55 protein-coding genes (2 of these 55 cut by a window edge) are annotated in these 57671 nt (G+C 47.7%); 22 read left to right on the top strand and 33 right to left on the bottom strand.

The features are described from left to right. The 5 genes from FE296_RS13920 to FE296_RS13900 form a co-directional block, all read left to right on the top strand. Nucleotides 1-695, top strand: the 3' portion of a protein-coding gene (locus FE296_RS13920; protein ID WP_150365301.1) for an ABC transporter substrate-binding protein. The gene continues 346 nt to the left of window position 1, outside the view; 695 of the gene's 1041 nt are visible here — the last part of the coding sequence; its start codon lies off the left edge, out of view; the stop codon is at nt 693-695. 223 nt (nt 696-918) lie between these two features. Continuing rightward, nucleotides 919-1209 carry a thiamine-binding protein gene (locus tag FE296_RS13915; protein ID WP_124117988.1) on the top strand — a complete coding sequence of 97 codons (291 nt, stop codon included), beginning with the start codon at nt 919-921 and terminating at the stop codon, nt 1207-1209. Continuing rightward, complete coding sequence (locus tag FE296_RS13910) at nt 1209-1967, top strand: ABC transporter permease (protein ID WP_124117990.1); 759 nt, start codon at nt 1209-1211, stop codon at nt 1965-1967. The genes FE296_RS13915 and FE296_RS13910 overlap by 1 nt, the downstream gene beginning before the upstream one ends. A gap of 43 nt (nt 1968-2010) precedes the next feature. After that, nucleotides 2011-2919, top strand: a complete 909-nt coding sequence (locus tag FE296_RS13905; protein ID WP_190945219.1) for an ABC transporter ATP-binding protein — start codon at nt 2011-2013, stop codon at nt 2917-2919. An 81-nt stretch (nt 2920-3000) separates the two neighbouring features. Continuing rightward, nucleotides 3001-3831, top strand: a complete 831-nt coding sequence (locus FE296_RS13900) for a TatD family hydrolase (protein WP_124117992.1) — start codon at nt 3001-3003, stop codon at nt 3829-3831. Nucleotides 3832-4149: 318 nt separating this feature from the next. Here the strand turns inward: FE296_RS13900 and nfsA are convergent, their stop codons facing one another. The 15 genes from nfsA to FE296_RS13825 form a co-directional block, all read right to left on the bottom strand. Further along, complete coding sequence (gene nfsA / locus FE296_RS13895; RefSeq protein ID WP_150365299.1) at nt 4150-4893, bottom strand: oxygen-insensitive NADPH nitroreductase; 744 nt, start codon at nt 4891-4893, stop codon at nt 4150-4152. Next, nucleotides 4886-5485 carry a TetR family transcriptional regulator gene (locus FE296_RS13890; protein WP_150365297.1) on the bottom strand — a complete coding sequence of 200 codons (600 nt, stop codon included), beginning with the start codon at nt 5483-5485 and terminating at the stop codon, nt 4886-4888. The genes nfsA and FE296_RS13890 overlap by 8 nt, the downstream gene beginning before the upstream one ends. Before the next feature lie 156 nt (nt 5486-5641). Beyond that, nucleotides 5642-6802: a YhgE/Pip domain-containing protein gene (locus FE296_RS13885; protein ID WP_150365296.1), complete on the bottom strand. Its 1161-nt coding sequence runs from the start codon at nt 6800-6802 to the stop codon at nt 5642-5644. 352 nt (nt 6803-7154) lie between these two features. Further along, nucleotides 7155-9632: a heavy metal translocating P-type ATPase gene (locus FE296_RS13880; protein WP_150365399.1), complete on the bottom strand. Its 2478-nt coding sequence runs from the start codon at nt 9630-9632 to the stop codon at nt 7155-7157. Nucleotides 9633-9857: 225 nt separating this feature from the next. Further along, on the bottom strand, nt 9858-10058 hold the full coding sequence (locus FE296_RS13875) for a copper ion binding protein (RefSeq protein ID WP_017691004.1): 201 nt from the start codon (nt 10056-10058) through the stop codon (nt 9858-9860). A gap of 61 nt (nt 10059-10119) precedes the next feature. Further along, nucleotides 10120-10476, bottom strand: coding sequence for a metal-sensitive transcriptional regulator (locus tag FE296_RS13870; protein WP_074096703.1), 357 nt, complete (start codon nt 10474-10476; stop codon nt 10120-10122). 167 nt (nt 10477-10643) lie between these two features. Further along, nucleotides 10644-11135, bottom strand: coding sequence for a GNAT family N-acetyltransferase (locus FE296_RS13865; protein WP_167483796.1), 492 nt, complete (start codon nt 11133-11135; stop codon nt 10644-10646). A gap of 124 nt (nt 11136-11259) precedes the next feature. After that, a complete protein-coding gene (locus FE296_RS13860) occupies nt 11260-11445 on the bottom strand; it encodes a hypothetical protein (RefSeq protein WP_036616704.1) in 186 nt (61 codons plus the stop codon). 193 nt (nt 11446-11638) lie between these two features. Beyond that, entirely contained in the window at nt 11639-12250 is a 612-nt protein-coding gene (locus tag FE296_RS13855; RefSeq protein ID WP_124118000.1) for a hypothetical protein, read from the bottom strand. A 255-nt stretch (nt 12251-12505) separates the two neighbouring features. Then, nucleotides 12506-13264, bottom strand: coding sequence for a nucleoside phosphorylase (locus FE296_RS13850; protein ID WP_150365295.1), 759 nt, complete (start codon nt 13262-13264; stop codon nt 12506-12508). Nucleotide 13265: 1 nt separating this feature from the next. Beyond that, complete coding sequence (locus tag FE296_RS13845; RefSeq protein WP_150365294.1) at nt 13266-13937, bottom strand: sulfite oxidase-like oxidoreductase; 672 nt, start codon at nt 13935-13937, stop codon at nt 13266-13268. Nucleotides 13938-13987: 50 nt separating this feature from the next. Beyond that, nucleotides 13988-14911, bottom strand: a complete 924-nt coding sequence (locus FE296_RS13840; RefSeq protein ID WP_076332630.1) for an ABC transporter permease — start codon at nt 14909-14911, stop codon at nt 13988-13990. Further along, on the bottom strand, nt 14895-15962 hold the full coding sequence (locus FE296_RS13835; protein ID WP_017691012.1) for an ABC transporter permease: 1068 nt from the start codon (nt 15960-15962) through the stop codon (nt 14895-14897). The genes FE296_RS13840 and FE296_RS13835 overlap by 17 nt, the downstream gene beginning before the upstream one ends. Continuing rightward, a complete protein-coding gene (locus FE296_RS13830; protein ID WP_150365293.1) occupies nt 15959-17458 on the bottom strand; it encodes an ABC transporter ATP-binding protein in 1500 nt (499 codons plus the stop codon). Before FE296_RS13830 ends, FE296_RS13835 begins: the two co-directional genes overlap by 4 nt. A gap of 291 nt (nt 17459-17749) precedes the next feature. After that, on the bottom strand, nt 17750-18781 hold the full coding sequence (locus FE296_RS13825) for a BMP family lipoprotein (RefSeq protein WP_150365291.1): 1032 nt from the start codon (nt 18779-18781) through the stop codon (nt 17750-17752). 276 nt (nt 18782-19057) lie between these two features. Here FE296_RS13825 and FE296_RS13820 point away from each other — a divergent pair, with 276 nt between their 5' ends. From FE296_RS13820 to FE296_RS13810, 3 genes are all read left to right on the top strand, one after another. Beyond that, nucleotides 19058-20479 (top strand): hypothetical protein, encoded by a 1422-nt coding sequence (locus tag FE296_RS13820; RefSeq protein WP_150365289.1) that lies wholly within the window; start codon nt 19058-19060, stop codon nt 20477-20479. Nucleotides 20480-20722: 243 nt separating this feature from the next. Continuing rightward, nucleotides 20723-21313, top strand: a complete 591-nt coding sequence (locus FE296_RS13815; protein WP_124118011.1) for a DUF5317 domain-containing protein — start codon at nt 20723-20725, stop codon at nt 21311-21313. A 310-nt stretch (nt 21314-21623) separates the two neighbouring features. Then, nucleotides 21624-23456, top strand: coding sequence for a bifunctional diguanylate cyclase/phosphohydrolase (locus FE296_RS13810; protein ID WP_124118013.1), 1833 nt, complete (start codon nt 21624-21626; stop codon nt 23454-23456). 133 nt (nt 23457-23589) lie between these two features. Here the strand turns inward: FE296_RS13810 and FE296_RS32740 are convergent, their stop codons facing one another. Then, nucleotides 23590-23757 carry a hypothetical protein gene (locus FE296_RS32740; protein WP_017691019.1) on the bottom strand — a complete coding sequence of 56 codons (168 nt, stop codon included), beginning with the start codon at nt 23755-23757 and terminating at the stop codon, nt 23590-23592. 304 nt (nt 23758-24061) lie between these two features. Between FE296_RS32740 and FE296_RS13805 the strand changes: the two genes are divergently transcribed. The 4 genes from FE296_RS13805 (at nt 24062) to FE296_RS13790 (ending at nt 28758) form a co-directional block, all read left to right on the top strand. Continuing rightward, entirely contained in the window at nt 24062-24892 is an 831-nt protein-coding gene (locus FE296_RS13805; RefSeq protein ID WP_150365288.1) for a sensor histidine kinase, read from the top strand. A gap of 1 nt (nt 24893) precedes the next feature. Further along, nucleotides 24894-25550, top strand: coding sequence for a response regulator (locus FE296_RS13800; protein ID WP_150365287.1), 657 nt, complete (start codon nt 24894-24896; stop codon nt 25548-25550). A 257-nt stretch (nt 25551-25807) separates the two neighbouring features. After that, nucleotides 25808-27517: a copper resistance CopC/CopD family protein gene (locus FE296_RS13795; RefSeq protein WP_190945218.1), complete on the top strand. Its 1710-nt coding sequence runs from the start codon at nt 25808-25810 to the stop codon at nt 27515-27517. Between the two features lie 464 nt (nt 27518-27981). Next, entirely contained in the window at nt 27982-28758 is a 777-nt protein-coding gene (locus FE296_RS13790; RefSeq protein WP_223868877.1) for a YcnI family copper-binding membrane protein, read from the top strand. Between the two features lie 248 nt (nt 28759-29006). Here FE296_RS13790 and FE296_RS13785 read toward each other — a convergent pair whose 3' ends face one another. The 4 genes from FE296_RS13785 to FE296_RS13770 form a co-directional block, all read right to left on the bottom strand. Further along, entirely contained in the window at nt 29007-29279 is a 273-nt protein-coding gene (locus FE296_RS13785) for a hypothetical protein (RefSeq protein ID WP_017691024.1), read from the bottom strand. Between the two features lie 52 nt (nt 29280-29331). Continuing rightward, the gene (locus tag FE296_RS13780; protein WP_223868876.1) at nt 29332-30672 is read right to left on the bottom strand and encodes a Tle-like phospholipase domain-containing protein; all 1341 of its coding nucleotides are present in this window, start codon (nt 30670-30672) and stop codon (nt 29332-29334) included. Between the two features lie 15 nt (nt 30673-30687). Next, on the bottom strand, nt 30688-30969 hold the full coding sequence (locus FE296_RS13775; RefSeq protein ID WP_124118021.1) for a hypothetical protein: 282 nt from the start codon (nt 30967-30969) through the stop codon (nt 30688-30690). A 353-nt stretch (nt 30970-31322) separates the two neighbouring features. Continuing rightward, entirely contained in the window at nt 31323-32579 is a 1257-nt protein-coding gene (locus FE296_RS13770) for a DUF445 domain-containing protein (RefSeq protein ID WP_124118023.1), read from the bottom strand. 335 nt (nt 32580-32914) lie between these two features. Here FE296_RS13770 and FE296_RS13765 point away from each other — a divergent pair, with 335 nt between their 5' ends. From FE296_RS13765 to FE296_RS13755, 3 genes are all read left to right on the top strand, one after another. After that, nucleotides 32915-33742 carry an aldo/keto reductase gene (locus FE296_RS13765; protein ID WP_124118025.1) on the top strand — a complete coding sequence of 276 codons (828 nt, stop codon included), beginning with the start codon at nt 32915-32917 and terminating at the stop codon, nt 33740-33742. Nucleotides 33743-34017: 275 nt separating this feature from the next. Further along, complete coding sequence (locus FE296_RS13760; RefSeq protein WP_124118027.1) at nt 34018-34536, top strand: sigma-70 family RNA polymerase sigma factor; 519 nt, start codon at nt 34018-34020, stop codon at nt 34534-34536. Next, the gene (locus FE296_RS13755; protein ID WP_150365284.1) at nt 34533-35384 is read left to right on the top strand and encodes a DUF4179 domain-containing protein; all 852 of its coding nucleotides are present in this window, start codon (nt 34533-34535) and stop codon (nt 35382-35384) included. Before FE296_RS13760 ends, FE296_RS13755 begins: the two co-directional genes overlap by 4 nt. A gap of 151 nt (nt 35385-35535) precedes the next feature. On the opposite strand, the gene FE296_RS13750 is transcribed toward FE296_RS13755, so the two are convergent. Then, on the bottom strand, nt 35536-35997 hold the full coding sequence (locus tag FE296_RS13750; RefSeq protein WP_017691032.1) for a cupin domain-containing protein: 462 nt from the start codon (nt 35995-35997) through the stop codon (nt 35536-35538). A gap of 256 nt (nt 35998-36253) precedes the next feature. Here FE296_RS13750 and FE296_RS13745 point away from each other — a divergent pair, with 256 nt between their 5' ends. Then, complete coding sequence (locus FE296_RS13745; protein WP_105601564.1) at nt 36254-37105, top strand: AraC family transcriptional regulator; 852 nt, start codon at nt 36254-36256, stop codon at nt 37103-37105. Nucleotides 37106-37257: 152 nt separating this feature from the next. On the opposite strand, the gene FE296_RS13740 is transcribed toward FE296_RS13745, so the two are convergent. Continuing rightward, entirely contained in the window at nt 37258-38871 is a 1614-nt protein-coding gene (locus FE296_RS13740; RefSeq protein WP_150365283.1) for a glycoside hydrolase family 28 protein, read from the bottom strand. Between the two features lie 482 nt (nt 38872-39353). Here FE296_RS13740 and FE296_RS13735 point away from each other — a divergent pair, with 482 nt between their 5' ends. From FE296_RS13735 to FE296_RS13720, 4 genes are all read left to right on the top strand, one after another. After that, nucleotides 39354-40082, top strand: a complete 729-nt coding sequence (locus FE296_RS13735) for an amino acid ABC transporter ATP-binding protein (protein ID WP_051449904.1) — start codon at nt 39354-39356, stop codon at nt 40080-40082. A 39-nt stretch (nt 40083-40121) separates the two neighbouring features. Then, nucleotides 40122-40964: a transporter substrate-binding domain-containing protein gene (locus FE296_RS13730; protein WP_150365282.1), complete on the top strand. Its 843-nt coding sequence runs from the start codon at nt 40122-40124 to the stop codon at nt 40962-40964. Between the two features lie 102 nt (nt 40965-41066). Beyond that, on the top strand, nt 41067-41789 hold the full coding sequence (locus FE296_RS13725; protein WP_124118032.1) for an amino acid ABC transporter permease: 723 nt from the start codon (nt 41067-41069) through the stop codon (nt 41787-41789). A 222-nt stretch (nt 41790-42011) separates the two neighbouring features. Further along, the gene (locus FE296_RS13720; RefSeq protein ID WP_150365280.1) at nt 42012-42662 is read left to right on the top strand and encodes an amino acid ABC transporter permease; all 651 of its coding nucleotides are present in this window, start codon (nt 42012-42014) and stop codon (nt 42660-42662) included. 537 nt (nt 42663-43199) lie between these two features. On the opposite strand, the gene FE296_RS13715 is transcribed toward FE296_RS13720, so the two are convergent. The 10 genes from FE296_RS13715 to FE296_RS13670 form a co-directional block, all read right to left on the bottom strand. Next, on the bottom strand, nt 43200-44537 hold the full coding sequence (locus FE296_RS13715) for an FAD-dependent oxidoreductase (RefSeq protein WP_150365397.1): 1338 nt from the start codon (nt 44535-44537) through the stop codon (nt 43200-43202). A 96-nt stretch (nt 44538-44633) separates the two neighbouring features. Next, nucleotides 44634-45488: a carbohydrate ABC transporter permease gene (locus tag FE296_RS13710; RefSeq protein WP_150365279.1), complete on the bottom strand. Its 855-nt coding sequence runs from the start codon at nt 45486-45488 to the stop codon at nt 44634-44636. Beyond that, nucleotides 45472-46386: a carbohydrate ABC transporter permease gene (locus FE296_RS13705; protein WP_150365277.1), complete on the bottom strand. Its 915-nt coding sequence runs from the start codon at nt 46384-46386 to the stop codon at nt 45472-45474. Before FE296_RS13705 ends, FE296_RS13710 begins: the two co-directional genes overlap by 17 nt. A 350-nt stretch (nt 46387-46736) precedes the next feature. Next, entirely contained in the window at nt 46737-47438 is a 702-nt protein-coding gene (locus FE296_RS13700) for a beta/alpha barrel domain-containing protein (protein WP_150365275.1), read from the bottom strand. A 30-nt stretch (nt 47439-47468) separates the two neighbouring features. Further along, nucleotides 47469-48764, bottom strand: coding sequence for an ABC transporter substrate-binding protein (locus tag FE296_RS13695; RefSeq protein WP_150365274.1), 1296 nt, complete (start codon nt 48762-48764; stop codon nt 47469-47471). Nucleotides 48765-48867: 103 nt separating this feature from the next. Then, complete coding sequence (locus FE296_RS13690; RefSeq protein WP_150365272.1) at nt 48868-49635, bottom strand: response regulator transcription factor; 768 nt, start codon at nt 49633-49635, stop codon at nt 48868-48870. Between the two features lie 5 nt (nt 49636-49640). Next, complete coding sequence (locus FE296_RS13685) at nt 49641-51464, bottom strand: sensor histidine kinase (RefSeq protein WP_150365271.1); 1824 nt, start codon at nt 51462-51464, stop codon at nt 49641-49643. Between the two features lie 242 nt (nt 51465-51706). Then, complete coding sequence (locus FE296_RS13680) at nt 51707-51895, bottom strand: aspartyl-phosphate phosphatase Spo0E family protein (RefSeq protein ID WP_223868875.1); 189 nt, start codon at nt 51893-51895, stop codon at nt 51707-51709. A gap of 309 nt (nt 51896-52204) precedes the next feature. Then, nucleotides 52205-52729: a pyruvate kinase gene (locus FE296_RS13675; RefSeq protein WP_150365270.1), complete on the bottom strand. Its 525-nt coding sequence runs from the start codon at nt 52727-52729 to the stop codon at nt 52205-52207. A 210-nt stretch (nt 52730-52939) separates the two neighbouring features. Continuing rightward, entirely contained in the window at nt 52940-54331 is a 1392-nt protein-coding gene (locus FE296_RS13670) for a helix-turn-helix domain-containing protein (protein ID WP_150365269.1), read from the bottom strand. A 267-nt stretch (nt 54332-54598) separates the two neighbouring features. Here FE296_RS13670 and FE296_RS13665 point away from each other — a divergent pair, with 267 nt between their 5' ends. Next, on the top strand, nt 54599-55723 hold the full coding sequence (locus tag FE296_RS13665; RefSeq protein WP_150365267.1) for an LLM class flavin-dependent oxidoreductase: 1125 nt from the start codon (nt 54599-54601) through the stop codon (nt 55721-55723). A gap of 49 nt (nt 55724-55772) precedes the next feature. Here the strand turns inward: FE296_RS13665 and FE296_RS13660 are convergent, their stop codons facing one another. Next, nucleotides 55773-56420 (bottom strand): TetR/AcrR family transcriptional regulator, encoded by a 648-nt coding sequence (locus FE296_RS13660; protein WP_223868874.1) that lies wholly within the window; start codon nt 56418-56420, stop codon nt 55773-55775. 297 nt (nt 56421-56717) lie between these two features. On the opposite strand from FE296_RS13660, the gene FE296_RS13655 reads away from it, so the two are divergent. Beyond that, nucleotides 56718-57671, top strand: partial view of an MFS transporter gene (locus tag FE296_RS13655; protein WP_150365266.1) — the 5' portion only. 255 nt of this gene lie beyond the right edge of the window; 954 of the gene's 1209 nt are visible here — the first part of the coding sequence; the start codon lies at nt 56718-56720; its stop codon lies beyond the right edge, outside the window.

Genomic DNA, 57671 nt, shown 5'->3' with positions numbered 1-57671 from the left:
GCACACAGGGTGTTCCATTGGTCTCCATTGCAGCAGTTATTCAGCATAATACATCCGGGTTCGCTGCTCCGACGGATCGGAATATCAAGTCACCGAAAGATTTTGAAGGTAAAACCTATGGCGGTTGGGGTTCCCCAGTCGAAGAAGCCGTGATGCAATCCATCATGGAAGGCGACGGAGCCGATGTATCGAAAGTAAAAAACATTAATATGGGTGACGCCGACTTTTTCACCGCAGTAAAACGGGACATTGATTTTGCATGGATTTTCTACGCCTGGACGGGTATTGAAGCCGAACTGCGCGGGGAACCCATCGACATGTTGTATGTGAAGGATTATTCAGATGCATTGGATTACTACACGCCTGTCCTCGTAACAAACGAGCAGACGATTCAGAACGACCCTGAGTTGGTGAAAGCATTCCTGAAAGCCACTTCAGAAGGATATCAATACGCAATTGATCATCCCGAAGACGCAGCGAATATTCTGATCAAGGCCGTACCGGATCTGGATAAGGAATTAGTGTCGGCAAGCCAGAAATGGCTTAGTCCAAAGTACACGGATGATGCCCCACGCTGGGGAGAACAAAAACAGGAAGTGTGGCAGAATTACACCGACTGGATGTTCAGCAAAAAACTGCTGGATGAACAGGTCGACGTGAGCAAGGCATACACAAACGAGTTTTTACCCCAATAAAATTTCTCATATAAAACGAACTTAATATTTACACGAGGACGGAGAGGACAGAAATAACGTGAAAAAGCGAAGCGGTCGCCTTTATCACCGGATTTTCCCTTAGAGAAAGGGAATCAAAAAAATCTGGGGATAACAGCGATTGGAAGGTTATTCTGTCATCGAAGTGGCAAGTGTAACAGTCATTGGTTCATTTTATATATCACGAAAGGAGCCGTGATCTCTCATGGCAAGCACACTACTTAGCATTCAGGTTATTCCGAAAACGCCAAATGGCGAGAACTCTTATCCTTACGTAGATCGCGCCATTGAAGTTATTCAGCAATCCGGCCTAAAATATCAGGTGAACGCGCTCGACACCACAATGGAGGGGGAACTGGAGGAACTGCTGGAGGTTGTCCGTAAAATGCACGAGGTACTCGTGGAGGCTGGCAGTCCAAGCATCATCTCCCAGATCAAAATCGCCCATAGCCCTACTGGCTTAAGCATGGATACCCTGACGGAGAAGTATCGCTAATGCATACCTATTTCAAAAGTGTATGGCCGCCCATTGTGGCGGTTATTCTCTTTATAGCGATATGGCAGGGAGCTGTCTCCCTCTTCCATATTGAGAAATGGATGCTGCCTGCACCGTCCGATATCGCCCGCGAAGCGGCAACTCAGGCCGAACGGCTTGGCATGCACGCTTCCGCAACCATTCAGTTAACGCTTATCGGATTCGCCGCTGGAACAGCGGTCGGATTACTGATTGCAATGGTGCTGCATTTGGTTCCTTTTCTCAAGTCGGCCCTGTACCCTTTACTTATTCTTAGTCAAAATATCCCAACCATCGCGCTCGCGCCGCTCCTGTTAATTTGGTTCGGATTCGGGCTGTTGCCCAAGCTGATTACCATTATCCTCGTCTGCTTCTTCCCCGTTGCGGTGGCGGCTATGGACGGCTTGACCCGTACTGACGCGGCGATGATGAACTATATGCGCATGGCTGGTGCCAAACGTCATCATATCTTCTGGAAGCTGGAGCTTCCCCATGCGCTGCCATCCGTGTTCTCCGGTGTCAAAATCGCTGCTACCTATAGCGTGATGGGTGCCATCATCGCCGAATGGATTGGCGCAGACAAGGGTATTGGTTATTATATGATGCTGCAAAAGTCGGCTTATCGCACGGACCGCCTATTCGTGGCGATCATGATTATTGTCGCGCTCAGCTTGCTGCTCTTCCTGTTCATTGCCCTTCTGGAGAAGCTGCTCGTGCGCTGGCGGCCACAGAAGCGGTAGTAAAGCATGTAATGTAATCTGTATATTAGGAAGTGATGACCATATGAATCGGCAACAGGACGAACAAGTCCAGCCTGGACGAGGAGCAAGTGTAATGGAGCAAAAGCACGGTGAAAAACTCCACCCAGCTAAGCCTGATCGACCTGCCAACACGACTCCTGCTCCGGTTCCACCTGCACTGGACGTTGTTAATGTTCATGCATCATTCCGTGAACGGCGGAGCAGGTTACCGGTTCTGAACGGCCTGTCCCTGACTGTGGAGCAAGGCGAGTTTGTTGCTATCGTTGGACCTTCTGGCTGTGGCAAAAGCACCCTGTTCCATATCATCGGCGGTCTGCTGAAGCCACAGGAAGGCCAAGTGCTTATGAACGGTCAGAATGTGACGGGACAGCGTGGCAAGATTAGTTATATGCCACAACAGCCAGCCCTTTTCCCATGGCGTACCATTGAAGACAATGTACTGCTTGCTGGAGAAGTAGCTTCAAGTGCTCCCCCTCGGACCGAAGCACTTGCAGAAGCTCGTAAGTGGTTAAGCAGCGTGGGTCTTGCCGGGTTCGAGCAAGCCTATCCTCATATGCTGTCGGGCGGAATGCAGCAGCGTGCTGCATTTTTGCGCGCCCTGCTCAGTCCGCAGGAACTCATGCTGCTGGACGAACCTTTCAGCGCGCTGGATGCACTGACACGTAGCGACATGCAGCGCTGGCTGCTCGATATCTGGGAACAGAACCGCCGCTCGGTGCTGTTCATCACCCATAATATCGAAGAAGCATTGCTGCTAGCTGATCGGGTCTATGTATTATCCAACCGACCTGCAACAGTGTTGCACGAGGTACATGTTCCTTTTGATCGCCCAAGACGAGAAGAAATTACGGAGGAATCTGCTTTTCTGGAGCGTAAACGGCAGATTGCACAGTGGATGAGAGAAGAGCAGCAGAAAGCCCGCCTATCATAATAGCGCGGGTTTTTAAGTTATTATTTTCCTTTAATGGGTGATCCATTATATGAAATCTGACGTACCATAATTAAACTATATATGAACACAAGGAGGAATTCCCTCGTGCATTCTCAAGCTTTTGCACCATTAATCGATGCTCATATTCACTTCGATCAGTATACCCCTGAAGAACAACGCGAGATGCTGCTATCTTTCCCGTCTCAGCAAGTCGAGGCAGTCATTGCCGTGTCCATGAATCTCGCTTCTGCCCAGGCTAATCTGGAGCTTGCAAAACAACATCCACGTAACATCTATCCAGCCTTCGGTTTCCATCCAGAACAGGAACTGCCTTCCGCTGCAGAGATGGACCTGTTCTTCCAATGGATCGAGAAGCATATGGAACAAGCCACAGCCATCGGAGAAGTTGGCCTTCCCTATTACAATCGTCAGGAAGCGGAGCAGGCAGGACAGCACTTCGATCAGAGCGGGTATATCAAGCTGCTTGAACGTTTCATCCAACTTGCCAAAAAGCATAACAAACCACTTGTCCTTCATGCGGTATACGATGATGCGGATATTGTCTGTGATCTGCTGGAGCAATATCAGTTCCGACGTGCTCATTTCCATTGGTTCAAAGGTTCTCGCCAAACCGTAAGGCGTATGGCGGACAACGGTTATTTCATTTCCTTCACGCCGGATATTGTGTATGAAGAAGAGATTCGTGAACTCGCCCGGCAATATCCATCAGAACAAGTGATGGCCGAGACCGACGGACCTTGGCCCTTCGAAGGACCGTTTCAGGGACGAATGACACACCCGGCTATGACCAGACAGGTCACCCAGGCATGGAGTGAGATCACTGGCATGGGAACCGAGCGGGCCGCCCGTCTCTTTTATCAGAACACAAAGCGTTTCTATGGCTTAACTTGATTACAATCACGTAACTGCAAGCACTCTCACTTGCCCGTGTCCACACAACACAAAGAAGACAGTCGTTTTCACCCCGACTGTCTTCTAATTTATATATATCAGTTGAACTAAATTTTTGCACAAGAATGTAGAGGACAGAAATAACCTGAGGAAGCAGAGCGTTCGCCTAAAAGCTTTCTGAAAGAAAGCTACATCGGAAGCATCGGCTATCACTAGATTTTCACCTTTACAAAAATTGGATCAATAAATCTGGGGATAACAGCGATCGGAAGGTTGTTCTGTCATCGGAATGGCAAGTGTAACTACCTTCCGTTCAACTTAACGCTTCAAGAATCCTTTGCCTTCCAGGAACGGTCTCACCTGCAAACGTGTCGGCTCAGTCAGACGCTTCGCCATCAGTTCGGACCATGGGGTCGTTCGTTCTCCATTGGTCCTTTCTTTCATGTACGCGGTTGTAGTCTCATCATACTGCTCAACACCTTGGAGGCTCTGCTCGGCATTATACCGATTATGATGCAGAACGGCTTTCAATGGCAGGCGTGGCCGAATTCCCGTTTCCTGATCTGCAACACCAATACACATGCCGTACACCGGATATACGCCCTCAGGTAATCCTAACAGCTCAGCGACTTCTTCAATCCGAGTACGAAGCCCGCCGATATATACGATTCCGAAGCCAAGGGATTCGGCTGCAAGAGCAGCATTCTGGGAAGCCAGTGCAGCATCAATCGTGGCTACCATGAAATTCTCGGTCGAATCGGCATACGATTCCTTCTCTGGAAGATGACGTTTCGCAGCATCACTCAGCCGATATAGGTCAGCACACCACACGAGAAACACGGGACATTCATTGACGTAGGCCTGATTGCCTGCCAATTCAGCCAGCTTGGCTTTTTGCTCCGATTCAGTCACGGCAATCACGGTGTAAGCTTGTACACTGCTTGAAGAAGAAGCCATCTGCCCTGCCGATACAATGGCTGCAAGCTGCTCATCACTTACCGGGTCTGGCTTAAATTTGCGTACAGAGCGGTGCTTCATCATCAACTCAATGGTTTCATTCATGGCGGTTCACTCCCAATCCTCGAAGTACGAACTCAATTGTCTGCTCCGCGAGCTCGTCTGTATTCATATGTTGATAATCAAAGCCAAATCGTGAATTCTTGGCCCGTTTGTGCGCCAAAGCCACACCCATCACCTGAAGCATCGCATAAGATACGGACTCGATCTGGAACAATCCCTGGTCTTTTCCTTCTTGCAGCAGTTCCCTCACACGTGTCCAGACGGGGTCCAAAAAACGAAATACGGTAGCTGTGCGATGTGTACGCAGTGTAATTTCAAGCTGCACAATATCACTCATCTCCCGATCTGTCATCGTGAACTTCACAACTTCACCAATAATTCGTCGGATACCTTCCACAGGCGAGGACATGGACTCTTCCGCCAACGAGTTCAACATATGATCGGGGAAGAAATGTTCAAATAATGCCTCGAACACCTTTTCTTTGCCGCCAAAATGGTATGAGACCAGTGACACGTTTGCCCCCGCCTCATCACAGATTTGACGAACACTCGTCCCGTCATACCCCTGCTGTGCAAAAAGCTTCTTGGCTGCAAGCAATATCCTCGTTTTGATATCCAACTCCGGTTCCGTCATTCCGTCCCGCTCCCTCTTGTCCGTTCATCTCATTCGCTCCAGCTCAAGGACTGCAGCCAGCGAATCATCTGTCTATTATATTACACCAAGCACCCCGATGAAAATCATCGGGGTGCTTGTCCTATCCTATGATGCAATGGTATACATCTGCTGTATCTAGTTGTTTGCTTGGGCCGGGCTTGGAGCCATAGCTGGCATGCGTTGTTTTTTCAATAACGTCACGACCAGTGACAACGCTACGGCAACCAACAGTACAATCACGATAGAGCCCGCAGCAGACTGAACTCCTGGGCCTCCCAACTGCACGCTCAGAATACCCTGAACGGCGTATGTTGCAGGCAGGTACTGCCCAATGCCGCTATAGAAGCTGTTCAGCAATTCACGCGGTACCATTGCGCCGGAAGATACCAGTTGCAAGGACAGTGAGATGATGTTGAACAGACTTCCTGCAGGTCCGAAGCAGATCAGGAAGAACTGGGAGAAGAACATGAACGTGCACAGGAAGAGCGCCTGGAACAACCAGAATGCAACGAATCCTTGTGCAATCTGTCCTCCCAATGCAACGATTAGTGATGACCCCAGCAAGGAAACGACCAATGCAGAACCCACGTTAATGACTACTCGCGCGCCAAACAAAGTCAATCGGGAATAGGTAGATGACAGCATACCCATGGCTGTCTGGAGGTTCATCCCCATGATCATGGCACCTACATAGGAAGCCAGAACCATCATCATCGGTACCATCTGATTATTCATCCCATTAACCGGGTTGATGGACGTTGTTGTTCCTTCCACTCGGGTAGCCAGGTTCGCAGCAGCTTCAGCAGCCTGATCAGCCGGCGCGCCCGAAGCAGTAAGTACCGTTTGTACCCCTTGCGCTGTAGCTTGTTTGTTAATCGTATTTGTCACACTTTGTGACACACCTTGCATCATGCTTTTGATCGTAACCGGGTTGGCTTCATTAATGGTGTATTTAATCTCGGCGGTTGAGCCAGCCGTCTGAAGCAATTCGTTAAATCCAGCCGGGATATCCAGCACCATGTGTACTTGGTGATGATTCAACTGATCCAACGCTTCAGCCGCACTTAGATTGGATACGGTATGGAAAGGCAGTGTTCCAGCGAGCGAATCTGCAATTCCTTTGGACATTTCGCCGTCCTCGTTCACAATCGCAACCGTCAATTCTTTCGTACGGTCATTTACTCCAGAATATGCGGTCATCCAGATCACGCTAAAGATCACTTGGAACATAAGTGCTGTTACGATCCCTACAATCACTGGCGGTTTTTTTAACAATGTACGTAAAGCCTGTAACATAAAAGGTGTCCTCCATTACTCAAATAGTTCTAATTTGATTTAAACAGTTGTTTGAATCAAACAATCGTTTAAATTTTATGTGAATATGTCCATATTGTCAACTCATTTTTGAAAAATTCAGAAAACGTAAGCTTTATTCATGAATACAATTGATCCATTTTCACAAAAGAGTATTATGCTATCCTTTCTACGTAGAAAAGAACATCTATACCAACGATTCAGGCTTACCTTCTGGCGACTCAACTGTATTTTTCTCAACAAAAAAACACGGTCCGCCGCAGCGAACCGCGTATTTATTCATCCTCACTTCATTGACAATGAGGCGTTGAATATATCTCCAAACAAAGGTCGGTCAGTCATTTCTCTTCAGCTTCATGCGTTGCAGACGTAGGGAATTCAGTACAACCGATACGGAGCTGAACGCCATCGCCGCCCCTGCCAGCCATGGAGCCAGGAAGCCAACTGCCGCAATGGGAATACCAATAACGTTGTATCCGAGTGCCCAGAATAAGTTTTGTTTGATGTTACCCATCGTGCGCCGGCTCATTTCAATCGCATCTGCAATGCTGTTCAGATCACCACGCATCAACGTAATATCTGCCGCTTCCATCGCTACATCCGTTCCTGTTCCGATGGCCATTCCAATATCAGCAGTAGCAAGTGCCGGAGCATCATTAATGCCATCACCTACCATCGCAACTTTCAGACCACTCTCCTGAAGTTTCTTCACTTCCGCAGCTTTACCCTCCGGCAGAACCTCAGCCAGAACTTTACCGATCCCTGCCTGTTCTGCTACAGCGCGAGCTGTTCGCTCATTATCTCCCGTGATCATGATGACATCAATCCCCATCGCCTGAAGACGCCCAATGGCTTCGCGAGAGGTATCCTTGATGGTGTCAGCCACAGCCACGATCCCTGCCCACTGACCATCCACCGCTACCAGCATCGCTGTACGCCCTTGTTCTTCCAAATGGTTCATCTGCTGAAGGGCTTCCTCAGAGACATTCACCTTTGCATCTGCAAGCAAACGACGCGTGCCGACCAGAATTTCCTGCCCTTTTGCTGAAGCTCGCACGCCGTATCCCGGTATGTTCTCGAACTTTTCTGTTGGGTCCAGCTCCAGGCCCTTTGCACGGATACCCGCAACAATCGCCTCTGCCAGCGGATGCTCGGAACTCTGTTCAGCCGCTCCCACTCGCTCAAGGAGATCGGATTCCGTCCAATTCGGAGCCGTGATAACATCGGTAAGGACCGGTTTACCTTGAGTCACTGTACCTGTTTTGTCGAGCACCACGGTCTGAATCTGTTGTGCGGACTCCAGATGTTCGCCGCCTTTGAACAGAATGCCGTACTCAGCAGCACGGCCTGATCCAGCCATGACTGAGGTCGGCGTTGCCAGCCCCAGTGCACATGGACAGGCAATGACGAGCACAGCAATGGCTTTTTCAAGGGAACCGGCGAAGTCACCCGGACTTGCAAACAGATACCAAATCAAGAATGTCAATGCAGCTATGCCGACGACAATTGGAACAAATATGCCTGAAATGACATCTGCTATCCGCTGGATCGGTGCTTTGGAGCCCTGAGCTTGTTCCACCACTTTGATGATCTGGGACAAAGCCGTGTCCGATCCAACTCGGGTCGCACGCAGTCGTAATACCCCGTTTTTGTTCAGCGTAGCACCTGTAACGGCATCTCCCGGTTTTTTATCCACGGGAAGGCTCTCTCCACTTAACATGGATTCATCTACAGAGGATTGCCCCTCCTCAACGATACCATCTACTGGTATGCTGTCACCCGGCTTCACCAGAATGAGTTCTCCTACCGCAACATATGCAGCAGGAACCATAACTTCCTGTCCATCCCGGATGACACGGGCTTCACGTGGAGCCAACTCAATCAGGCTTTTGATCGCCTGTGAAGAGCGACCTTTCGCCACAGCTTCGAACCATTTTCCAAGTAAAATTAACGTAATCAGAATTGCACTTGTCTCATAATAGAGTTCTACCGAAGGCATGGCGGCTGTACCCGTTCCCATCGCCCCATGATCCATCGTCGCAGAAGGTAAGTACCCACTGGATAATGTCAGATACAGACTGTAGAAAAACGCTGCGCTGGTACCCAGTGCGACAAGAACATCCATATTCGCGCTGCGGTTGCGAAGTGCTTTGTACGCTCCTATATAGAACTGCCACCCAATCACGAACTGTACCGGTGTTGCAAGCAGCAGTTGGAACCAAGGGTTCATGAACAGCTCGGGTACATAGATTCCGGATGTGAACGAGAAATGCCCAACCATTGCCCACAGCAAAGGAATCGATAATAAAGCCGATATCATCCATTTCCACTTTTTGCGTTGCAGCTCACGTTCACGAACCGATGTGGTCTCTTCTTGCGTAAGTTGCAGTTCAGCACCATAGCCCATTTGCTTGATCTTGGCGGTAATATCCGAAGGTTTCAAAGTGCCCGCGGCATATTCGATATGCCCTGTCTCCAGCGCCAGATTTACATTCGCCTGAGATACCCCGGGTAGTCGGGAAAGACCTTTTTCAATCCGCGCAGAACAGGCAGCACACGTCATACCGGTGATGTTCAGATCAACCGATTCTGATACTGTACTATAGCCAAGCGCCTCTACTTTATCCCGCAACGCATTCACGTTGGTTGTCTTCGGATCATAAGATACGGTTGCCTGTTCGATGGCAAGGTTCACATTGGCCTGATGCACACCTTCCATGCGGGACAATCCCTTCTCCACTCGCGTCGAACATGCAGCACAGGTCATTCCCGTGATGTGCAGTGTTGCCTTCAGCCCAGGTGTTTCTGCCATAGGTGGTATTGGGGTGGGTTCGGATGATCCATCCATTGGTTTATTCGTTGAGTTATCCATCATGTCAGCTCCTTTCATGTCGATTCAATTTTTGTATGTTGCATTCAACATACCCCTTAGGGGTATATATTTGACAGAAAATTAGGCTTAAACCTGACTCTTGGAAAAAGGTGCTTTGACCTCTTTTTCGCCCATGAGCATGTTCGGTTTAAGCCTGTGATCCCTTTAGACTACATCGTATCCCTGATCTTCAATGGCAGCTTTGATCTGATCCACGTTCACTGTCTGCTCATCATATTCCACCGCTACTGTTCCCGCTGCCAGATCAACCTTACCACTCGCACCGGTATTCTTCACAGCTTCTTCAACCGACTTCACACAGTGATTGCAGGACATTCCCGTAACGTTTAACGTAACATTAGACATTTGTAAATTCCTCCTTGGGGTATATTAAAATGATAAACTTAAATAGGTGAATTAATTCAGCTTACTTCATTAACTTCCGCATCGTAACCAGCAGTTCATCCACAACCTCATGTTCACCAGCCTGAATACGCTCAACGATACAGCTCTTCATATGGCCTTCAAGCAAAAGTTTGCCTACTGAATTAAGAGCAGACTGAGCCGCCGCAATCTGCGTCAGCACATCATCACAGTACGTATCCTTCTCGATCAACCCTTTGATCCCGCGAATCTGACCTTCCACACGGTTCAAACGAGAAACCAGGTTACTCTTCATCTCCTGCGAATGGTGACTCTTGCGCACATGCTTCCCATCACTGCCTTCGGCATGACAGGATACTGCTTCTTGAACTGTAGCCGAAGCTTCCGTTGAATCTGACATGGAGGATTGCAAAGGTTCCTCGGGATGGCTCTGATGATCCATCATGAACACCCCTTTTCTTTCGTTCTTTTCTAAGATTAACATACCCCACGGGGGTATTCAAGCATATTCTAATATTTTGTTAAAAATGAATGATTGCTTGCTCGAATTAAAAAGAGCAGTGCATCTTACAAGGTATATTCCATCCTGCTGCTGCGAACGACCAGACCCATCTGTTCATAGAAAGCCTGTGCGCCCGAGTTAAACGTCGACACGGATAATTCCACGCTGTCTGCCTGAAGCTCTCTTCCTAGCTCGATGAATGCCTGGATTAACTGTTTGCCCGTTCCTTGGCCCCGATGCTTGGTATCCACTACAAGTTCATGAATGTATAACATCTTGCGATCCACCATCAGTGGGTTATCCTGAATTACACTTAACTGCGCACTCCCGTATCCCAGAATCAAGCCCGTTTCTAAAGATTCGGCAACATACAGGTAACGCTTGTCCGTTTCCAGTAGTTCGGTGAATTCCTTCTCCTCCATCCTGGTCTCTAACACTCTGTATAGATCCGGCCGCGCCTCAACATGCATCTGGTGCAGCTCATCCATCAACATTGACACGCCAGAGTAGTCCCTCATTTCTGCATTTCGAATGCTAACAGTACCCTTCGTGCTCATCCCCATCACTCTTTCACTCATTTGAATTTTACATTATTATACAACCAAAAAGCAGATACCATAAGGGTACCTGCTTCGCTAAATTCATCCTCATTCCATCAAGCCCATATGATGCTCATGTTGATTATTTTTTCGAAGATGTATTTCCTTCATTAAAAGCAACAGGTGATGGCTTCGCTGCCCATTCGTCCGCCTGCGGCTCAATGTCCACTCCGCTCAAGATTTTCTTTTTCTCCATCAAGGAATCCCCGTCTTCATCCAGCTTGTTGCGAATTTCCGCTTCATCCTGAGGTTGATTGTTCTGTGTCATCGTAGAGTCCTCCCTTTTTTCGTATTCATGTTGATGTTCCTTTATATAACGTGCCCATTTTCTGCATTATCATTCTTCGCGAAGGACAGGCCGTCCACTTATTCCCCAGTTAAACATAATGACGTATAGATATGCGCCCTAATTACATGCGCATTCTCCATACGTCATTTTTCATGATATATCCTGTTCCCCGTTAATCGAAATCAACCTGTTTATCCAAAATGATTTCCTCTACTTTGTATTCCATCTCCGGTATTGAGGGAATCAAGGAGAATCGAACGTTTTCCAGAGAAGAAGGAAGGGCAGGAACCACTCGGAAACTAATTTGCGTCTCCCCACCTCCTCCACGACTGCCATGTCTCATGGTGATATGTCTCTGTTCGCTGAATATTTCCAGAGCCAAGTGTGGAACCATTTGTATACGCTCAGCTTCATTCCCTTTATATTGAATCTCCACATATACGAGGCTTTCGCCTTCATATTGCATCGAATGCGTGATCATATACTCACACGAATCTTTAATCATTTTCTTCATAATCGGCACCACACTCGTCAATTGAAGAGGTTCACTTGGAAAGAAGTGTCTTTGAGGCATCGGTTGCACGCTACGGAGAACATATCGGATATCTTCCTCCTTCATATCCAGTAAGCTCACCCATTCATCGATGGTATTTTGAGGGGGTTGGTATTGGACAGCTCCGGTTATGTCCTTTCTGGCTGCGACCAGTTTCAAAAGTTGCTCATCAATCCGCTGTACCTCATCGCTGTATTCATTAGGAATTTCACGTAATTCACTCCAGCCCATATATAATCACTCTCCTAATTTAATGACATACCATGCAAATACAATTCGCTACTGTAACTTTATCCCCTCTTCTTTTTCAGTTTATTTAAAAGGCTCCACTTAACCAGAAACGGAAAAATCAAAAAGTAAAGGACGCCCCCTGGGTCATATTTATGACCTTACGGGACGCCCCTTATATATTGTCCACCTCAAATGGACATCATCTACTGTTTTGATTGAAACAATAAACACAAACTGATCCTTGGCTTAACCAGCCTATGTCTGATCCTGACGAGCAAGCGCTACTAGTGCTTGCAGAGCGGCATTAATCTCGCGCTCCACCGCTTGTCCAACCGCATCCGTATGCGGATCATACTCAGCAGCGAGATCGCTGTCCGCGAACCCGTCAATCGCGACAATGGCTCCGGCACGAGCGCCACGCAAGGTGCTGACGATGTAGAGTGCCGCAATTTCCATCTCGGCTGCAAGTGCTCCAGCCTGCTTGTACTTGCGGTGTGGAATCTCTTCCACGCCTGCAAAGAACGCATCCAGCGTTACGGTAATCCCAACACCCACTTTACCTGCAAACGTTGCAGCATCCGTGCTTTCTTGCTCACGAGCAGCTTCAATCAATGCTTGCGTCACCCCAATGTCTGCTACCGCCGGGAAACCATCCGGCACCAGTTGGCGAGTCAACCCATCCGTACGAACAGCGGCTGTACTCACAATCACACTACCTGCCGGATAATCCGCTGTATACGATCCCGCTGTACCTACACGAATCAGGGTTGTTACACCCGCGCGAATCAATTCCTCGAAGCAGACAGCTGCTCCAGGTGAACCTACTCCATGGCTGACCACAGCCATCTGTACCCCTTTGTACAAACCAACAAACGTACGATACTCCCGACTAAACGCCAGTTCTCTCGCCTGCTCCAGCTTACGGGAAATCTTCTCCGCACGTGCCGGATCACCACAGACGATGGCGTATGCCGGCATGTCTTCCGAATGAATCTGCAAAATAGGCATCAACATATCAATCAAACTCCTTCTTCGTCCACTCGTCTTCCGGAATCGGCAGATCTTCACCCGAGAAGCGTTGTTCCTTGAACGGATCGGCAAAATGGTGGAAACCATTCACTTCCCAGAATCCGTTACGGTCTTCTGTCATAAATTCCAGCCCACGTATCCACTTCGCACTCTTCCAGAAATAGAGTTGAGGTACGACCATACGTAATGGAAAACCATGCTTGGGTGTTAGTGGCTCGCCGTTATATTTGAATGCAAGCAGTACGTCATCATGCATCAACTCTTCAAGCGGTACATTTGTCTCATAATCATGATCTGCATGGATCATGACGTATTTGGCTTCCGGTTTGACCCCCAGAAGTTTCACAAAATCGGAAAAACGTATACCTTCCCACGGCGTATCGAATTTCGACCAACGGGTAACACAGTGAATATCACTCACCGTGTTCACCTGAGGCATCGCTTGCAACTCAGCTAGGGAGAACACCTTCTCCTCTTCCACTTCGCCGAATACCTTCAAGTCCCAGGTGGACAGGTCATATTCCGGCACTTCACCTTCATGCAGAATTGGGAATTTTTCCGTCAGCATCTGTCCTGGCGGCAAGCGATCTCCATGATCATTGCCTGCTTTGGGTGCCGGGGCTTTTCCTTTTTTCAAACGTTCAGCCTTGTTATGCAAGTGGAATTCCTCCTTCTTCTTCTTCTGCCTCTAGCATGGGCATTCAGGAATTAACGCGAGCTTCCGCCCGCTTTCAGTGCATCCTGTGCATAGGTGCGGTCTTTGAAAAAGAACATCGCGACCAGCGTCACAATATACGGCAGCATCAACGTGAAATGGGTTGGCAGGGAGAATCCTTGAAGACGAATACTCAATGCTTCCATGAAGCCAAACAGCACACTGGAGCCCATCACGCCAAGCGGATTCGCTTGCCCCAGCATCGTTGCCACCAGCGCGATAAAGCCACGACCAGCAGTCATGCCTTCGGTAAACATCGTTACCTGACCGAGCGACAACTGTGCTCCAGCCAGAGCACACAACACACCGCACATCAGCACGGCACCATACTGGATACCGCGCACCTTGATCCCGATGCTCTGTGCTGCAATCGGGTTCTCACCGACGGAGCGCAGGCGGAAGCCGGATACACTTTTGAACAGATAGAATTGCAGCCCAATCACGAGCACAATACCGAGGTAGACCAAGGGACTATGTCCAGATAATACATCGCCCACCCACGGAATGTCTTTGATCAGCGGAATATCCCACTTGGGAAGTCCCACCATATCTTTGTCGTAGTATGCACCTTTTACATCAAAAATCGCACGCAGTGCAAAGGTCGTCACCCCCGCAGCCAGGAAGTTGAGCGAGATCCCGACCACGATGGCATTAGCCTTGAGATTAATACTTATAAAGGCAAAGAGCGCCGAGAACAACATCACAATTATAATGGAAAAGAGTACAGCCAGCAGCACATTGCCAAACAGATAATTACCGACAATGGCGGAGAATGCACCGATCAAAACCAGTCCTTCAAGACCCACGTTGAACAGACCGACACGGGAACATAAAGCCCCACCGAGCGCTGCAAGCAGGATTGGAGTCATAATCCGCAAGGTTGAGCCAAACATGGCTGCATCAAACAGTTGTTGCATTGGACTTTTTCTCCTTTCTCCGCTTCAGGAATGAATAACCGATCTGAGCTGATACAAATAACGTCAATACGGCCTGGATGACACTGCCAACTTCCAACGGTACATCCGTGTTCCGTTCCATCCCCATGGCACCTGTCTGTAGCGCAGCCAGCAAAATAGCTGCTACAGCTGTACCGAGTGGATGCGAGCGTGCAAGCAGCGTTGCCATAATACCGCTCCATGCATAACTTGCGGATGACAGCGAGCCATCAAGGAAACGGTACTGTGTACCAAGCACTTCCCCCGCACCCGCGAGTCCAGCAAGTCCACCACTGATGACCATGGACAGCATCATCATGCGAATGCGGCGAACACCACCGTAGGTTGCAAAGGACGGGTTGCTGCCGAGCATGCGGATCTCGTAACCCGTCACCGTTTTGTGAGTGAACCAGTAGATCAGAATAGCCGCGACAATGGCAATGATGAAGCCGGCATGTAGTCCCATACCCTGGAACAACTTCGGCAACCAGATACTCTGATCAATCATCGGAGTCTGTGCCATCGCTGCAGATCCTGTGCGGTCCTTGAATGGATAGGAGACCATGTAGCCCCCGAAATAAATGGCAATATAGTTAAGTAGTAGAGTTGTGATCAACAAGTTCATGCCGAAACGTGCATCCAGCCAGCCTGCAAACAGGGACCAGATTCCCCCGGCAACAATACCTGCCACAATCGCAGCAATACACACAAACCAGCCTGGGCCTGGCAGATAAAGCGCCGTGAGCGCCGCACTGAGCCCGCCAAGAATCATCTGGCCTTCGGCTCCCATATTGAAGAATCCGGCACGGAATGCCAATGCTACGCCAAGCCCCGCCAGGATGATTGGTGTGGAGCGAGCCAACGTATTGGTGAAGAAGTAGAAGTTGCCAAAGGCCCCTTTCCACATCTCCGCATACGTATCCACCACATTACCGCCAACGATCAGAATCGCTACAGCCCCTGCAATCAGACCGATGAATACGGCAAGCAGCGGCTGTACGAGTCCGCGAAGTGTTTCTTTTACCCGATTCATATCCGCTCTTTCCCTCCTGCCATTAACAAGCTGATCTGTTCCTCCGTTGCTTCCTCTGCTCTCAGTTCACCAGCAATTTCACCTTCATACATCACAATAATGCGATCCGATAATTGCAAAATCTCAGATAACTCCGATGAAATGAGCAGAATACCCGCACCCTCACTACGTTTGCGTAGCAATTCAGCATGAATCGTCTCCATCGCTCCGATATCCACACCACGGGTCGGTTCGGCTGCAATCAGAAACGGTGTATCCTGTGCAAATTCACGAGCGGCAATCAGCTTCTGCAAATTACCTCCGGACAGAAACTGCGCCTTGGTCTCCGCAGAACCCGTCTTGATGCTGAACTGTTTGATCCAGCTCTCTACCATCGTTCTTGCTGCTTTGGCTTTGATGATGCCACGTGACTGCAAGCGATGGTGATGTCCCATCAGCCCGTTCTCGCGAACGCTCGCATCTTTGGCTGCTCCCCACATGTAACGATCTTCCGGAATATGAGCAAGTCCATGCTCCCTTATGCGCCGTACCGGCCAGTTGGTTGTATCCTGCCCGGAGAGCACAACGCGACCACTATCCGCCTTACGCAGTCCGGCAATGACCTGAATCAGTTCCGACTGGCCGTTACCCGAAATGCCTGCTATACCAACAACCTCACCTTTTCGAACCTCCATGTGGATGTCCTTGAGCGCCGAACGATCCTTCGCTCCGGACAGATGAACCCCTTCCACCTGAAGCACCGCTTCAGCTGTTACCGATGGCTGCTTGTCCATACGCACAAGTTCACGACCAACCATCAGACGAGACAATTCCTCCACATGTGTATCCTTGGCTTCCAACGTACCTGTCACCTGACCATCCCGAAGCACCGTGATCCGGTCTGCTACATCCATGACTTCTTGCAGCTTGTGCGTGATTAGTACAAAAGTTTTGCCCAGCTTGGCGAGTGATTTCATGTTCGCCAGCAGTTCCTTCACTTCAAGCGGAGTCAGTACCGCCGAAGGTTCATCTAATATAATGATGTCTGCGCCCTGATGCAGCACCTTAAGAATTTCAACACGCTGCTGCATGCCAAGCGGGCACTCGGACACTTTTTTCCACGGGTCAACCGGCATGCCATATTGTTTGCCAAGCTCGTTCACTTGGGCTGCTGCTTTTTTGCGGTCAAATGCGCCTGCCTTAGCCGGTTCGCGTCCAATCACGATGTTCTCCGCCACCGTAAAGGATGGGAACAGCATGAAATGCTGGTGCACCATGCCGATGCCACTTGCCATCGCCTGGGACGGCGTGGCAAAGCTCACCTCATGTCCACGGACTTTGATTGTGCCTGACGTGGGCTGTTCCATACCGTACAGCATACGCATCAAGGTTGTTTTACCGGCCCCGTTCTCACCGACAAGGGCATGAATCTCTCCCTCACGCAAATTAAAACGGATGTCACGGTTAGCGGTGAAGCCGCCGTATTTCTTCGTAATCTGCTCCATCTCCAACAGCATATCTCGCGTTCGCTCCTCTCAGTTCAACTTAAAAGGTTACACTCGCCACTACGATGACAGAGCAACCTTCCGATCGCTGTTATCCCCAGATTTTCCGATTCCCTTTATATAAAGGGGAAAATCCGGAGATAAAGGCGAACGCTTTGCTTCTTCAGGTTATTTCTGTCCTCTTCGTTATCGTGTAAACGATAAGTTGAACATATACTGGTCATTTAATAGCAGCAAAACCGGCTGCCTGATCGGGCAGCCGGCTGATCCATTCCATCACTCATTTAAAAAGAACATTCAAAACTATTGTTGCAATGGATCTTTGACTACGATTTTGCCGGATACGATATCATCCTTGATTGCTTTAACCTTGTCGATCACTTCTTGTCCAACAAAAGCACTCAATGGAGATTCGCTGTCACGTGTAACGTACGTCAGGCCTACACCGTCTTCTTTCAAGCCATAGTTCACTGCACCTGCTTTGAAGTTGCCTTCTACAAAATCTTTCACGGTCTCATAGGCAACCGTATCGGTTGATTTCAATTGAGACAATACGATATGTTCCGGGTCTTCAACAGTACGGTCCGTATCCTGACCTGAAGTATAGAAGCCTTTTTCTTTCGCTGCTTCGAACACACCCAGATCACCTACAGCGGATGCGCCAGCAATGAAGTCAGCGCCTTTGCCGAATTGTACGAGTGCCAATTCTTTTGCTTTGGCCGGGTCATTAAATCCACCTACATAATTCACGAGGAATTCAGCATCCGGATTCACGGATTCCAATCCCGCTTTGAAACCTTCTGTATATTTCTTGATCAGTGGTACGTCCATTGCTGCGATCATGCCGACTTTGTCTGTTTTGGTGGACAATCCAGCAGCTGCACCGAGCAGGTATGCCCCTTCATATTCACGGAAACCAACGCTACGTACGTTAGGCAGATCCACGGTTGTATCTACAATTGCAAAGGACTTGTCCGGGTTTTCTGCAGCGACTTTCTTTAATGCATCCTCTGCCTGGAAAGTAGCTGTAATAATCAGATCATAATTCTCGGCAACCGCAGCACGCAGATTTTGTTCAAATGCTGCCGGGTCTGTCGATTCAATCGTCTTGGTGTCTACTTTGAATTCTTCGCCTGCTTTTTTGAAGCCTTCATCCATCTGTACAAAGAAAGGGTTAACCCCTATTTTTTCGGGAAGTACAAGGGCCATCCGAAGAGATTTCTCCGAATCACTGCCTTGGGCGGATTGTTCGTCTTTGGAAGCCGAATTCCCACAAGCTGCCAACAAAATAGCCAACATGATGATCGATAAGACGAACGATAAACCTCTTTTCATTTTGAAAATACCCCTTTTCAACATTCTTTTTTCTTATCCTAGCGGATACTGTCGATCCTTGTCAATAAATCTTTGAGCGTATACACTCAATTAGAATATATTTGATGATTTGCTTTCTACCAAGCTTTGGAAACCGTTCTGTATCAAGCTTTTTTTCGTTGACATCCAGCGCGTCTCCGTGCTAAAGTCAATCCAATTATTCTATTCTGATAGGATTTGTCAGGATTATAACCGAAAGCTACTTATTTTCCAACCCATTTTAAGGAGGCTATTCATTTGAAAAAAATCACCCAGATCACGTTGGCGGCCCTACTCGCCGCTCCGGTAACACTCGGCAGTCTAAGCCTGCCCTCTTCGGCTTCTGCAGCATCTGCAACTCCGGCTAAACCAACCACTTCACAAAGTGTCAAAGGACCGTTAGCTCAGGCTCCCGTCGCTTATACGGAAAGCGCAGTGGATTTTGCTCAATTCTTGCAAGCAAAATACAATATTCAATTGCCGCAACAGATTACCAAAGGTGATTTCATTCAAGCCATTGCAGCCATCACGGAAGCAACTCAAGCAAGTGACAGTGAAGCCAAAGCTCCTGTCTTTACCGATCTGGCCTCTGGTGATTCTTCTTATGATGCTGCCGTTTCCTTATTCAATAGTGGGGTTATTACAGGCACAGAAGTACGTGCCAAGGATCAACTAAACACTTATGCTGCCGTCTTCATCGCGGTGAAAGCATCCGGATTCAAGGAACTCGCTTATACATATCCCGCCGAGAAAACGGCCAAAGCACTTGCCAAAGTTGGCATTAACCCGAACCGTGTTCAAGGACAAGCCGCACAGGAACTGGCTGCGGCGATCGATACAGGCCTGATTCCCGAAAATCTGTACCCCGCTCTCCTAAAGGGTGGCGTGGCAAGTAAAGATTTCGCCAATACTTTGCTTGGACGCGTACTGGTCAGTCAAGGGAAATACAAACATGAGATTGGGCGTTCCGGCGATGCGGACATCTATTCCAAACTATATGCCGCATATCGCACAGCGGATCTGATTGAATCACCTGAGCTGAGAAAGATTGTGGATCAGGCCCTCCGAGATGATCTTGTCACAGGTTACAATCTGAAGGATAGCCGCTTTGATTCCAACTTTATCGATGAACTGACACTTACCTACGGCCATGATAATATTCAACATGCTGTACAGTTGGTCGGTTTGCTTCGTAGCGAAGGCATTGACGCCGATGTACAATTCCAGCCGAAGACATCTGCTTTCATTTATTTGAAGGAATGGGGCGAGCCGAAGGAAACACCAGACTATAAAGTGACACAGATCGAGAACGGTAACTATATTGCCTCTGCGAAGGAATATGATATTCAGTTCGAGTTCAACGATGTGGCAGACAAAGTTCGCTTCAATGACATTGTGCTGAAATATGCCAAAAAGAACAGTGACAGTACATCTCCATTGATTCTCAGCTCCTGGTGGCAACCGTTGTATTATTCACCAACCACATTGGCGAACTACCCTGTCATTTCCAATAATAAGATCGCGCTTGGCAATTACTATGCTCAGTCCTTCTCTCTGAAAGAGAATGCCAAAGCCATTCGTGAAGGTTTCCTGAAGCTGGCACCTGATGCGGACATTACGACGTATGACTTCTGGGTGGACCAGCCTTTCTTCAACTACCTGAACGGTGGATCTGAATAAAATAAATTCCGTCTCTAACCAAATTAAAGCTCGTATTTTGGCACCATAAGCAGCCGTCCTTTACCGAATTTCACAGGGGTTTCGACCCCTAGATTCGTAAAGGCGGTTTTTTGTTCAGCATTTTGCAAATTTCTTCTACAAAATCATTTTTCTCATGCAGGAATTACCAATATAAGGTCGAATCCTTTATGTACACAAACACGCAATCATATTGCATATCTCCGCACGAACAGGAGTTACTCCATGGTATATGACGGTATTCTACTAGGCTTGATCGTTGGATTTTTTCGGGGCGGGTTGCGGCATGGGCTCAATCAGTTTGCAGCACTCAAGCTGCGAAGCGGCTGGATTTTCCCTGTATTGTTGCTGATCCAGTTCTTTATTTTCTATCTGCAGGAACGATTCGAATGGGTGGCATCCATTAACGGATATCTCTTTGCTGCCGTCTACATCACAGGGCTCGCTTTCCTGTGGCTCAACAGACACCATACCGGTTTCATGCTCATCTGGGTTGGGGTATTTCTCAATTTTGCCGTGATGGCAGTAAACGGTGGGCGCATGCCTGTTTCTGTGGAAGCCTCCGCTGTACTGGGACCCTATTATGTAGAGATGCTCAGGGAAGGCGGCGCCGTATCAAAGCATTTTATGATGGATGCATCTACAAATCTGCCTTTTCTCGGTGATATCATCCCACTCTCCAGCCCTTATCCACGGACTCAGGTGATCAGTATCGGTGATGTGGTCATGAACGTTGGCATATTCCTTTTTATCCAATACATGATGGTGAATCGGGACAAAAAGGCTGTGCAACCTGCTAAAACTCATCAGGCTTGAGGAAAACAGGTAGACTCCAAGGAAGGGAGGTCTTCTCCATGAAAAAATTTGAAGGTGTGAAATATTCCCGCATTGTCATCAACGCAATCATCGTGGCTTCTGTCGTTGTAGCACTAACTTCGGGATACAAGCTGGGCGGCTAGTATCCATACCGCCAAACAAGACAAACAGGCTGCCAGCGGCCTGTTTTTTCTTTCTGGATTTTTGTCAGGCAAATTGGTATGTTAAACATCTATATAATATATCCCTATACAAGAATAACAATTATATACACATCAAGAGTAGACTAAACCCAAGCAGGAGATTTTTTATGAACTTTATTCGTAACCTTATCCATAAGGCAGATCGAAGCAGTCTGTATGTTATTTTGCTTAGTTGTACCGGGATCGGTGTTTTTCTGTACATGAACAAGTGGTCTTACCTTCATCTAACCACGACGGATTGGGTTATGGTCTACACCATGCTGGGTGCGGCGTTAATTCTGGATTATTTCACATTCCAGATTCCACCCAAAGGCAATCAGCAATCCATGGATTCATCGGTATACCTTGCCTGTATATTCATGTTTGGCGGAGCTTTCAGTTTATCTGTACTGCTTCCTGTTTCCATCATCCTGTTAATCAAAGAGCGCAAGCTAACCTGGTGGAAACATATTGTCAATTTCAGCATCTACAGTCTCATGATTACGGGAGCAGCTGCCGTGTTTGAGTGGACTGGCGGGCAATCGGGAACTCTGGACGGCTATAACCTGATTCCGTATTTTGCAGCGCTCGCAGCCTACTTCATCATCAACACGATTACACTTGGATTATTCTTCCATTTCTCAACAAAGGATGCATTACAGCAGATGAAGCGGGCATTCGTTACCGAATCCCTGCTGGTTTATTTATGTACGCTGATTCTGGCACTTGTATTGACGATTCTGGTTGTGCATAATGGCGTACTCGGTTTGTTGTTATATCTGAGTCTCAGTATTCTGCTCTCCCATGCATTCAAGCAGTTGTTTGTCATGTATCAGAGCATTGAGGAGAAAGCTAACACGGATCAACGCACAGGTCTGTTCAACCATAGTTATTTTGAAAGTATGTTGGAAAATGAACTGACGGCCGCTCGTACGCAGGGAACACCGCTCTGTCTGGGACTGATTGATATCGATGATTTCAAAAAGTATAACGATCGGTTTGGCCACTTACAAGGCGATAGTCTGCTGGCCCTGCTGGGGGATTTTCTAATGCGAAAGACAGAAGGTACGCCTGTTACCGCCTTTCGTTATGGAGGGGAAGAGTTCACACTGCTCATGCCAGGAATGGAATTGGACGAATCCTACAAGTTTATGAACAAGCTGCGTAAACAACTAAATGACACGCCGTTTGAAGGCGTTGAAGTGTTTCCGCACGGTTGTCTCTCCTTCTCGGGTGGCGTCGCACCCTATCAGGTGGATATGTATAACAAATCCCAGCTTGTGGATCAGGCGGATAAAGCACTGTATTATGCGAAGAAACAGGGCAAGAACAACGTGCACCGCCACGGCAGCAATGATGGCATGGAACACGAGATTGATCTGGTACAGGACGTTCGTGACATCGAGCAGCAGCTCAATCTGTTCAGATACAAGGATATGGATACGTTTAAACATTCCAAACGGGTCTACAAATATGCACTGGATATCAGTGAATTGCTCGCACTGGACAATGCGGAGAAACGCCGTTTCGTGCTGGGAGCACTGATTCATGACATCGGCAAACTGGAGATTCCTTGGTCCATTCTGAACAAAAAGGACAAGCTCACTGCAGAAGAATGGGAAACGATCAAAGGACATGTCACCTGGGGCAAAAAAATGGTGATCACGAACGATCGCTTCGCCGACCTGATTCCGTATATCGAACTTCACCACGAGCGCTATGATGGCAAAGGCTATCCTTACGGCCTGAAGGGTAACGAGATTCCCCAGCTCTGCCGGATGCTGACCGTGATTGACTCCTTTGATGCCATGACGACAGAGCGGCCGTATCAGGAGACCAAGAACGTGGAGGAAGCCATTCGGGAGCTGCGCGCATGTTCGGGTTCACAGTTTGATCCGGAGCTTGCCGAGTTATTCATTCGATATATTGAGAAAAGAACCGCTCAACAACAGTTGCTTTAAGATAAATGAAGCTTTCTATGTATGCTCTTAAAAAGTCAAAGCGCTATCCCCGGTCTGATCGGAGATAGCGCCATTTTCATTTTCATGGAATGAATCGTACACCAGACAGCTTCATTCTCGTGCAGATTCTACATTAAGATTTGGTATTCAGTTCATGTGAGGTCTGATGCAGCTCTTTGATCATCTGCTGCAAAAACATGTTGTCTTGGCGACTGATACCGTGCTGATTGTCTTGAACAAGCATCTGGTGAATGTTCTTTTTGAGCAATTCACTGCGACGTTCCAATACTTCTTGACTCATGTTGTTGCTTCACTCCTTAACATGTTTTGTAATGAATTCACGTTCTATATAAGTATAGAGGACCTTCTCCGATAGGGAAAACGGACTCAGCCTTCCTCAGCTGTTCACACCAACCCTCACCTAGCGTGACAACATTTCACCCCTTGTCATTCTTAGATATCCTTCTAAATACTCCCTGATCCTCCCCAGCTTTCTCCAAAGACACAGACTAGGGTCTTGGACAAGCTTGAGTTATAATGATCCCATCCCTGTATAAATAAATCACCTTATTAAGCTAATCCTAGATCAAAGGAGTTCTGCATTCATGTCCTATAAACAAATCAAATGGATGATTCTGCTAATCCCCACATTCACGGTTGGCATCTGGGAATATATTCGCCATCAGTTTCTGATGCCGTACCTTTCGATGGACGCCGGGAACTGGTTAACACCCGTCATTGTTTATCTCGTCAGCGTGACACTGCTCAGCCGATTGTTCCACATGCTCGAAGGTGCCAGGGCTGCTCTGGAGCAGGAACGCGCAGCCAAAGCAGCGCTGGAAGCTCGTGACCAATTGGCCCGGGAACTTCACGATGGCATATCTCAGTCTCTTTTCCTGCTGTCCGTGAAGACCGATAAAGCGGGCCGTAGTCTGGCAGGGAGCGGACATGAGCATGAAATCCAGGAGATTCAAAAAACCGTGCATGAAGTCAATACATATGTAAGGCAAGCGATTGCCCAGTTGCGTTATGTTCCATCCTCTACCGTATTAACAGAGATTATTTCACTGCATGCGCAGGTCGAAGTGCTCGTCAAGGAAACCGTACCTGGCGCACAGATTCACTGGGATCTTAACGGTGTAACCTTCTCTGCCAAGGAGCAAGTGGAACTGCTCGCCTGTATCCGGGAGGGTTTATTGAATGTACGCAAACATGCGCAGGCTACCCGCGTTCAGGTTCACGCGGAAGGTAACCCAATTGCCTGGTTCATTTATATTCAGGATAATGGGAATGGACTAAGCGGAGATCCTCTTCATCTGAAGGATCGGTACGGACTGCGAATTACGAAGGAGCGTGCTGCCGAGATGGGTTGGTCTTTTACCCTCGATTCAAGACCGGGGCATACACGAATGACGATAGGAAAGGAGCATGCTTAGTATGGAACATGTACGTGTATTGGTTGTTGATGATCATGCGCATGCGCGTGAAGCGATCTGTAGCATTTTATCCGAGGACAGCCTGTTTGAAGTGATCGGTACAGCTTCGAATGGACAAGAAGCGTTGGAGCTCACCGGACAATGGATGCCTGACCTGATCCTGATGGACGTGCAGATGCCGGAGATGGATGGGTTGGAAGCCACCCGTCAGATCAAGCTGCGATTCCCTTATGTTATTGTTGTTATGGTCACGGTATCGGATGATGTGACCTTTCTGTTCGAAGCACTAAAACAAGGTGCTCAAGGCTATTTGCTCAAAAATCTGACGCCTTCTACCTGGCTTGAATACCTGCGCGCCATCGTCAGCGACGATGCACCGCTCAGCAAGGAACTGGCCTACCGGATTTTGCAAGAATTTCCCGCACCACGCAGTGAAGATGTGCAAGATAACCCGCTAACGGCGCGGGAGCTTGAGATTCTTCAATGGGTATCCGCGGGATATACCAATCGGGAGATCGCCGATCAACTCGGTATTTCAGACCAGACGGTGAAGAATCATCTCAAAAACATTTTGCAGAAGCTCCAGCTGGAAAACAGGGTACAACTCACCCGCTATGCGCTAGAGAGTGGACTTGCGGGACGTAAGCTTCGCAAATAGCGCAGCTTCGTGGTGATATGTGAATGGTAGCACGAACGTATCGCATACCCATATGAGATTTGTAACATGAATGTGTATGGTGCTCTGCACCATACACATTCATGCTTTTGTCACAATTATGAAGACCAAATCGTTTTTTTATAGCCCAATGTAGTCATACGCAGTCATTTTGGACAAAGTTATAATGGGATAGATTGTGTTTAAAGGGCCAGGAATAACTACAAATCTATAACCTGAGGGTGATGATTTTTTTGATTTTGACAAGCTTTACCCTGAAATGGGGCAAACGGCACTGGGCATTGGTCATCAGCCTGTTGCTTGTGTGCTGCCTTGTTATGCCACAGTGGGCATCTGCCCATGCTTATATTGTTAAGGCTTCGCCAGGAGAGAATGAGATACTCGTTACCGCTCCGGAGCGGCTGACGCTGGAGTTCAACGAATCCTTGCAGACGGCCTTTTATGATATTAAAATTACCGGGCCTGACGGTACTCAGGCAGATGACGGAACCATACAGATCGATGCGGATCGCCCTCATATTCTGGAGACTGGCCTGCGGGCTGGACTCGGGAACGGGACTTATGCCGTCAACTGGAAAGCTGTGTCTGCCGATGGACACCCGATTCAAGGAGCATATGTTTTCCAAATCGGAGAACCGTCCGGTTCTCCTGCCGGACTAAGTGATCTTACATCTGGTTCCGGTTCAACAGGTGGGCCGCTGAAATGGATCGTATCCCTGACAGACTGGATTCAGTATCTCGGATTGTCTGTCATCCTGGGAACACTTGCATTCTTGCTGCTGCGAATTGCACCAACATCCATGACAAGAGAGCCTATGGATGTTCCGGGTAGCTACAGACTGTTATGGATCAGCTATGCTGCTGCTTCCTTTGCCGCTCTGGTCAGCCTGCCACTGAATACGTTGTATGAATCTGGTGTGGCTCTGAGCGAACTAAGCTGGGCACTGATCGGAAGTGCGCTCAAACTGACATCTTTTGGTCAGATCTGGATGTTACAGATGCTCATTGTCATGCTACTGGCCGTCACGATTCTCTCCGGATATGATCGTGATCGATCCATCCGTGCTCGCATCTGGTCTTCTTACGGGTCACTCGTGCTCGTGCTTGGATGGCTGTTCACTCACGCCATGACGGGACATCCGGCTGCGGCGGATCAACGTGCTCTCGCGATTGCCATGGACTTCGTGCACCTGATCGGTGCGGCTTTCTGGATTGGTGCATTGACTGCCATGGCGATATGTCTGCCTCCCCTCGCCGACAAGCTGCCTTCCAAAGTGCGAGGAGAAGTCTACTGGACTGCCATACGCAGGTTTACCGCTTGGGGGATCGGCGCCGTAGCCGCTCTGGTTGCTACAGGAATATACAGCAGTCTGATTATTCTTCCGGCACCTGTGCTGACCTCCTTGTTCACTACAGCCTATGGTCTTGTGCTGATTGGCAAGATCGTCCTGTTGATTGTGATGGTTATCTTGGCATGGCGTCATGCGCGACTCGCTAGAGCAGCAACGGGGAGCAGATTATCCGGCAGCCTGAAAGCCGAGCTTGCTACTGGTGCTGTGATTCTCGCCCTTGCTGCCGTACTAACACACCTGTCTCCAGGACAACCGGCTGCGGTCGGTCCTTATCAGGAGACAAAGACTACAGAAGACGGCTCAGCGATCACACTTCAGGTGAGTCCCAATGTAACGGGAGAGAACCAATTCGAAGTCGATGTGAAACGTGCAGATGGAAGTATCGTTAACGATCTGGAACAGATCACACTGTCACTCACACATCTGGACATGGATATGGGGATCTATGAGATTACCATTCCGAAAAATGACACCGGTGTGTACAAGGCTGAAGATTATATCTCCATGCCTGGCCGTTGGAATATCAAGGTACATCTTCTGACCAAAACGTTGGATGCACTGGATGCCGAATTTGAGATCGACACCGCCAAGCCATAGGTACACAACGTTGATATTGAAAAGTGACCCATTCTAAAATCAGTGTTTCTACGAACTGCAAATGTAGTGAAGGATACGAAATTCATTCTGGAGAAGCGAAGCACTCGCCTTTATTCCCGGATTTCAACTTATTACTATATAAATTGAACTATTATTTACACTGAAACGGAGAGGTCAGAAAAAACCTGAAAAAGCGAAGCGTTCGCCTTTATCACCAGATTTTCCCCTTTGAGAAAAGGGAATCAAAAAATCTGGGGATAACAGCGATTGGAAGGTAATTCTGTCATCGGAGTGCATGTGTAAACCATCTTTAGGTCAATTTATATATTTGAATCATTAAATTCCGGGAATAACGGCGATCGAAAGAACAATTCGTAACCGAAACGGCCTTTGCAGAACGTAGACAATCATTTAAGAAAATGGGCCGAATCATTTATGATAAGAACTGAGAGGGGTTATTTATTTTGAAGAAAACATCATGGATTTCCAAACTAACATCCACTATCGCAACAGGTACCGCAGCATTCATGTTATTCGCCGGATTCGCGAGCGCTCACGTTACCGTTAGCCCATCCGTTGCACAGACAAGCGCATGGCAGACGTACACGATTAAGATTCCATCCGAGAAAGAACTGCCTACAACCAAAATCACGATGAAAGTTCCGGAAGGTGTTGCATTCAAGCAATATCAACCACTGGCAGGATGGAAAATCACTACAGAGAAGAACGATTCCAATGAAGTAACATCAATTACTTGGGAGATTGACGGCGATAACGAGGGTATTCTGGCAGGACAATTCCAGCAGTTCAACTTCGTTGCACAGAACCCTAAGGCGGAAGCTGAAGTAGCTTGGGATGCCTTCCAATACTACAGTGATGGTAGCATCGTAGAATGGACAGGCCAACCAAGTGATGCCAACCCGCACAGTATCACAACGATTAGCGAAGATCCGGCTGCTGCTGGTAATGCTGCGGCAGGTGGGGGTCATGCCGACGATGGACATGATAGTGCAGGTACAGAAGCAGCCACTGGGGATAATGCAGCTACCGACGATAGCAAAGCAAACGATGACACCACGCTGGGCGATGCACTCAATGACACCGTTACAGGTGAGCCCAACAACACGGATACAGATCCGGGGACGCTGAAGCTTCAACAAGCAACATTGATCGTATCCATTCTGGCCCTGATCCTGTCCTTCTTGGGGATCGCTTTGGCTACACGTCGCAAAAAACGTTAAGAACTAATAACTTACAGATTTACGAAAACCTGAGAAAAATTCAGATCATAAAAAGCCTATGGCATACGGGTTCAAACCCGATAAGCCATAGGCTTTTTTTCTGGTATTCATACTTTTTACTCCGTGGTTTATACTCTCAATCATGCTATTTATACTCACAATTACATACAATCACGCGCATTTCTCCACGGTCATACTCATCTTAACGCTGGTCGCCATCCGCAATATGGCATCAGCCTTACCACTCTTTAGCGTTCCTGATCCGTCTGGATCATGATCTCAATGTATTGCAGCAAGCTTTTCTTCTGCTGTTCGATGGATTGAATACGTCTGGACAGGCCCGCAAAAAACTCTTCAATCTGCTGCCTTGTATGATCAGCAGACTGCCCCTTCCAATCGTTCAGGCGACTGTATAACGCCCTCGCTTCCTGTTCATCGGCTTGCAGACGGGCAAGCAGCTGTGTAAGTTCTTTTTCGGCAATTCGAAGATCATTCAATTCCACCAGCAATTGTCCACCCACTTGCGTTCCCCTCCCCCCATGTACGTGATATCGACATTAACCAACCTGGTTCCTAATTAAAATGAACCGGACTCTCGTCCGCCTGCCGGAAGGCATCTGCTTTCTCATCAATAAAGTTCAGGAACTGGCTGGTATGTTTCATATGCCATGTGCTAAGTTCTTGAATCGACGCGTCCAGTTGGGTGACAATCGGCTCCAGCCTGCGACTGCGGCTTGTATGCAGGTACTGAGCCATGCGGCTTCGTACCTGGTTTAGCTCGGCATTGCATTGTTGTGCATTTTGCTTCCACCGCGAAGCGACACTTTTCAGTTCTTCCGGCGTTACCTGAATCAGACCTGAAGCCGCAGCAGCCGAAGCCATACCTCCTCCGCCGCCAGACTTGGAACGTAACGGACCGAAGTTCTTGCTGAACGGTCCCATGTGATCCATAAGGCGCGGTGAATAGCGGATTCTCTCTCCAGTAATCGGATCGTACAGGTCATTGGATATGTAACCATTTTTGAAATCATATTGATCCAGACTGTGATAGTTTTCCCCGCCAAATGAGTTCTTGGCTTTATCGATAATGCCCACTCCATCATTTGCATCCTCATAATTGGAATTAATGTAGAAGGTCGATCCCACATGCCGGTCATATCCTCCCAGCGTTCCGCTGGCTACCAGATCACTGGGATTCGCATAGTTCACAACCTGCCCGTCAAATGCACCCGCTTCAGCCCGGCGCCGCATTTCTGGCGTCAAATTACCCATTACAGATGGTGCACTAAACGTCACGGCTGGAATTCCGGTATAAGCAGATGCATATTGTGCATTTCCCCCGCCCAAGGAATGCCCGGTCATGGAGAAATTCAGATCCTTATGCTTGTTCTGCATGTGATTTGCGTAGTCTTCGGATTGATACATCTGATTGGCCCAGCCTGTAGGGGAAACGGTTTTTTCAATATCCTTTACGCGATCACCCGTCCAGTTCTCCACGTCTCTTACCCTGTCACCAGCCCAATCCTCCACTTTGGATATACCCGTGAAGTCCTTGACACCTTCGACCCCTTTGTCGAGCCAATCCGGCGTAAGATTATTGACAAAATTCCCGGCCTCCTGCTGGCCCTTACGAATCAATTCTCCGCCCCCAATGCGGCCATCCATGACAAAGTCAGGTACAGAGCGATCCAAGGACGCACTTCCTTCTGTACCACGATAAGCAATGACAGCTTCCTTGGTCTCGGGATTATAAAATGTTACAGCATCAAAACCGGAAAATTTATTGCTTTCCGTCCCCTCAAGGACCTCCCATCCGGGAAGTTCCGTTAATTTGTCTCCAGCCTTTTGATCCTGGTAGGCTAAATCAGACATCGTTTTATACGTTTCATCATCAATATTGGACCCGTTACTCAATAACTACACCTCCCTTTATTTGTCGTATGGATTATGTCCCTTGGCCATCATCACTTCCTCAATCTCAGGGCTAATGACCAAGTTCTTGGTTACCTTCTTTTTGTAGTCGTACGAAATGCCAAAGCTCTGATCTTCATGATCTTTCACATGCCCTTTCAGCCCAATCTGGGACACTGCCATTTCCGGTAACAACTCTTTGCTTGTAATCACAACATCCAGTTCAAACTTCTGCTTGAAGTGCTGTATTACGGTTGATTCAGCTTCTTGGTATAAAGCTTCCTTCTCACTTGCATTCATGTTCTGACAACCTCCCAGAAATATAGTAAACACCATCATTAGTGTGAATAAACCCTTCAACCATCCTGCACGTTTAATACGGATCCCCCCTCTTGGTAGAATCGAGGCATTCACTATATGTGAAGTACACCCTATTCATCTGTTACCTGCATCATAGTACAAAATCAACATGAGCCATATCGGCTAACAGGATCGTTTTCATGTAACTTTCTTCCTATATGATTCAAATAGGACACTTTGGTGTACATTACCCACTTTCCTAATTCTTGCATCAAGCACATGATAATTTTCCCATCCACGACAAAAAGAGCCTACTCCTCGAAAGAGCGGCCCTCCTTTTGCATGATTTACTGTTATGCCAATGCCATCTGCAGCGCAGTCAGCGCAATCCCGATAACAAATCCGGTAACGGCTCCGTTGATCCGAATCCATTGCAGATCCTGTCCAACCTTATCCTCAATCATCGAAACCAAAGTGGCATTGTCCATTTTGTCCACATTTTCGCGTACCAGTTTACCGATTTTGGAATGGTTTTTCTCCAGCAGTGTTGTGACGCCATTTACGATCTTGGCATTCATGCCTGTCATCAACTCGTCATCTGCCCGCAGATCAACCAATACCCGCTCAATGGCTGGCAGTGCATACGTATCTACATACTGTCCATCTTCCATCGCGGCGAGCGCCTTGTCTCTCAGTTCGGTGAGTTTGTTCAGCACCGTTTCCTCTGCGTTCCAGCCCTCCAACATATTGTTCTTCCAACTGTTGATTCCATCTTGCATAGCCTCGCTCATTGCCAAACGCACCGTCTGGGTACGTACCATATCAAGCACCTTGTACCTTAGAGCGCTGCCTTCACGTTTCATATCCTCTACCCGCTCAAACAGATATCCTTGCAAAATGCCACCCAAACGTTCCTCGTTCATATAACCAAGGAACGCATTCATTGCAAACTGCATCAATCCGTTCATCTGAATGCCGCTGATGGCTTTCATGCCGCTTTCACCCAAAAACATGATCGTCTCGGGTTTAACCAGCCACTCCTCGGCTTGCTTTAATCCGTAGTCCAGCGCTTTGGCGTCGTAACCCCGTTCTGTCATCTGGTAGGCAGCCCGTTCCAGAATCGGACCCAGATCAAAGGCGCCTGCCTGTGACTTGATCTCATGTGCTACGAGTGGAGCAATCTGCTCTAACGGCAGACCAGCCAGAATTCGTTTGCAGAGCGTATCAATCATGATCTTGATCCCGTCACTGTGAAGCTCACGTGTCAACGTATCGAGCACTGTCTCTGCTGCTTTGAAATCTGCAATTTTCTCGGTAATGCTGTCTTTGTTGAGCAAGTTATTCTCTACTGCGGAGACCAGACCTTCCGTCATTTTATCCCGATTTTTCGGCAGCAATGCCGTATGCGGAATTGGAATGCCGAGCGGGTGACGGAATAATGCAGTAACTGCGAACCAGTCCGCAAGTCCTCCCACGAGTCCCGCTTCAAATGATCCTACCAGCAACTTGCCCACAGGAACGCCCTGGAACGGCAAGGATGCAGCAAATCCTGCTCCCATTACCACGAGAGACCAGGCTGCTGCTTTTTTGGTTTGTTTAGGTTTAGCCATTGTATTCTTGCTCCTTTATCATTAAATCGCACGGCCCGGTCTGTACCCGATTCCGCACTTCGTCTGTTCTTATGTAAACTCTCCAATAGCAAAGTCTTGACTTCCATATATCGTATACTTCATCTTATCACCCACAAGCGTCAAAACCAAACCTCTGGTTGAAGAAAAAGGATAATAGCGGGCGTTTACTTCGTAAAATGGATCACTCCCTTTTCCAAGACCAGGCAGATTTTAGTATAATCATTCAAGACGGCCCTTCGATATCGATTGGCTGCTGAACAGCAGGGTAATTACATAGTGGAACAATGAATCAATAAGAGGAGGAATTTCGGACCATGAAACACGTGCAGGACACAACCACGCTCTATAACGGAGTCAAAATGCCATGGCTGGGTTTTGGGGTATTCAAAGTTAAAGACGGAGATGAAGTCGTTCATGCTGTCAAAACGGCCATTCAAGCTGGTTATCGCAGCATCGACACTGCCAAAGCGTATAACAACGAAACAGGTGTCGCTCAGGGTATTCGTGAATCTGGAGTAGCTCGTGAGGATCTGTTCATTACCACTAAAGTATGGAATAGCGATCAGGGATATGAATCCACGCTAGCTGCCTTTGAAGCCAGCATGGAACGACTCGAACTGGAGTATCTGGATCTCTATCTCATCCACTGGCCGGTTAAGGGCAAGTACAAAGATACATGGCGAGCGCTGGAGAAACTCCATAAAGAAGGACGCATCCGCGCAATTGGCGTGAGCAATTTCCAGATTCATCACTTGGAAGATCTCATGATCGATGCCACGATCAAACCAGCAGTTAATCAGGTGGAGCTTCACCCACTATTGATTCAGTCTGAGCTTCGTGAGTACTGCAACAAACATCAGATTCAGATCGAAGCCTGGTCTCCGCTTGGACAAGGTCATCTGATGGATCACCCTTTGCTGAAGGACATCGCCGCCAAATACAGCAAGTCCCCCGCACAAGTGATTCTGCGCTGGGATCTGCAGAACGGCATCGTGACTATACCCAAATCCGTCACGCCTGAGCGTATTCGCGCTAATGCCGATCTCTATGATTTTGAGTTAACTTCGGAAGAAGTAGAGCAGATTAACGGCCTGAACGAGAATAAACGCTTTGGTTCTGATCCAGACAACTTTAACTTCTAATATAAGCAGATGAATTCGATTACACCCGCCTTCGATCTTTGAAGAGCGGGTGTTTTGGTATGTGATGTTATAGGCAATCTATTCGTTGTTAAGAATGGAGGCGAGGCTTGTTATCCTATTCAGGGCCGAAAGAAAAAAAGTTTTTTGACCGTTTAGAACTATTTCTTCTCCTCATCAGTCTAACGAGTGTCAAGCGAACTCAAGCACTTGTATAGAATCCAGGCCTGGAACGAGCGGTGACTTGAATATTTTAGGTTTATCAGGGGGGATCAGGAGTGATTAGACTGAACCATAGAAAGACAAAAGAAGAACAGTTCAGCGAAAAAATAACAGAGATTCAAAATAAATTATATCGACTGGCATACTGCTATGTTAAAAATGAACAAGAAGCGCTGGATATCGTATCCGAAGCGGTCTATAAAGGGTTCATCGCTTATGGAAAAATGGAATCCATGACTTATTTCGATTCCTGGATGTCACGAATCGTGATTAACACATCGATAGATCATATTCGACGGAATCAACGAGTGACCTATATGGAGGATCATGTACAGGAGTTTGTGGCTCCAGAGCGAGGGGCATCCGTGGAAGAGAAAATGGATTTGTATGATGCACTGGATCGACTCGTGCCTGAAGATAGGGCCTATATTATATTAAAATTTTTTGGTAATATGCGTTTTCGAGAAATCGCTGAAGTGCTCTCCCTGTCGGAGAATACCGTGAAGTCCAAATTCTATCGGATTATCAACAAATTAAAAATGGATTTAATTGAAGGAGAGGTCGGAGATCTATGACTAGCAAAGAACGTTATGAAAACATTGAAATTCCAGCTCAACTTCCAGATGTTATTCGTCGTGCCCAGCAAAAGGCTGCCGCTCGCAAAAGCTCCTCCCGTATCATTCGCTACGCTTCCATTCTGGCAGCATGTGCTGCTTTTCTGTTCATAGTCAACATTCCTACTGTCGCAAACGCCATGGTCAAAATACCTGTGGTCGGAACGATTGTTCAGGTACTTCAATTCGGCGATGGCGGCAAGATTACCGATGGAGTAACCGTGGGATCGGAAGCAACCGAAAATACGCTTAAAATCAATTTTAGTACCGACGAACAGAATCAGGCCAATGATGCACCCCATTATAATGTGGTACACAAAGAAGCACCGAATCGTATCCTCTTCACTTTTAGCGGTGCACGTTACATGGATATAGAGAAAGTCAAAGCCGACTTCATGTCCCAGCCTTTAGTGAAAGATGTTTATGGTTCCATGATTTTAGACGACTCTTCCGTCGGATTTGTAGTTGTTTTAAAAGAAGGGGTACAGTATGCCGTAACGGAATTCAAGAACCCTGGATACCTGGAAGTGAAACTGACTTCCGACCGCAAACCGGTCACACCTCGGAAGGTATACTCGCTTCGCACAGAATCAATGCCTTTTGGAGAATCGATGGTTATAATTAAAGAATCCTATCCGGATGAGGACATCTCTTTTCTCAAAACGTCCACTGGTGAGTTTACAGCAGTTATTGGAGAATATCCTACCGCTGAAGAAGCTGAACAGAAGCTCAAAGAACTCGCTCAGCAACCGGAGTATCATGAGGAGTTTTATATGGACAGCTGGATGAGTAACGAAAATCCAAAGTGATCCGTCATCGCCAAAAGTGAGGCTGATCCAAAAGGGAATCCTACATCCCTGAACTGGGTTAGACCTCAGCATACTTAATACGCTCAATCCAAAAAAAGTCCCGATTCGGATGCCCTGAGCATCTCCAATCGGGATTTTCACATATCAAAACCTATTCGCTTTTGGATACAAGCTTGAAATCATCAAAGTGGAAACCTGGCGCTACTACGCAAGTGACCAGTACAGGCTCATCACCCAACGGGCGTGCTGTCTGCCATACGCCGGCTGGAACGAGCACCTGTGGTGATTGACCTGCAGCAATATCCATACCCAGAACAAGAACTTCCTCGTTCTCCGGGTTCTCTCCGTTGCCGCCCAGCTTCAGTTCAACCGGACTGCCACTATGCCACAGCCAAAGTTCATCGGACAGAACTGTATGCCACTCGGAGATTTCATGTGCGTGCAGCAGGAAATACGTGGAACTTGCCGAGAATCTTGGGCCGGAATAAGTATCCGGCAGAACCGACTGTGGAATCTGATAAGAAGCCTTCCATTCTTCCTTATACCAACCGCCTTCAACGTGAGGCTGCATATTGAGCGCAGCAACCAATGGCGATAATTCATGTGTCGTCATAACCTATTTCCTTCCTTCTACATCATATTGGAGACACTCCTTAACCAGAGTTTCGCCTCTCTCCCCCTACTCTAAAACATCATTCAAGTTTTGTCACCTTGACAGCTCCCATGGGCCATGCCAGATTCGGTCTCACGGTATTTTACATATGATTAAAGAAATATTTCATTTCCAATGATAGCGTTTACAAAAAGATGGATTTTCCGTTATGATATGGATATCGTTGTTAATCCGTGAAGCAGAGGGGAGCTGTACCATGAGTCTCATAGAAGATCGGATTGGACCCAAATATCGAATCGGTGAACATTCATTTACCATTGAACATATGCGCAGACATGATGGGAACGGTATGCCTCAGCCTCACGCTCATCCATTCTACGAACTGTATTACCTGCTTGAAGGTGAACGCGTTTATTCCATGAATGGTCAGATTCTGTCTGCCCGCAAGGGTGATTTTATTCTAATTAACCCAAACGATGTACATAGCACCTCCAAAGGAAGTATTCCTGGCTTCGAACGGATTTTAATCGGTTTTTCGCCTGCTTTTGCAACGGGGATGGAGCTTGGCATATGTGGTCTGCTGCCTTTTAATTGTTCAAGACTTCTTCGCCTGCCTGAAGCGGAACAGCCTGAGATGGAGCGTATATTGTGGCAGATGCTGCAAGAATGCAAAGAGCGGCGCCCTCACTATGAGATCGCCGTAAGAAGTCTGCTAGCCCAACTTTTGATCCGTATTCATCGGGTGGAGGAGGATATTCGGCAGTCATGCCCCGGTCCTTTGCATCCGATGCAGGACAAAATCAGTGAAATCGTTACATATGTGAACAGCAACTACACCCAACCACTTACGCTGGAGGGTGCAGCAAATCGTTTTTATATCAGCCCATCCTATCTGAGCCGAATGTTCAGCCGATTTACCGGGTTTCGATTTAGTGAATATTTACGGGTTGTTCGTGTCCGGGAAGCACAACGAAGATTGCTGTCCACCCAAGAGCGTGTCCAGATGATCGCAGAGAAGGTAGGATTTGAGCATACTGCTCATTTTAACAAAACATTCAAACAGGTCACCGGTACAACACCGCTGCGCTATCGCAAGGAACACCGGTAGATCATCAGATAACTTCATACAAAAAGCCGAGTGGGTAGCCTTGCTCCAGAGATTACGTATTCTTTATATCAAAAGGCATCACAATTACTGGATCTATGCTACGCCACTACGGCTGAATTGGACCAACTTGTATAAACCCTACTACATACCTTTTACCTGCGAATGATCACGCCACTTCGTACTTCAGGACCCACAGAGATCTGACGACCTTCAGTTTCTGCATCGCCTTCACGACATACAATGCCTGCGGACTCGTGTCCAGTCACCATCAGAAGCCGGCCATCTGCACCTTTTCCCTGAATGCTCTCTAGCTCCGCCCCTTTGCACTGGTGCAAATGAATCAGCGGACCTTCAGTGATCTGCGCCTGCAATTCAGCGATATGCAGATGTTTTGCATGAGCACATTGGATACCACTGCGAGCTTGCACGTTGTAACGCTGGATGATCAACCCATCCAAAGGCAGTTCCGGCAATCCACTCACAAGCAACGCAGTGTCGGCACCGGCACAGACCACATCCGATATTCGAATATCCCGGAACACCGGCGTCTCTTCGCTAATCTCCTGAGACAGATCACTGCCCCGGGCAGACCCTTCCTGATTTGCATAGAAAAAGGAAAACGAGATGGCTTCCATAATGATATCTTTCATATATATGCGCTCAATCTGAATGTCCTCAACCACTCCGCCGCGCCCACGTGCGCTTTTGAAGCGAAGTCCAATGTCCGTTCCGATAAACGTACAATCCGACACACGCACATGCCTCACACCGCCGGACATTTCACTGCCAATTACAAACCCGCCATGACCGTGATACACCGTGCAATCCCGAATGGTGATGTACTCCGATGGCAGACCCAGTTCACGGCCTTCGGCATCCTTGCCTGATTTCAGACAGATCGCATCATCACCGACATCGAATACACTATTCTCCACCACCACATGACGACAGGATTCAACGTCCAGCCCATCTCCATTCTGAGAAAACCACGGATTCCGCACACTCACGTTACGAATGGTGACATGCTCAGATGCCCAGGGGTGCAGATTCCATGCAGGCGAGTTCTGGAACGTTGGACCGTCCAGCAGTACCCGTTTGCATCTCCGTAAACTAACCATGTTGGGACGTAAAAAGTCTCTGACTTTTTCATAGGCAGCGACATCACGTACCTGCTCCTCATGCAATCGATTCGCAATAGTGCCGCCCTCAAGTGCAGCTGTGGTAGGCCACCAGATTTCTTCATCTCCGCCGGATTGCTCTACAACACCACCGGAAGCGACCAATTGGTTCCAGTGTGAAGTGGTCATTTTGGAGCGTTTTACCGGACGCCATGCCTCCCCGCCCCCATCCCATATCCCCTCACCAGTAATCGCAATATCCTCCAGTTGATCTCCATCGATCGGGGATTGGCAGCGTACCACCTGCCAGCCTTCGAAGCTTGATGCAATTAATGGGTATTGATCAAAATCTCGGCTAAACGTAACCAGTGCCCCTGCTTCCACATGTAGTTCGATACGGCTGCGCATTACAATCGGGCCTGTGAGCCATACCCCGGCAGGAATTACGATTCTTCCACCTCCTGCTTCAGCACATGAAGCGATGGCAAGTCGGAACATCTCCGTATTATCTGTTACGCCGTCTCCAACAGCTCCATAGTCTGTAAGCTGAAAATCTTGAGAAGGAATGACAGGCAAATTGGCTTCATAAGCTCGAACATCGGACTGGGCACCTGCTCCTGTCGACATTGGGGAGTGATATGTATTCATCGTGCAGAATCATCCTCTCTACATGTAATGGAATTGTTATGGGATCAATACATCGCTTTTACTTTCTTTACTTACGTTCAAACGGACGCTCTCTCACTCCATCATATCAATGGCATGACGTGTAGGGTCGAGCTTTCTTGCCATGTACACGTGGAACTTGATGCTATTTGTTTTGTTAATCAGAGTCATAAATCAAACATCACTTTCAGTATACTCTATACAACTATTCCAAAGGTTGGAAAACAACTAGGAGAATAGATTCATTTTTCTGTCAGGATTCGTCACAAGGCATTTAATAACATGACAGATATATAACACATTTTCTGGCTATAGCCCTAGGGAACCTATTACTTATGTCATGTTTTATCACAAACCAATTGCCATAAGCAGGATGACTATGTATGATTAAATAACTAGTTTCAATTTATTCCTTATTCTCCCTTTTTTACACACAGACGTTGCAGAAAGGATGGGGTGTACTCTTGATTGAATTTAGGGGTGTCCAGAAGCATTTCGGTCATTTTCATGTCCTCAAGGATATCCATCTTCACATTGAAGAAGGAGAAGTCGTCGTCATTATCGGACCTTCCGGCTCCGGCAAAAGCACGTTACTCCGCTGTATTAACCGCCTGGAGACCATTACCGAAGGTGAACTTGTCGTCAGTGGGATTCCTCTACATCAGAAAAAGGTGGACATTAACCTCTTCCGCCGTGACATCGGCATGGTATTTCAACACTTCAATCTTTATCCTCACAAAAAAGTCATCGATAACATTACCCTTGCACCCATGAAGGTGCGCAAACAACCCAAAGAACAGGCAGCCGCAACAGCAATGAAGTATCTGACCCGGGTTGGCATTGCCGACAAAGCAGACAGTTATCCCTCCCAGTTGTCCGGTGGGCAGCAACAACGGGTAGCCATCGCCAGAGGACTCGCCATGGAGCCCAAAATCATGCTTTTTGACGAACCTACCTCTGCTCTCGATCCCGAGATGATCGGGGAAGTCCTCGATGTTATGCGCTCCCTTGCCCATAATGGCATGACTATGGTCGTCGTTACCCATGAGATGGGATTCGCCCGCGAAGTTGCGGATCGGGTCATCTTCATGGACGAAGGCCGAATTGTAGAAGAGGCCAACGCTGCTGAATTTTTTGACAACCCCAGAGAAGAACGAGCACAGCAATTCCTGAGCCGTCTGATTCATCATTGAGAATAATCCACTATTCCATTTTGAAAGGGGTCTTTATTCATGAAGAAATTATTGAAATGGCCATCATTTATGCTTGTCCTCATTCTCTCGCTTGTATTGTCCGGTTGCAGTACAGGTGAGGAGAATAGCAGTAGCGGCGGTAGTGGCGGTTCTGGCGGAGATGCCGTAGCCAAAGGAACAATAGAGCAGATTAAGGAACGCGGCAAGCTCATCGCCGGTGTGAAATACGATACGAAGCTGTTTGGCTTGAAAGATCCCGCAAGTGGCAACGTTGAAGGATTCGATATTGATATCGCCAAGGCTCTCGCCAAACAGATCCTTGGAGATGAGACAAAGGTCGAACTGAAAGAGGTCACTTCCAAGACCCGCATTCCCATGCTGCAAAACGGAGACATCGACATCATCATTGCCACAATGACAATTACGGATGAGCGTAAGGAACAGGTAGATTTCAGTGATGTTTATTTCGAGGCAGGCCAATCCCTGCTGGTGAAAAACGACAGTGCAATTACCGGCCTGGAAAGCCTCAGCGGGGTGAAAGTACTCGCGGTGAAAGGCTCCACATCCGCTCAGAACATTCGCGAGAAAGCCCCGGATGCTGAGATCCTTGAATTCGATAACTATCAGGATGCATTCACTGCTCTCAAAGCAGGTAAAGGCGAAGCGCTGACCACAGATAACATCATCCTCATCGGTATGCAACAGACGGATAACAGCTTCCAATTGGTTGGTGGCAATTTCACAAGTGAACCTTATGGTATGGCCATCCGCAAAGGCGACACTGCCTTCGTGGAAGAAGTCAACAAGCTGATCAAAAGCATGAAAGACAGCGGGGAATATGACACATTACATGAGAAATGGCTGGGCTCCAAGCCCGAGTAACCCCGATTAATGATGAGCAAGCGGCGAATTCGTCTGCTGGATGCGATGCATGAGCAGACGTAATCGCCGTTTCTACATCTGGAGAACGGAGGCTTCGCCTATATGGGCACATTGGATTTCAGCGTACTGATGCGACACTCGGATCGTTTTCTGGAAGGGTTCATGAATACCATTCAAGTGAGCATTATGGCTCTCATTGGCAGCTTTATCCTGGGCGCGATTCTGGCGATCTTTCGGATATCCCCTGTGAAACCGCTGAATTGGATTGGCACGGCTTTTGTGGAATTTATCCGAAACATCCCCTTGCTGTTGGTTGTGTTTTTCTTCTATCTCGGACTGCCTGCACTCGGCATCTCGCTGGATGGATTTGTCTCCGGTACTCTGGGTCTGACCATCTACACCGCCGCTTTCATTGCCGAAGCGATCCGAGCGGGCATTCAGACGGTGCCGCGCGGACAACTGGAAGCAGCAAGGTCTTCCGGCTTGTCCTATGTACAGGCCATGAACCTGATCATTCTGCCCCAGGCCATCAAGATTGTGCTGCCGTCCATCGGCAACCAGTTCATCAATTTGGTCAAAAACTCATCTATTCTTGCCGTTGTTGCCGGAATGGATCTTATGTATTTTGCCGACTTGGTTAACTCGGATACGTTCCAGCCGCTAAGTGTGTACACCATTGTTGCACTGTTCTATCTGGTAATGACACTACCACTCAGCTTTCTGGTGCACTATATGGAGCGCAGGTTTGGACAGAGCGATGCAGAGGCGCGCAGCACCAAGGGCAAACCGAAGAAAAATAAACCGGCAGGTCAGGTCACCATGTAACAGATTGACTTGTACCTGCGAAGATTTTTAGAGAGATATATCGGCTTGTCCATGTGGTTTAAATGAGTACTGGATCGTCTGTGTTTTGCTGGCATTGGTGATCAAGTCACAGTGCAATTGTAATTCACTGCTACGGTGCTTGAGTTGATTTGTACACAGTCCATGCCCCATCTATTGATCTTCGATATTCCATTCCTGCATACAGAAGGAGGCTAATAAAATATGGACTTTAGCGGGGCCTATGCGTGGCCCAACCTTCGTTTCCTGCTTCAAGGATTCCTGATTACCCTGCAGGTGGCAGGGCTATCTATTGTATTCAGCTTTGTGCTCGGCACTGTGCTGGGTACGATCCGGTTTACCCGTATCCCTGTTCTGTCACAGATCGTAGCGGTAATCGTGGATACGATCCGGAATCTGCCGTTGCTGCTCATCATTTTCTTCATCCACATGGTACTTCCGCAGCTCGGGATTAAAATGTCCGTCTTCTGGTCCACAGTTGTTGGACTGAGTCTGTTTGAAGGCGCGATGATCGCTGAGATCGTCCGTAGCGGTCTGAAGTCCGTTGAGCGCGGTCAGGTGGAAGCTGCCCGCTCCTCGGGCCTTAGCTATATGCAGACTCTCAGTGGCATCATCATGCCACAGGCGCTACGCCGCATGTCTCCGCCGATGGTCAGCCAGTTCATCTCACTCCTGAAGGATACTTCACTGGCGATCATCATCTCTCTGCCGGAGCTGATGCACAACGTGCAGATCCTTGGCGGTCAAAGTTTCGATTACATTATCCCTGCCCTGCTGCTCGCAGCCGTATTGTATTTTGTGATCAACTACGCGCTGTCCATTGTCGCAAGGCGACTTGAGGCACGGATGAATTGATAATCGGAGGGAATAAGGCATGAAAGAATACGAAACATGAAGGAACATGAAGGAACCGAGACCTCGTGATTGATTAGAAGCGAAGGACTAGATATGAAGGAAAGAACCCATGGATGAAAAGAATGAGAGAGCCCCAAAGACCCCAGATCACCTATGCAGTGGATTTGGAGTCTTTGGGGCTCAGTTATGCTTATAAAATCAAACTCACGAGCTTCCCACCGATTTCTAACGAACCGGGGGAAGTTTATTCAACCATTTTGGGGACAGTTCCTATTCTAACGAATCGTAGACGCTCTATTCTTCCGATTAACCCCGCCTTTACCCGCTATTTCAGGGTTTTGAGTGAAATAACTTCACTGAGATTCGTTACATTTTTCATCTCAGCTTATAGCCCCATATTAGATGTCTCAGGTTCGTTAAAACTAATGCCATCCGCGAATTAAATAAACATCCACGCCTACTATTAATGATTCATGCCGCTCCCAAGACTAATACTTCGTCCAATCCGCCCAATTTTGCCCACAATCAGCTCATCAGCTAGATCGCCGCTCCGTTGTGACGTAATTCCGCCTGTAGCAGCTCAATTGGCAGTCCCACCGGATCAAGCTTCATCTTCACGGTTAGTGCAGCTGCTGTCCCGGCGGCCTCCCCGGTAGCCATACAGCTTGGCGTCAGCCTTGTCGTTGCATGCGCTTCATGTGTGGTGGAGATGCAGCGTCCTGCCGCCAGCAGATTGCGGATATTGCGAGAGATCAGACAGCGATACGGAATATCGTACGCCCCATCTCCTTCTATAAAGGCAGCCACAACACCTTGACCCGAAGGGTCATGAATATCAATCGGATAACCGCTTCTGGTAATCACATCCTCGAACTTCCGTCCTGCGACCACATCCGCCTGGGTCAACGCATAATGACCTATAATTCGCCTGGATTCACGGATACCAATCTGAGGTGCTACCGCTGAGATGGAAGCCCGTTCGAATCCAGGCACATCACGCTGCAAAAACTCAGCGATCATCAGCACCTGCTTCCGCCCTTCCTGTTCAGCAGAGGTCAGATCCTCGGCATCCGTCGCATCGAGTCCCTGCACCCGGGTACAATTAATCAGCACTTCATCGTCAGCCGGTCCGGTAAAAAACAACACCTGATCGCGATTAATCGGTACCCCCGCTTTTTTCCACTGGGAATAGAAGCCGCTCACCCCGGTTAACGGAATGCTGTCCAGTTCAGCAAAGGGAGTTTTCACATAGAAATCCTCCGGGTGCTCCAGCATGTATTGCTTCACTCGTCCAAGTTCCACACCACGCATACGAAATTTCATGGTCATCGGCTGTGACTGATGGTCGCCGTCTCGTCCCTTTGCTACAGAAGCACCCGCAAGATAAGCCAGATCCGCATCACCGCTTGCATCCACAAATACGTTCGCCTGAAACTCCATTCTTCCAGACTTGTTGGTCACTCGCACCGCTTCCACCCGATCATCTACAACGACCACTTCATCCACGAAGCTGTGCAACAACAGCCGGACACCAGCCTCCTGCAACATCTCTGCCGCAACCACCTGAAAGATCGCAGGATGGTACGGCGTTACGGTATGCACAAATCCAACCGTATCACGCAAATGCCCGGGGGAGCCGCCACGCGCCTGCAATCGTTCAACGATCTCCTGCGCAATGCCTTGAATGACCTGCTCACCACGCTCCGTATGGAAAGTCATCCAGGGATAGACCATAGCAGCGGTTGACATCCCTCCAACGAATCCGTATCGCTCCACCAGCACTGTGCGGACACCCTGTCGTCCAGCGGCAATGGCTGCCGCTATTCCCGCAGGGCCCCCTCCCACAATAACGACATCTGCTTCTTCCTTTTTCATGCTCATCCGTTCATGCAAATGTTGTCCCTCCTTCCGTTCTATTGTACGTATTGTACGTATTGCACGTATTGCTCGCCTTTGCACGTATTTCATGGCTTACTCTTTCAGTCCCGTCATGGCAACCCCCTCAATAAAGCGCCGTTGTGCCAGGAAAAAGACAATTAACAGTGGCAAGGTTGCCATGACGGTGGCACTCATCAGATATTGCCAGGCTGTACCCACTTCATCTGTAAACAGGGATAATCCAAGCGGCAGCGTCATTAGATCACGCGAGTTAATGAAGATCAACGGATCGAAGAACTCATTCCAAATGGTCACAAACGTGAAGATCGTCAGCGTAGCCATACCCGGCTTGGCAATGGGCAGCATAATTCGCGCATATATTCGAAAGCGATTGCAGCCGTCGATCATCGCCGCTTCCTCCAGCTCGGTTGGCACGGTAATGAAGAACTGCCTCATCACAAAGATGCCAAATACACCGCCCGCGCCAAAGATTGGCAATAATATCAGCGGAAGATGGGTATCAATCCACCCCAGCTGCCGCATGAATAGAAACATCGGAATCGCCGTCACCTCATGGGGAATCATCATGGCACTCAGCAGGATGAGAAATACCACATTACGTCCCTTAAACGGAATTTTGGCGAATGCATAACCGGCGAGAGAAGCAAAAAATACGGTTCCCAGCACAACCAACGCAGAAATGTAAATACTGTTCCAATAAAAACGGTGAAACGGAATCAGTCGAAAGACATCGATGTAGTTCTGAAATCGGAATGATTCCGGTATCCACTGCGGCGGATAGGTGAATATGCTCTGGGGCTCCTTGAATGACGTCGATATCATCCAGATAAATGGCACAATCATGATTAGCGAAATCAGTGTCAGCAGCAAATACGTCCCCAGGGTACTTCCTATCTTCCTCCCCGAAGAATTAGGCATCGCCTTCATTGAATACCCACCTCTTTCGGAGCTGCCATTGCAGCAGTGTCAGGATTAGTACGATGAAGAACAGCACATAGGCAAGAGCGGAAGCATAGCCGAACTGGAATAGTTTGAATGCCTTTTCCCAGATATAATAAACCAATACCTTTGTGCTGTTACTTGGCCCGCCCTGTGTCATCACATAGATCTGTCCGAATACTTTGAGTGAACCAATCACGGTCATGACCACAGTCAGAAACACCGTTGGTGTAATCATAGGCAGTGTAACGTGAAAGAAGGTTCCCCTTCTGCCCGCACCGTCCAATGTTGCTGCTTCGTACAGTGAACGCGGTACCTGCTGAATGGCTGCAATGAACAGCACCATATTCAGACCTACATTTTTCAGCACACTGGTCACAATCACTGCCGGCATTGCCAAATCTTCATTGTATAGCCAAGCCGGACCCTTCATGCCCGTCATCAAGAGAAGCTGATTAATCAATCCTGATTCTGTTGCATACATCAGCTTCCAAACGATGGCCCATACGATCAGTGAAGTCATGACCGGAACAAAGATCGCTGTTCGAAAAATTCCGATCCCCCGCAGATTTCTGGATAGTAACAACGCAAGCAGCAGGGCGAGCACAATATTAAGCGGGACCAGCCCCACTGTGAAATAAACTGTATTGGCGAGCACTTTCCAGAACATGGTGTCTGTCATAATATTCTTGTAATTATCCAGTCCAATAAAATGATGGTCCCCCAGCAGCGGCCAATCGGTCAGGCTCATGTATAACGCGAGACCCATGGGAAATAACAGCAGCAGGGTAAACCCAAGCACCATCGGCGATACAAACAGCCACCCCGCGATCTGGGCTTCTCTGGCGAGCGGTCCCCTTCTTTTGCGCTTGTGTGGATGGGTCACAATCAGGCCCTCCTTTTAATCAAATTTCCTCCGAAGCTGAACTCTGTGACGATTCTATATAAGGTGTTGTCTCAAAAGGTATGATCTCCCTTGCTCCAAGCGCTAACGAATCTACCGCATCTTATAAGGCAAGTTTTTAAAGAATGCATCGGTTAACGAATCTCATTCATGTTATTTCTCTATAAAATGTCGCCAGAACCTTGAAAATCGACTAAATGGACGAAATAACGTCTCTCTGATTTCTAAATTTCAGATCCGTACAAATGGACGCGAATAACATGTGCTCGATTCGTTAGAACGACTGGATGCTAACATAGGGTGTCGCCATTGATACACGTGACTTTCACTGATTAGTCCGGACCGTTCAGACTGTCCACCGCATTGCGGAACCCGTTCACAGCCTTTCGCAGCTGTTCCTCCGTGTTTCCTGTCACCACTGCTCCAAGCATAATCGCTTTGACCCCGGTATCGCGTAGCACCCGAACATCCTCCGGTACCAGCTTTCGCTGGGAAGGAACCAATACCGGAACCTGGGCTTGCAAGACCAGACGGCGATACTTGAGCACATCCGCGAAGCTGAGCGGTGTACCATATTCTTTGCCAGGTACAATAGATGCCTCCAGAGCAGTGAAGCCGAAATGAGCTGCCGATGTTACGAGGGAAGCATCATATTCTTCATTGATCGCAAATGTTGGGTCCAGCCCCAAGTCACTCAGCATGAAGGAGGGCAAGTGATGTGCATAGATGGAATAGAAATCAAAACCCAGTCCAGCAAGGCGCTCCACATCCTCCCGTCGTGCTCCATCTATACTGCCAGAAGGTACGACCCCTAGCGGACCACCAAATTCACTGCGGATCGCCCGAAATACCTCGGCATACCTGTCCAATGGGCCAAAATGATTCCCGCTGGCGCGATGACCGACATTATAGTGCACCTTGAGTGCATCAGCCCCCTCTTCCATGGCTGCCCGAGCCAAAGCAAGTTCATTTTCAGGCAGACTGACCACCAGGGACAACGGTTTCCGCTCAAGTAATTCTTTGAATTTGCCCATTATTCTCACCTCCGGTTTCGATTGACTTACTCAGGGTTGCAACACACTTTGGATCTCTTCCTGCATTTGTTTCAGGTTATCCTCAGCTGTCGCTGTCTTGGCAAACAGTCGGTCGAATCCCTGCAATACCGCATTGTCGATATCCTGCCAACGGATATGGCCGGGGATTAAGCGCGCTTTCGGCATTTCATCAATGACGGCCTGCACAATATGCTCTTTGCTCGGGTTATTCGGCTGAAGAATGAATGCATCCGAGTTCAGAACAGAAGTACGAGGAGGCACAAAATAGGTGGCTGTCGACTGAATCCCCTGCTCACTCGCAAAATACTTCAACAGCTTCTTTGTTTCCTCTGGATGTTTGCTATCGTTGAACATGGCATATCCGGCCTGCCCCAGCATCGGTACACTGCCTTGTGAACCGGATGGCATAGGCGCGATGCTCCATTCAAAATCCGTAATCTCCCTTGCTTTGGAAACATAGCTGTAATTATCGAAGAACATGCCCACATTACCCGCATCGAAGCTAACTTGCTCACCCGCCTTCGGATGTGATTCATCGGTGAACATCATGCGTTCCAGTAATTCAAAGGTCTGCACACCATAGACATCGTTCCAGGTGAACATCGTCATACCTTCGTCGAATGGACCGCTTCCATTGGACCAAGAGTAGGAGGAGAGCACCGCCCAGGTCTTCCAGTCGCGAAAAAAGTTGGCACCATAGACTCGGTTGGTCGCATCCTTGCTGGTAATGGCTTTGGCGGACTCTTCGAACTGTTCCCATGTCCATTGCCCTTGGGCGGCAAGTGTGTTTGGATCAGTCAGGCCGGCTTGATCGAACAGCGCTTTATTGTAAAACATGACCACCGGAGGTGTAGAAAAAGGTAGCCCCAGCAGCTGGTCTCCATCACGGAACAAATCCAATGTACTTGGAATATAATCATCCAGCTTAAACTGTGCATCATCCTTGAACTCGGATACATCGGCCAGAATGTGGTTGGACTTGAATTGTGGTACCATTCGCTCCGATACCCAGGCGAGATCGGGAAGAGAGCCTCCGGCAGCAAGCACCGAAATTTTTTGTTGGTATTCTGCGAAAGGTACGGATTCCATCGTGACTTTGATGCCTGGATTTTCCTTGGTGAAGCTATCAATCAGCTTGTTGTATACATCCATATGTGCCTGGTTGCCCCACATCATGAACTTCAGCTCCACCTCTCCATTCTCCCCGCCTGCACTGCCAGGTTCACTGCTGGAATTGGAGCTTGTGCACGCGATTGAAGTCACCATCATGAGTACAAGCATCAGTATCAGTCCTGCTTTTTTCATGGAAATCCCCCTTATGGACGTTGTGGTATACAGGTGCAACCAAAGTATAACGAAAGCTTCGTGCCCTCATAAATCACGTCAACTACAGAAATGGTATGGTTTTTCAAGAAATACTGAATCGGTCTCGGTATTCTCCAGCAGTCCATCCCACCTGCTGCTTGAACACCAGCATGAAATGTTTGGGACTCTGATGCCCGGATAACCGTGCCACATCATAGATTTTGAGACCCGTGTTGATCAGCAACCACTTGGCCCGCTCCATACGTGCCTCCGTGATGTATTCAGAATAATTAATACCTATTTCGTTCTTGAACAACTGGCTCAAATAAGTAGGGTTTAAGTGAACGAGATCTGCTATCGTCTGAAGCCGCAAATCTCCATCGGGATGTTGCTTGATGTGCTCCTTCACATCTCGGATAATCTTGCGCGTATCTCCACCAGCATGTTCTGCTTTCCCAGATGGCTGCGGGATCGAAAGGGTTGAAATACCATATCTGCGATCCAGCAGCAATTGAATCTTCTGTATGCATAATGCCAGTTCATAGCGATCGATTGGCTTCAGCAGGTAGTTCAACACCCCGAACTCCATCGCTCTGCGCGCATATTCAAACTCGCCATAGCCGCTAATGATGAGCATGAGCAATTCAGGGTACATGTCTCTGGCTTTGCTTGCCAAAGTTAATCCGTCCATTTCGCGCATGCGGATATCCGTGATTAACACATCCGGCACCTCACATCTCAGAAAATCCAGCGCCTCGGTGCCGCTCGATGCTTCGCCCGTTACCTGAAACTGAGAAGACGCTTGTACGATCAGCTCTCTCATTCCCTGACGGATGACCGTCTCATCCTCTACAAGCAATACTTTATACATGCGCTTCAATCCCCTTTCGGTAGAATTTGAATGGATATCGTGACCACCAGGCCCTGCCCGGGACTTCCATCAATGCTTAGGCTGCCGCCTTCTCCGTACATGAGACGAAGCCTCTGGGCAATATTATTAAGCCCGAGACTATCCCCGGCATGGCAACGTAATGCCTGACTGGAAGGCTGTTTCGTTATGGATTCGTTTAGCTCGTCCATCTTAGCCTGAGTCATTCCCTTACCGTTGTCTCGTACGCTAATCAGCAGCTCATGGTCGAATTTCAAGGCAGATACCCAGATTACTCCTCCATTTTCCTGCCCTTCAATGCCGTGGTAGACTGCATTCTCCACCAGCGGTTGCAGTACCAGCTTCGGAATCAAATACTCGGTTATCCCTTCTTCGATATCATAGATAATCTTTAACTTGCCGTCGTAACGTACCTGCTGAATGCGTACATAGGATTGTACAAAAGCAAGTTCTTCTCCAAGTGGAACCATCCGGTCCACCTTATCAATCGTATAGCGCAGCAGCTTGCCAAGCGCCGTCACCATGTCCGATACCTCAGCATGCTTCTGGCGAATGGCCATCATGTTAATGGACTCCAGTGTGTTATATATAAAGTGAGGATTCATCTGGCTTTGCAACGCCGACAACTCTGCCTCCCGCTCTTGAATGCCCAGCAGGAACACCTCATTAAACAGTCGATGAATCTCTTCCATCATTCGGTTAAAGCCCCGGCTCATCTGTCCGAATTCATCATTGCTGAAGTGTGCTACCCGCTGGCTGAAATCTCCCTGCTCCACCCGAATCATGTGGTGCTTCAGTCGAATCAGTGGCCGGGTGATACGATAGGATAACAGAACCGCCAGAATCGCTATACCCGCCATACATAACACTGCGAACCATATTGTAAAGGTGAGCATCTTACCCGATTCCTTTTGAATCACAACAATAGGTGTAAGACTGATCACCGAAAGCCCGGAATAGCTGGAATGGTGTTGTACATAGAGATAGGACTCCCCATCCAGAACAATTTTTTGGTTTCCTGCATAGCCTTGAAGCTGTCCATTCGTTAGCAACTGGTCGTAAGCAGACATTCCTCCGGTCGAGGTCCGTTCGAACAGCAGACGCTGCTTGCTGTCTACAATCATCAGGCTTGCATCTTGCTCATAATTCAGATTGGATAACAGTTGACCGAAGGCCTCTAGACGGATATCAATCAGAATGTAACCCAGTCGCTGAAGCGTGCCCGGATCTCGAAGCACTCTGCCCGCCGATATATACCATTCTTGCTGACCACCCGTGTAATAGCTGGGTTGATGCGGAGGAAGCAGGCGCCATGTCCCTTCCGAGTCTTCAAGCTCTGCAAACCAGTCATCCTGTCTGCTGTCCCATACCGGCTTGACTGCCAGTGAATCGAGATTGGAGAACAGGATGCCGCTATTGCTGATCAGATGAATTCCCCGAATCTCGGGTCGGTCATAAGCTTGACCAGATGTATAGAGCTTCATTTTCAGATAATCCTCAGACCTCGCCCATGTACCAGATCCCATTGAAGCGTTGTATTTGCCCAGAATGCCAAGCACCATCTGATCGTAAAGCGGCAAGAGCGACAACCGCTCAAAGTCCTTCAGCAGCCGATTCAGATTGGCGTTAATCTGGCGAACCAGTTCAATGGTGAACTGCTCGGTCTTGCGATCCATCGTCTGCGAGAAATGCTTGTAGTTCATCATTCCCTGCAAGCCTAGCGGCAGCAACGTCAGCGCCAGGAACAACAGGAGCAACTTGGTGCGCAGGTTTACGTTTTTTCCGAAAAAAATGCGTACCTTGTCCATCATTTCCGTTTATCCCTCCCTCTCCCGATCATTGTATGAGCCCCCTTCACAGATCAATCTGGATATAACTGGGGTCATCATATCCAGTTTTAATGATCATTCGCTATCCTGCCAACCCTGGAATTGGTACGGAATTTCAAGTGATCCGCATTGGTAGCAGGGTGAACGCAAAAAAGCCGACTGTATCGCTACAGTCGACTAAGGTATTTCTATAGAACACTAATTAGACCAAAAAACCGACTGCATTATGCAATCGGTTGTCTGTTCCTGAGATGGCTTTTATATTTGAATCGATTATATTCATTAATAAGCTCGTCCAGTACCATGGACTGTCGGAGGACTTGGTTGTCCTGCATGCCATGATTCTCCGCCAAACGACTCAACTCTTGCCTGTTCCGTTCGATTTTATCTGTGATCTGTACCGGTTCACTCACAGCATGCACCCCCTCTTTGTATAACATTTTAGGATACATTGCCAAAAAATTCATATTATATTCCTTTGCAGAATAAAATATTTATTTACATAGAGATACTTTCAACATCAAGCATTTTACATAGAGAGTTGACGTCTCTTCTTTTCTACAAGATGTGGGCAAAGAAAATTATAACATGTCTACATATCGTATTCGAGAATACGCGAATCCTTTACCGTTAAAGTTCTTTTGGACATATTATCCATTTTACCCTAAGTATCTCTTGCACCTTTCTCACGCGAGAAGTTAATAAATTTATCGAAAAGTAATCTATTTGTATAGATAATTTTCATCACCGTTCTGCATACCAAAATAACGAAGTCTGTAGCCCTCTCGATAACGAGCACGTAATGGATTGATGAAGGAGTCATTCTCAAACTCAATGTAACCTGTTAAATAGAGTAGGATCAGATATTCCTCAAAACGTGGATTGCCAAGAGTCATCTCACTCTCTTCCATCCCATAAAACACATCGATTTCAAGAGTTAATAGAAGAGAAAATCCTCGAACAGTGGAATTGATAATCCATGCAAATTCCAGTGGCTCATGAATATCTTCATCCTTATTCAGGCTAATTAATTGCTTGGTTCCCCTCTCATCCTTGAATACATAAGCTGCAATCGCCTGATCAAATCCCGCATGAGGGTCGTTGCGTAAGTCTGAAAACTCTTCTAAATCCACCTTCTCAGCGTAAAATTTCTCTGTTAGCCGTTCATGGATCTGCTCTAAAGTGAATGGATTAGGAATGTTCAACGTTATATATTTGTCGTAAAGCTTTTGAATATCAATCTGCAATGATAAATCCTCTTTTCGTTATAAATGATAGAATTTCCAACTACGTTATCAATATAAAAAGGTTTACTTCCCAATAGGAAATAAACCATTTCAAACTCTTATACTTCACTCTGAACCGACTACACTCCGCCGCCGCCATGTGTATGTGTACTATATAACACTGGGATGCCTGCGCCAGGCTGAGGATACAGTGTAAACAATAAAACAGCACTAAACAAAACTACTATTACAGCTGCTTTTTTTCTCATAATTACTATAAACCTCCTCGATTAAGTTTCTATACTTGTTCTTCAATTCAGTTGAAGCTCTATCTCTAAATCTCTCAAATAAGCCTACACATTGTATAATCACAGATTCGCTTTTCATATGTTTAGCTGAAGCTATACAATGTAACAAATGCTGAAACCCTTGTTCATACCTGCCTTTATCTAGTTGATAGATAGTTAATTCTTTAAGAAATTCAATGTATCTGCCGTTGGTTATAAGTTCATTATAACTACCAACATAACCATAAGTATTAAAATACATCATTATATATGGATCAAATTTATCGAGAACAAAATCAACATCCATATTGTGATTATTAGCTGCTTCCATGATTTTTACCAACGCAGGCAAAATTTCAGCTTCATCTTTCTCAATGTACTGAACATACGAATAGATTACATCTATATCCCCCATCATAAGGCGATATAGATAATTGTTGACCTGTGCCCATCCATTGAATCTATTAATAAATACAATATCCTCGTCACTTGGATTATCAATACGAATTAATTTTGAATATGCTTCTGTATATTGAAGAGCTTCAGGATATTCTGCTCGTCCATCACATGCTGCTGCCCTCAGCAAATTAGAATACGCGGAGTATACGAAGGTAGGGTAAACGGTAATCCTTTGAGTTTCTGATTTTCTTTTTTTATAAGAGTTAAGAAAGTTAGTTTTCTGCTCTAGATCTTCGGCCAAGTCAAATACCTTGTCCCAGTATCTTAGAGCCAAGTATGTATTCGCCAGGTCTTTAATCGCATCTAACTGCCGTTCCTCATCCAGCCGATTAATATACGGTTCAAAATGTACGGCTGCACGAAGATTCTCATGCTGGTCCTGACCGAGAGATAACGTGAAGATGCGATACTGGCACAGAGCCAGACGTTCCGAATGTTGATATTTCTCACACTCCGCCACACATTCGTACAACATCCGTGCAGCCTTCGTCTGTCCACGTTCAAGCATGCCTTCGGCCATCTCGAACAACTCCGAGATATACGAGCGATCATCCGTCACTTCCTGGATAACCTTATGAATACATTCCAGCTTGTCCAATTCAGCACAGCGTTGCAGGAATGGTTCCAGTCTCCTCCAATGAGGTGCCGATTCCACGAAACATTCAGCCCCATAAATCTCGTAGAAATACCCCTCTTCCAGCTTCATGCCTTGGGTAATCAGATCCAGTTGCGCCATAGCGATGGGCCGAGTCCCCTTAATAATTGCGCTAAGCGTTCCAGCGTTAACTCCCGATATATCGGCAAAATACTGCAGGGTGTACCCCTGTTTCCTGATGTAGTCCTCAATATATGAGCGTATCGTAGTTGTAGGTTCCATGTATCCCACCTCCACAATGAAAATCCATAATTTTGAATTTATATGATAAGCACAATTTTAATCCTAAATTTTACAGCGGTCAATAAAAATCGTGGCAATTTCCTTCGCATGTGTGCAAGGAAGCCTGAACTGAATTTTTGCTTATAGAAAAAATCCATTAGAAGAATCCGTGAGAACGTGATACATTTAATGCAACTTACATATCCTACTATTTCAATAGGATTATACGCCACAGATACGATCAATTCAGTTCAAGGAGAAGGTCAGATGAAATTTGCCTTGTTTAGTCTCATGATGAATCTGCCTAATGCCGTTACCGGGGAGGCTCTGACAACTCAGCAGAAATTCCATAATATATTGGAGCAAGCGAAGCTGGCTGAACGACTGGGATTCGATGCCTATGGAATCGGTGAACGACATGGTGCGCCTTTTCTATCTTCATCGCCACCTGTCGTATTAACCGCAATAGCCGCAGCAACCACACGCATTCGGTTACTAACCACCGTCACTGTTCTTAGTATACTTGATCCAGTCCGGGTTGCCGAGGATTATGCCACGTTGGATCAATTATCGGGCGGACGGCTGGAAATGATCATCGGGAAAGGCAATGACCCTCGCCACTATCCGCTGTTTGGCATACGCGAAGAGGAACAATGGGACTCACTCGATGAACGGTATCATTTGCTAAGACGGTTGTGGTCTGAAGAGAATGTCACCTGGCAGGGGACGTATCGCCCTCCGCTTGAGGGAGTGACCACGTGGCCCAGACCGCTTCAGCAGTCCATCCCAATCTGGCATGGTAGCGCGTCCAGCACGGTCTCAACCGAACTCGCTGCCAAATATGGCGAGCCGCTCTTCACGTCGAACTCTTTTCACCCTCAGGCCAAATACAAAGCATTAATTGATCATTATCGGGAGCGCCTCGATTATTATGGTCATGATCCGCAGCAAGCAGTGATTGGCTCTGGTGCCGGCAGTCTCTATCTTGCCGATACGGGTGAAGAAGCCATTCGCCGCTATAAGCCATACTATGAAGCGTTCCGCGCCACTGCCGCCGCACAGCATAATCAGTCGCCCTTCACCGATCTGGAGGATAACATTGCACGAGGCCCTGCGTTAATCGGCAGTCCGGAGCAGATCATTGAGAAAATTCTGGACTATCATGCCGCTTATGGACATCAGGTGCTGAGTATCAGCGTAGATGGACTGACGTATAGCGAGCAGTTGGAGCAAGTGGAGCGTTTTGCCAAGGAAGTGGCCCCTGTATTACGCCGTGAACTGCCAAGTTCGGTATGGAATGAACCCCCGGTGTTAACCCAGCACTTATCCTTCCTGTCCTCTAATGCTAAAGATTCATGGCCCACAGCCATCTCACCTATATTCCAGGTTTAATTATCTCCCACGTACAATATGCCACACATGTTCCCTTCCAGGGTGATTCCTATGAATCGCCCTCTTCCCTCATCCTCCTCTTCCTCTTCCTCTCGGTTGTATCGCCGCTCTCCTTCTTCTTATTGGACTGAATGCCTTCAAACAATGAACGGAGCATCACATCTACAAACGCTTCATCCATCGCTTCCCCCGTCACTAACATACGATAGAACACCGGCCCATAGATCAGATCAATGTACAGTCCAATGTCCACCCCTGCCTTCAATTCGCCGCGCTCCACACCCTTCTCCAGAATTCCCCGAGCCTCACGTCGACGTGGTTGGATGTATCTTGTACGGTATTCTTCGGCAAGCCCTTCATCCGACTGCCCTTCTCCGATGATCTGGGTAATCACTTTTCCTTCCCGACTGGTCAAAAATCGAACCAGATTACTCGCATGTATGCGTATATCCTCCAATACCGAGCCTGTATCCGGCACTGGCAATCTTGCCGTTGCAGCAGACATATATCCGTCCATGATGACGGCGCCTTTGTTCGGCCACCATTTGTAGATCGTGGCTTTGCTCACTTGTGCGCGCTCAGCAATCTTCTCGATCGTAACAGCCCCGAATCCGTGTTCCAACAACAACTCATAGGATGCGGTAAGAATGGCATTCTGGGTTTCCATGTTACGTGGACGTCCTCTTTTGGCAGTCATCTTGAGCCCTCCTGGATGTAAAAAATATATTTTATCATCAGTAATATTCATAAAAACGATACGTTCATTATACTAAAATGCATTGCGTACACACAATTCACTCTCCGCTCATTTTTATATCCTCATTTAAATTTTCATTAAAATATGTTTAGCCTATTTACAATACTAAACGTTTAGTTTATTATATGATTGTAATTAGTGAACACAACGTTTAGTAATTAACATTTTAAACAGCACCCATTTATCTGGAATATCGAATTTTCAATACGAATATGAAATCTGTGGAGGATGATTAAGATGGATATGAGACAACAATTGAAGAAGGCACCTGTACCTGCCTGGATTATTTTTTTGCTGGCATCCGCTTGTGGATTGATCGTGGCAAACCTGTATTATGCTCAGACCGTTATCGGACCGATTAGTATGACCACGGGCCTTTCTTCTGCCGCTGCAGGATTGATCGTAACGTTGACTCAGATTGGTTATGTTATTGGTTTGTTATTCATCGTGCCGCTCAGTGACATTATCGAGAACCGACGCCTGGTCGTTCTTTTCCTTATCGTACTGGTTGTTGCCCTGATTGCTGCGGCTTTCTCGCCCACTGCTGTTGTATTTCTGACTGCCTCTCTATTCATCGGTATAGGTTCTGTTGTCGCTCAGATTCTGGTACCCTATGCGACATATCTTACTTCCGAGGAACAACGCGGGCGGGTTGTCGGCAATGTCATGAGCGGTCTGCTGCTGGGCATTATGCTGGCTCGTCCTGTCGCAAGCTTTATCACCAGCTTCTTCGGATGGCAGACGGTCTTTGTATTCTCCGCCATTGTCATAGCACTTCTAATGCTGCTCCTATCACGTGCTCTTCCTGCTCGCCAGCCTGAACCAAACTTGAAATACGGTCAATTAATCGTGTCGTTGGGCACACTGTTCAGAACGATGCCTCTGTTACGCCGTCGGGCGTTCTATCAGGCCAGTTTGTTTGGTGCTTTCAGCTTGTTCTGGACCACGGTTCCGCTCAGGCTCGCTACCAATTTTGGCATGTCACAGCAAGGCATTGCCTGGTTTGCCCTGGCTGGTGTCGGAGGTGCTATTGCTGCTCCCATCGCCGGGAGACTGGCGGATCGCGGACTAACGCGCATTCTGACAGGTGCTGCCATGGTGATCGCTGCTGCTTCATTTGGTCTTGCTTATGTGTTCCAGAGCCACTCCACGTTTGCATTGATCCTGCTTGTGATCGTGGCGATCACACTG

Source organism: Paenibacillus sp. UASWS1643 (assembly GCF_008693195.1).
Classification (GTDB): domain Bacteria; phylum Bacillota; class Bacilli; order Paenibacillales; family Paenibacillaceae; genus Paenibacillus; species Paenibacillus amylolyticus_B.
The sequence above is the reverse complement of the archived record's forward strand: the minus strand, read 5'-3'. Positions and strand labels throughout refer to the sequence as shown.

What these genes read in the sequence shown, in the direction of transcription:
- FE296_RS13915 (WP_124117988.1), top strand. Translation starts at nt 919, where the DNA reads ATGGCAAGCACACTACTTAGCATTCAGGTTATTCCGAAAACGCCAAAT.
- FE296_RS13910 (WP_124117990.1), top strand. Translation starts at nt 1,209, where the DNA reads ATGCATACCTATTTCAAAAGTGTATGGCCGCCCATTGTGGCGGTTATT.
- FE296_RS13905 (WP_190945219.1), top strand. Translation starts at nt 2,011, where the DNA reads ATGAATCGGCAACAGGACGAACAAGTCCAGCCTGGACGAGGAGCAAGT.
- FE296_RS13900 (WP_124117992.1), top strand. Translation starts at nt 3,001, where the DNA reads ATGAACACAAGGAGGAATTCCCTCGTGCATTCTCAAGCTTTTGCACCA.
- nfsA (WP_150365299.1), bottom strand. Translation starts at nt 4,893, where the DNA reads ATGAATGAAACCATTGAGTTGATGATGAAGCACCGCTCTGTACGCAAA.
- FE296_RS13890 (WP_150365297.1), bottom strand. Translation starts at nt 5,485, where the DNA reads ATGACGGAACCGGAGTTGGATATCAAAACGAGGATATTGCTTGCAGCC.
- FE296_RS13885 (WP_150365296.1), bottom strand. Translation starts at nt 6,802, where the DNA reads ATGTTACAGGCTTTACGTACATTGTTAAAAAAACCGCCAGTGATTGTA.
- FE296_RS13880 (WP_150365399.1), bottom strand. Translation starts at nt 9,632, where the DNA reads ATGGCAGAAACACCTGGGCTGAAGGCAACACTGCACATCACGGGAATG.
- FE296_RS13875 (WP_017691004.1), bottom strand. Translation starts at nt 10,058, where the DNA reads ATGTCTAATGTTACGTTAAACGTTACGGGAATGTCCTGCAATCACTGT.
- FE296_RS13870 (WP_074096703.1), bottom strand. Translation starts at nt 10,476, where the DNA reads ATGTCAGATTCAACGGAAGCTTCGGCTACAGTTCAAGAAGCAGTATCC.
- FE296_RS13865 (WP_167483796.1), bottom strand. Translation starts at nt 11,135, where the DNA reads ATGAGCACGAAGGGTACTGTTAGCATTCGAAATGCAGAAATGAGGGAC.
- FE296_RS13860 (WP_036616704.1), bottom strand. Translation starts at nt 11,445, where the DNA reads ATGACACAGAACAATCAACCTCAGGATGAAGCGGAAATTCGCAACAAG.
- FE296_RS13855 (WP_124118000.1), bottom strand. Translation starts at nt 12,250, where the DNA reads ATGGGCTGGAGTGAATTACGTGAAATTCCTAATGAATACAGCGATGAG.
- FE296_RS13850 (WP_150365295.1), bottom strand. Translation starts at nt 13,264, where the DNA reads ATGTTGATGCCTATTTTGCAGATTCATTCGGAAGACATGCCGGCATAC.
- FE296_RS13840 (WP_076332630.1), bottom strand. Translation starts at nt 14,911, where the DNA reads ATGCAACAACTGTTTGATGCAGCCATGTTTGGCTCAACCTTGCGGATT.
- FE296_RS13835 (WP_017691012.1), bottom strand. Translation starts at nt 15,962, where the DNA reads ATGAATCGGGTAAAAGAAACACTTCGCGGACTCGTACAGCCGCTGCTT.
- FE296_RS13830 (WP_150365293.1), bottom strand. Translation starts at nt 17,458, where the DNA reads ATGCTGTTGGAGATGGAGCAGATTACGAAGAAATACGGCGGCTTCACC.
- FE296_RS13825 (WP_150365291.1), bottom strand. Translation starts at nt 18,781, where the DNA reads ATGAAAAGAGGTTTATCGTTCGTCTTATCGATCATCATGTTGGCTATT.
- FE296_RS13815 (WP_124118011.1), top strand. Translation starts at nt 20,723, where the DNA reads ATGGTATATGACGGTATTCTACTAGGCTTGATCGTTGGATTTTTTCGG.
- FE296_RS13810 (WP_124118013.1), top strand. Translation starts at nt 21,624, where the DNA reads ATGAACTTTATTCGTAACCTTATCCATAAGGCAGATCGAAGCAGTCTG.
- FE296_RS32740 (WP_017691019.1), bottom strand. Translation starts at nt 23,757, where the DNA reads ATGAGTCAAGAAGTATTGGAACGTCGCAGTGAATTGCTCAAAAAGAAC.
- FE296_RS13805 (WP_150365288.1), top strand. Translation starts at nt 24,062, where the DNA reads ATGTCCTATAAACAAATCAAATGGATGATTCTGCTAATCCCCACATTC.
- FE296_RS13800 (WP_150365287.1), top strand. Translation starts at nt 24,894, where the DNA reads ATGGAACATGTACGTGTATTGGTTGTTGATGATCATGCGCATGCGCGT.
- FE296_RS13775 (WP_124118021.1), bottom strand. Translation starts at nt 30,969, where the DNA reads ATGAATGCAAGTGAGAAGGAAGCTTTATACCAAGAAGCTGAATCAACC.
- FE296_RS13770 (WP_124118023.1), bottom strand. Translation starts at nt 32,579, where the DNA reads ATGGCTAAACCTAAACAAACCAAAAAAGCAGCAGCCTGGTCTCTCGTG.
- FE296_RS13765 (WP_124118025.1), top strand. Translation starts at nt 32,915, where the DNA reads ATGAAACACGTGCAGGACACAACCACGCTCTATAACGGAGTCAAAATG.
- FE296_RS13755 (WP_150365284.1), top strand. Translation starts at nt 34,533, where the DNA reads ATGACTAGCAAAGAACGTTATGAAAACATTGAAATTCCAGCTCAACTT.
- FE296_RS13750 (WP_017691032.1), bottom strand. Translation starts at nt 35,997, where the DNA reads ATGACGACACATGAATTATCGCCATTGGTTGCTGCGCTCAATATGCAG.
- FE296_RS13745 (WP_105601564.1), top strand. Translation starts at nt 36,254, where the DNA reads ATGAGTCTCATAGAAGATCGGATTGGACCCAAATATCGAATCGGTGAA.
- FE296_RS13740 (WP_150365283.1), bottom strand. Translation starts at nt 38,871, where the DNA reads ATGAATACATATCACTCCCCAATGTCGACAGGAGCAGGTGCCCAGTCC.
- FE296_RS13730 (WP_150365282.1), top strand. Translation starts at nt 40,122, where the DNA reads ATGAAGAAATTATTGAAATGGCCATCATTTATGCTTGTCCTCATTCTC.
- FE296_RS13725 (WP_124118032.1), top strand. Translation starts at nt 41,067, where the DNA reads ATGGGCACATTGGATTTCAGCGTACTGATGCGACACTCGGATCGTTTT.
- FE296_RS13720 (WP_150365280.1), top strand. Translation starts at nt 42,012, where the DNA reads ATGGACTTTAGCGGGGCCTATGCGTGGCCCAACCTTCGTTTCCTGCTT.
- FE296_RS13715 (WP_150365397.1), bottom strand. Translation starts at nt 44,537, where the DNA reads ATGAAAAAGGAAGAAGCAGATGTCGTTATTGTGGGAGGGGGCCCTGCG.
- FE296_RS13710 (WP_150365279.1), bottom strand. Translation starts at nt 45,488, where the DNA reads ATGAAGGCGATGCCTAATTCTTCGGGGAGGAAGATAGGAAGTACCCTG.
- FE296_RS13700 (WP_150365275.1), bottom strand. Translation starts at nt 47,438, where the DNA reads ATGGGCAAATTCAAAGAATTACTTGAGCGGAAACCGTTGTCCCTGGTG.
- FE296_RS13695 (WP_150365274.1), bottom strand. Translation starts at nt 48,764, where the DNA reads ATGAAAAAAGCAGGACTGATACTGATGCTTGTACTCATGATGGTGACT.
- FE296_RS13690 (WP_150365272.1), bottom strand. Translation starts at nt 49,635, where the DNA reads ATGTATAAAGTATTGCTTGTAGAGGATGAGACGGTCATCCGTCAGGGA.
- FE296_RS13685 (WP_150365271.1), bottom strand. Translation starts at nt 51,464, where the DNA reads ATGATGGACAAGGTACGCATTTTTTTCGGAAAAAACGTAAACCTGCGC.
- FE296_RS13670 (WP_150365269.1), bottom strand. Translation starts at nt 54,331, where the DNA reads ATGGAACCTACAACTACGATACGCTCATATATTGAGGACTACATCAGG.
- FE296_RS13665 (WP_150365267.1), top strand. Translation starts at nt 54,599, where the DNA reads ATGAAATTTGCCTTGTTTAGTCTCATGATGAATCTGCCTAATGCCGTT.
- FE296_RS13660 (WP_223868874.1), bottom strand. Translation starts at nt 56,420, where the DNA reads ATGACTGCCAAAAGAGGACGTCCACGTAACATGGAAACCCAGAATGCC.